This is a genomic window from Rivibacter subsaxonicus (genome assembly GCF_004217215.1).
Classification (GTDB): Bacteria; Pseudomonadota; Gammaproteobacteria; order Burkholderiales; family Burkholderiaceae_C; genus Rivibacter; species Rivibacter subsaxonicus.
This window is the reverse complement of the sequence record NZ_SHKP01000004.1, coordinates 670,799-726,610: the sequence shown is the minus strand read 5'-3', so window position 1 is coordinate 726,610 and position 55,812 is coordinate 670,799. Positions and strand designations below refer to the sequence as shown.

Genomic DNA, 55,812 nt, shown 5'->3' with positions numbered 1-55,812 from the left:
ATGCCGGTGCGGTACTGCAGCTTCTGCGGCGCCGGGCCGGGACTGGCGCACAGCGAGACCATGCGCCGCCCAAGCGTGCAGCCGAAGACCACTTCCTCGTCGGCGCTGCAAAGGAAGCGCGAAGGCGGCGCGGCTTGGGTCGCGGCGACCACGAACAGCAGGGCAATCGGCAACCGGCGCATCGGCAAGACTCCTTCGACAACGATTGGGGATGGCGCCCGAACGGTAGCGCATCGGCCCGGGTACAGAGCCGCTCGCTCTCAGCCGGGTGGCGCGGACGGCAACCTGCGCTCGCTCGCGCAGTCGAGCAGCCAGCGTGGCGGAAGGTCGGTCAGCAGCGCGATGCGATAGGCCGCCAGTCGTAGCGCCGGGTCGGAGGTCGGCATGTCGAGCGGCAACTCGCGTGGCGCGTAGTGGTCGACCGCAGCTGCGCCGAGGCCGGCGTAGAAGCGCGCGCGTGCCTCCAGTTCGTCGCTCGAGTCGGCTCCGGTGAGGTCGACGCAATCGCGCAACAGCGTGGGGCTGTCTGCAATGTCGGTCCAGTCCATTGCCGCGGCCGTCTCGACGGCGGAGCGGGCGCTGTCGCGCATGCGGTCCTGCCTGCTCTTGCGCTGCGCATTCACACGGGCCGCGACGCGCCATGTCAGCAGCACCGCCAGCGCGAACGCCACCAGTTGCGGCACCGCCGAGGGCTCGACCCAGTTCGCCGGAGCCGTCGGGTCGAGCCCCGGCCAACGCGCGCGCAGCAGTGCCACGCGCGCCAGCTCGAGCAGCGGCGCCAGCACGCCGAACAGCCACAGTGCGATCGATGCCTTGTAGATCAGCGCGATGCCGGTGCCATGCTCGATCTTCCAACGCATCAGCGGCAGCTCGATGCGCAGCCATGCGCGCGGCCGGTTGGCAAAGGCGCCGTCGGGCAGGCCGAGGCTGCGCTCGATGGCCGCGGCGCGGCCGACGAGCTCGATGTAGAGCTGGTCGTTGCGAGCGTTGTAGACGACCAGCCCGATCGTCACCGCCAACCCGAACAGCGAGACCGCGACGGCGATCAGCCCACCGGCCTGGTGGCTCGTCGCCACCGCCACCGCCGTGGCAACCGGCAGCAAGGCGAGCAGCTTGAATCGGATGTCGGTCAGCAGCCTGAAGTTGCTGCAGACCTCGCCATACTCCTTGAGCAGGGCCTCGCGCCGCAGCTTCTCGGCCTCGGCCGATGCCTCGGCCCGGAGGCGGCGACCGGCCCGGCCCAGCGCAAGGGCCGCGAGCAGCGCGGAAAGGGTGGCGGCGTAAGGACGCGGCATGCGGGCCTCCATCGCGCAGGGTGCGCCCGCCAACCATAGTGCCGAGGTCCCTGCCCGTCTCCCGGCAATTGCGGAACCCGGCGCCGCTGGCTTTCGCCCCAGACCCACTTGCTCGGCGTGGAGCGACCGGCCCCGCTTGCGTGCGCCTCAGATCCGGGCGTCGATGCTCGTGGCGTCGAAGACCGAGAGCTGCGGCTCGCCCACCGCGAGCGCGGCGATCGCCCTGGCAAAGGCGCGCGAGGCCGGCAGCGCGAAGTGCGCCTTCAGCGCGGGCGGGTCGGCCCATTGCTCGACGAACACCAGCCGCGAGGCGTCTTCGGCATCGATGTGCACCGCATGCGCCAGGCAGCCCGGCTCCAGACGCGAACGGCGCACATGCTCCAGGCTCAACGCCAGCGCCTGTTCGAAGCCGCCCTCGCGTGCAACCAAGCTGCCGGTCACCAGGATCATCATCCGTCTCCGTTGATGGAACGCAGCTTCGTCTCAGCCGCGCGGCCGGCCCGACTCCACGCAGCCGCCGTAGAACACGGCGAAGGGATGCAACTCGTAGCCGAACACCCGGTTCTGGATCGCCGGGTCCTGCTCGAGCATGGCGCGTGCCTCCTGCTCCGACGCCGCCGCCAGCACGACCAGGCCCTTGTCGGCGTAGCGCGCGCCGAGCAACAGGCTGCCCTGCTCGCGCAGGCGCCGCAGATTGGTCGAGTGCTCGCGGAAATGAGCCTGCTCGCCTGGCGGCTTCGCCGCATCCCAGGCCGGGCCGGTGCGGATCTCGACGGCGAACAGGCGGCGGTCGTCGGGCCTGCTGGCCGGCGCCGGCGCGGATGCCGGCTGCGCCGCGGCGTCGGCCCCCGCCAGCGCCGCCAGCAGCAGCGGCAGCGACGCGCTCAGCGCGGACCTTCGATCGGGCATGTCAGTCTCCCGCGTTCGTTGTTCGTGCGCGCCAGGCCGAAGCGGCCCACCCCGCCGCCAGCGCCGCCAGCGGCACGGCAACCAGGCTCGTCACCGCAAACCACAACGGATGCGGAATCGCCGTCAGCGTGGCGAGCGTGGCGGCCAGCATCAGCAGGCCGATGATCACCGCGAACAGCACCGGCCGCGTGCGCGCCAGCACCGCCGCGACCAGCGCACCAACGAAGCTGCCCGCGACCCAGGACGCGAGGACGAACAGCAGCGCGGCCACCGGCGCCTCCAGCGCGTAGGCGCGCAGTTGCTCCGGGTCCGAGGTGTCCAGGCCGGCCGGGAGCGGATGGACCCAGTGGCCAAGAGCCTGCACGGCCGACACCACCGCGACCGCGATCACCGCGCCGGCCACCAGCGCCACCGAGTACCGAAGCCAGGCTGGCATGCGCTTCTCCTTGGCTGCAATGATCATCCTTGTCGGCGGCGGCCGCGCGGTGCGGCCGGTCGGCCGCCACCGGTGCGCCGACTCAGGCGCCGCCGTCCAGCACCAGTTGCGTCTGCGTGACCACCGCGCAGAGCTTGCCGTCGGCGGTGCTGATCGATGTCTGCCAGACCATTGTCGTGCGGCCGCGGTGCAGCGCGACGCAGTCGCCGGTGAGCACCGTGCCGACGCGCGCCGCGCCGATGAACTTGGTGCTCGAGTCGGTGGTCGTGGTGCGCTTGCCGGCGCCGAGATTGAGCACGGTGCCGACCGCGCCGAGCGTGTCGGCAAAGGCCATCAGCGCGCCGCCATGGGCGATGCCGCCGGCGGTGCAGAGGTCGGCGCGGACCGGCAACTCAGCGACCACGTGCTCGGGCGCGAGGCTGAGGAGGCGGACGCCCATCAGGCCGGGGAAGATTGGGGCGAGAAGCTGCTGGAGAGTGGCAATGTCGTACATGGACGTTCCTCGCTTGGGCGGGTTGCTCCACAGCCTGGCGTCCGGCTGACTTCGCTACTAGCTGCCATCAGCACGACGAACGGCCTCTTCAAGCTGCCCGTCGAAGTGCTCAGTGTCATCTCGCGGCCTGCTTGCCAGACGATATTTCGCTTCTCCAAGCATCTCGTCAGTGGCGACACCTTGGCTCAAGAAAGTGGCGATCATCAGGTCAGAAAGCTGGGCGATTGGAACGTTCCAATGAACCTTGCAGCGTTCAAGCAACCCCGTACTCGCTTCACCGATCCACGGACCTGCGATATCGGCGACTGTCTTTGCGTTCGCTTGCATCCTGGCATCCAAGGACGGCCCGAACTCGACTCGACAACGCACGCCGCTCACCTCTCCACCCCCTTCATCAACCCCACGATCCTCTGGTCATAGTCCTTCGGGAACTCCCAGAACCTGCCGCCGCCCGGCAGCGTGACCGGCACCAGGCCGCGCGCGGCAGGGTCGCCGTGGTAGCGGAACAGCGTGAACATGTCGCTGCTGATCCAGGTGTCTGTCTGCCAGTAGGTGTGGGCCATGCGCCGCAGGCCGGGCAGCACGACGGGGTCGAGCTTGATGAGGTCGAAGCCCATGCGCTCGGAGGCGTCGATCAGGAATCGAGCCTGCTCCTCGTTCAGCTCGGTCGGGTCGGGCCGGCCGATGCGCGAGGAGCCCTGGTGGCGCTGCGCCAGGCGCAGCGTGGCGTCGCCCATGTTGGCGGTGACGGTCACGCGGTCGGCAAGATCGGCGTAGCGCTCGAGGTCGCTGACGAAGCCGCGCGTGTCGGCGTCGGGCGCGGCGTAATAGACCACGCCCAGGCGCAGCCGCTCTTTCAGCTGCTCGCGGCTCTCGCCGGGGCGCGGCGTGCCGAGCAGCGCCAGTCCGCCGGTGGCGACGGTGGCGCCGGCGCTGTAGGCCATCACGTCGATCTTCTTGGCGGTGGTGTTCTCGCCCAGCATCGTGATCAGCCGCGCGAACTGGGGCTGCGATTCGTGCGCGTGGCGCAGGTCCATGCCATAGGTTCGCAGTCGCTCGGCCGAGGGCCAGACGAAGCTGAGCACCACCACGTTGCGGCCGGCGAAGTGCCGGAACTGCGCCGCCTGGCCGGTGCCGCGGTGCATCGCGTTGTTGGCGCCGTGCACGTAGACCACGATCTCGTGCACCGGACTGTTGGCAAGCGCCCGGTTCACCAGCGCAAAGAAGGCCTGCATCTGGCGCGACTCGGCCGCGTTGTCGCTCGGCCCGAGCTCGGCCAGCTGGTCGAGCCGGCGCAGGCGCAGCGCGGGGCGATCGCCCTCCTTGGCGCTGGTGGAGAGCGCATGAAGCTGGTCCCAGGTGAAACCGGGCTCGCCGACGTCGAAATGAGCCATGCCGAAGCGCAGCGTCGGGCTCGGGAAGATGGTGTGCACCGGCAGCGGATACTGCACCAGCACCTCGCGGTTGGTGGCGTAGAACACCGGCAGGTCGGGCGTGCGCAGTTCGTCGCGGGTGTCGGCAAAGGGATCGACCTCGCCGCTGGCAAACACCAGCGGCGTCGGCATCAGCACCACCGGCCGCTGGCAGCCGGCGAGCAGGCCGAGCATCAGCGCCATCAGCAGTGCCGCGGCGGGGCGAAACATCGAGCGGCTGACTCTCATTCGGCTCCTTTTTGCGGTGGCGCGATGCGACGCACCAGGTCGATGACGCGGCGGTCGAAGTCGGGCGGAAAGGTCCAGTAGCGCAGGCCTTCGGAGCCGGCCTGCGCCTCCAGCCCGCGCTGCGCGGGCGAGGCGTTGAACAGGAAACGCGCGACCACGTCGCTGCTGACCCAGGGGTCGTCGTACCAGAAGGTGTGCGAGCGACGCGGCAGGCCGGGAATGTCGTTGGGGTCGACCTTGAGCAGGTCGAAGTCGAGCGTCTTGGTGGCATCGATCAGGAAACGCGTCTGCGACTCGCTCAGCTCGGTCGGGTTGGGCCGGCCGGCGCGCGAGGCACCGCCGGCGATGCGCGCGAACACCAGCACCGAGTCGTTGAGGTTGGCCGCGACGCTGACGCGGGCTGCCACGTCGGCATAGCCGCGCAGGTCTTCGACGAAGGCACGGGTGTCGACGTCGGGCGCCGCGAAGTAGACCTGCCCGAGGCGCAGCCGCTGCCTGAGCGCGACGCGGGATTCGCCGTCGCGCGCGACGCCGAGCAGCGCCAGCCCGGGACTCGCGACCTGGGCCCCGGCGCTGTAGGCCAGCACGTCGATCTGGCTGGCCTTGGTGTTCTCGGCCAGCAGTTCCATCAGCCGTGCGAAGGGTGCCGCCGAGGCGGCCGCGTTGCGCACGTCGGTGGCGTAGCTCAGGAAGCTGCCCGCCGAGGGCCAGATGAAGCTCAGCACCACCATCCGGCGGCCGGTGAAGTGGCGGAACTGCGAGGCCTGCGCGGCAGCGCGCGGCACCACGTTGTTGGCGCCGTGCACGTAGACCACGAGCTCGCTGTTCGGGCTCGCGGCGAGCGCCTTGTTGACGTACGCGAAGAAGGCCTGCGCCTCGGGCGTGGTCTTGACCTTGTCGTCGGGGCCGAGGGTGGCCATCGGCTCGAGCTTCTCGAGCTTGACGATCGGGCGTTCGCCAGCGTCGGCGCTGGTGGACAGCGCGTGCAGTTCCTCCCAGCTGAGCTTCTCGTCACCGATGCGCACATGGGCCACGCCCATGCGCAGCCGCTCGCTCGGAAAGATCGTGTAGATCGGCTGCGGCACGTCGATCAGCAGACCGCGGTTGGTGGCGTAGAGCACCGGCACCTCGTTACCCTGCGCCAGCGGGCCGCCACTTTGGAAGGGGTCGATCTCGCCGGTCGTGAACTTCACCGGCGTCGGCATCAGCCGCACGGGCGTCTGGCAGCCGGCCAGCAGCGCGGCGAGCAGGCACAGGACGAGGAGGGATGCCTTGTTCTTCATCATGGCTTCGCGGCCGGGTTGAGCAGGCGACGCACGCGCTCGTAGAAATCCTGCGGGAAGGTCCAGTAGCGGGCGCCGCCATCGGTGGCCCGTGGCTCCAGTCCGCGCCCGGGTGGTGCTGCGTTTTGCAGGAACTGCGCCAGCACGTCGCTGCTGACCCAGGGATCGGCGAACCAGAAGTCGTGCGAGCGCTTGGGCAGGTTCGGGATGTCGTTCGGATCGACCTTGATGAGGTCGAAGCCGAGCCGCTGCGAAGCATCGACGAGGAACTGCGACTGCTCGCTGCTCAGCTCGGTCGGGTTCGGCCGCCCGGCGCGCGAGGCGCGGTTGGCGACCTGCGCGAACACCAGCACCGAGTCGTTGAGGTTGGCGGCGATGCTGACGCGCTCGGTGATGTCGACATAGGCATTCAGATCATCTACGGCGCGCCGGGTGTCGATGTCGGGCGCCGCGAAGTAGATCTGGCCGATGCGCCGGCGCTCGCGCAACTGCGCCCGGCTCTCGCCCGGGCGGGCCTGCGCCAGCTTCACCAGCGCCGGGCTCAGCACCTGGGCGCCGGCGCTGTAGCTGAGGATGTCGATCTTGCTGGCCCGGGTGTGCTCGGCCAGCAGGCCGATGAAGCGGGCGAAGGGCTCGACCGTCGCGGCCGCGTTGCCGACATCGGTGAAGTAGCGCACCAGCGAGCCGGCCGAGGGCCAGATGTAGGTGAGCACTACCATCCGCCGCCCGGTGAAGTGACGGAACTGCGCCGCCTGCGCCGCCGCCCGCGGCACCGTGTTGTTGGAGCCGTGCACGTAGACCAGCAGCTCGGTGCTCGGACTGGCGGCGATGGTCTGGTCGATCAGCCTGAAGAAGTCGAGCACCTCGGGCATCCTGGCCGGGTCGTCGCCGGCGCCGAGCACCGCGAGCTGGTCCAGGCGCTGCAGTTCGACCACCGGGCGCTCGTCGGCATCGGCGGTGGTCGACAGGCGGTGCAGCGTCTCCCAGTCGAGCGTGCCGTCGCCGATGCGCACATGGGCCACGCCCATGCGCAGCGTGTCGGTGGCCACGATCGTGTGCACCGGCTCGGGCCGCTCGACCAGCACGCCGCGGTTGGTGGTGTAGAGCACCGGCACGTCGGTGCCCTGCAGCTGTGGCCCGACCTTCTCGAAGGGATCGACCTCCCCGTTCTTGAAGGCCACCGGGGTCGGCATCAGCCGCACCGGCGTCTCGCAGCCGGCCAGCAGGCCCGCCAGTGGCAACAGCATCGACAGCAACGCCGCCAGGACGACCGGGCTTCTGAGTTCGGCAGAGGTGCTGGCTGGCTTCATCTTCGAGGTGGGTGCTTCGCTTCGATCGCCGCAGTCGACAAGCATACGGTCAGATCGGTGGCCGACGCCCCCGCGCGCCGGCGGCCGCTGCGGCACTTTCTAGAATCGGCGCATGTCCGAAGCCGTGCTCAACGTCGCCGCCTACAAGTTCGTGGCCCTGCCCGATGCCGCCGCGCTGCGCGAGCGCTGGCTCGCGCAGGCGCTGGCGCAAGGCCTCAAGGGCACGATCCTGGTGGCCGAGGAAGGCATCAACCTGTTCCTGGCCGGCGCGCCGGCGGCGGTGCGCGGCTTCGTCGCCGACGAGCTGCGCAGCGATGCGCGGCTGGCCGATCTCGAGGCCAAGGAGAGCTGGAGCGAGGCACCTCCCTTTGCCCGGCTCAAGGTCAAGCTCAAGCGCGAGATCATCCGCATGAACCACCCGACCGTGCAGCCGCAGGCCGGGCGCGCACCGGCGATCGATGCGCCCACGCTGGCACGCTGGCTCGATGCCGGCCGTGACGACGCCGGTCGCGAGGTGCTGATGCTCGACACCCGCAACGCCTTCGAGCTCGAGGCCGGCCGTTTTGCCGGCGCGATCGACTGGGGTATCGCGAAGTTCAGCGAGTTCCCGGCCGCGCTCGCGGCGCATGCCGAAGAGCTGCAGGGCAAGACCGTGGTGAGTTACTGCACCGGCGGCATCCGCTGCGAGAAGGCGGCACTGCTGATGCGGGAGCAGGGGCTCGAGCACACGCTGCAACTGGACGGCGGGATCCTGAAGTACTTCGAGCTGGTCGGGCATCGGCACTTCGACGGCGACTGCTTCGTCTTCGACGAGCGCATCGCGCTCGATCCGGGGCTGGCGCCGCGCGAATAGGCAGCACGAAAAAAAGCCCCGCGTCCCTGAGGTCGCGGGGCTGACAACAGGAGCCTGCGCCGGCATCGCCGGTGCGGGCCCATCCCTCCAGGATCTCTTGTCGCTCAGCGGAAGCTGTACTGCACGCTGCCGTAGAAGAAGCGACCGCGAACGTCGGTGTAGCTCGGGTCGAAGCCGGCGAGGAAGAAGTAGACCTGGTTCGAGGCCGGCGGGTTCTTGTCGAAGATGTTCTTGATCCCGGCGCGGAACTTCAGTGCCTTGCTCGCCTGGTAGCTGCCGCTCAGGTCCCACAGCTGGTACGACGGCACCTTGCGGTCGGAGCCGTCGGGCATCGGGTTCTGGTCGGTGTAGCCCGCGTAGAAGGTCTGGATCGCCGCCGCGCTGAACGGGCCGGCATCGACCGTCAAGCCGAGCGTGTGGCGCCAGCGCTGCACGACCTGGTCGCCGGCAAATCGGCCGACGCCATTGACGTACTCCGCGCCCTCGAAGTCCTGCGTCTTGTAGTCGAGCACGTAGGTGCCGTTGAGGAAGGCGCCGAGCCTGGCGTACTCGGTGGCGATGCCGCGCAGCTCGAGGCCGAGGTCGATGCCCGAGGTCTTGAGCGCACCGGCGTTGCGCAGGCGGCCGTCGATCTCGACGATCGGGCCCGGCAGGCCCGGGACGATCTCGGGGCCGCGGGTGATGTACTGCGCGTACCTGACCGGGTCGCTGAAGTACAGGCCTTCGGGCGAGACGATGGTGTTGGTCTTGCTGATGTTCCAGTAGTCCAGCGAACCGGTGAACATCGAGTTGGGCTCGAACACGAAGCCGGCCGAGAACTGCTTGCTCTCCTCGGGCTTCAGGTCAGTGGAGCCACCGACCTGCTTGTCGGGCTGCAGGCCGCAGTAGTCGGGCTCGAGACCCGGGTCGATCGCCACCGCCTGTGCGCAGTAGAAGTCGTCGTAGATGCCGTTGGTCTGGCCCAGGCGCGCCGGGGTGTAGAGGTCGGCCAGCGTCGGCGCCCGGAAGCCGGTACCGAACGAGCCGCGCACGACCACTTCCTTGGCCGGCGCCCAGCGCAGGCCCACCTTCGGGTTGGTGGTGCCGCCGACATCGCTGTAGCGGTCGTGGCGCAGCGCGAGCTGGGCCTCGAGCGACTTGAGCACCGGCAGGTTCAGCTCGGCAAAGACGGCATTGACCGTGCGGCTGCCGTCGAAGGCCTGCGCCGCGCCGTCGCCGCGGATCTGGCCGGCGGCCAGCAGCTCCGACGGGCGGAACTCTAGATCCTCGCGGCGCGACTCGAAGCCCAGCGCCAGTGCCGCCGAGCCGCCGTCCATCTGGAACAGCTCGCGCGAGGCCCGCACGTCGAAGGAGGTCGTCGAGCCCTTGCTCTTGCGGGCATCGTCGCGGATCTTGGTGGAGTTCAGCAGTTCGAGGCCGGCCTGGGTCGACGGGCCGAAGGGATTGATCGTGCCGGTGGCGAAGGCGGCGTTGAAGGTGTCGGTCTGGACGTAGCCATCGATGTAGGCATCGGTGACGCGGCTCTCGCTGTAGTTGAGCGCGGTGTTGTAGTCCCAGTCGGCCAGCGTGCCCTTGGCGCCGACGACGAAGCGGCCGGTGCGCGCGTCGACCTCGTTGGTTCGGCCACCCGCCTCGCTCAGGCGCATGCCCACGCGCAGCGCGCCGGTGTAGCCCGGGATCACGCCGGTCGGATAGTGCTGGCCGGTCGCCGGGTAGTCGAGGTTGGTGATCGTCAGCGCGCTGATGCGGTAGGTCGACTCGGTGCTGCTCAGCAGCACCTCGCCGAACAGCGTGTGGTCGTCGCCCAGCTTGAACTCGCCACGGCTGAGCAGCGAGAGCTTCTCCTGCTTCGGGAAGATCTCGGTGTCCTGCATGTAGTCGAACAGGCAGGCGTTGGGGCCGACGAAGCTGCCCGGCTCGTAGATGTTGGCCGGCGGGTTGCAGCCCGGCGCGCTCGGGTTGAAGCGGCCGCCGGTGGCGGTTGTGCTGCCGTCCGCGTTGACCCTAACCCTGCGAACGTTCGCCGGGAAGGTGTTCGAGCTGCCGACATCGAGGTTGATGTCGGGCTGATACACCGAGCCGATCCAGTCGCGCTGCGAGGAACGCAGCGCACCGGTGCGCGAGGCCTCGAGCACCGCGAACAGGTTGTAGCCATCCTTGTTGATGTCGCCGACGCCGCCCGATGCCGTGACGATGGTCTTGTCGGCACCGCCGTGCTGGGTGTCGCCGTAGTAGGCGTAGAGGTCGACGCCCTGGTAGTCCTGCCGCGTGATGAAGTTGATGACGCCGCCGATGGCGTCGGTGCCGTAGATGGCCGAGGCGCCGTCACGCAGCACTTCGACGCGCTGGATCGCGGCGGCCGGGATCGAGTTCAGGTCGACGCCGCTGGCGCCGCCGGGTGAAGCGAAGTTGGCGACACGGCGACCGTTGAGCAGCACCAGCGTGCTCGAGACGCCGATGCCGCGCAGGTTGGCGCCGTTGAAGCCGCGCTGGCCCGAAATGTCGCTGAAGCTGGCGCCGTCGGTGAGGTTGGCGGCGCTGGCGCTGACCTTGGTCAGCAGCTCGGCGGCGGTCGTCACGCCGGCCTTGTCGATCAGGTCGCGGCCGATGACGGTCACCGGCAGCGCGGTCTCGCCTTCGATGCGCTTGATGCTCGACCCGGTGATCTCCACGCGTTCGAGCTGCTGCTGGGAGTCCTGCGCAAGCGCGGGCAGCCCCAGGCTGGCGGCCAGCACGGCGACCGCGCCGGCTGCGGCGGTGCGGCGGAAGGTCGCCGGATTCTTGTGACGCACGGTGTTCATGTCTTGGGGAGCCCTTGAGTTGTGATGCCGGTAACGCGGCGTGAGAAAGTTCACTCGGAAATGGACCTGACCGGTCCGCCGTGGCTGGGCCGCGGCGGACACCCGGAGCGCACGCAATCCAGGCATGGGAGGCAGTCTGCGTGGAAACATCCGGCCACCGCCAGATTGCAAATACGCGACCGTCGCAATGCCGACAGCTTCCGTCGCAAAACTGAAAGCACGCGTCACATCGCCGTCACGGCCTTGCAGCAATGCGACATGCGCTTATGAATTGCCGTGGTGACGCAGACGCCGCCCCGCGGCAATGCCAAGATGCAGGTTGTGAATCATCGAGACGACATCGACACCCTGCCGCGCCTGACCCGCCGCGGCGCCTTCCGGCTTGCCGCCGGCGCGCTCGGTGGCGCGCTGGGCACCGGCGCCCGCGCGCAAGGCAGTGCAACGGCGACCTCGCAGCCGGGCATCGTGGTGCCGATCGGCGGCGCGCTCAAGTTCGACAACGCCGAGGTCTGGGCGCGCCTGGTGCAGCTCAGCGGCGGCCCCGGCGCACGCTGGCTCGTGCTTCCCACCGCCGGCGACTCGCCGCAACGCGCCGGCGAGCGCATCGCGCAGACGCTCGAGCAGGCCGGCGCCAAGGCGACGGTGCTGCCGGTGTCGCCGCGCTGGCCCGGGACCGAAGTGGCGCGCGCGGTGCGCGACCCGGCGCTGGTGGCCGAGGTGGCGCAGGCCGCCGGCGTCTACTTCGCCGGCGGCGCGCAGGAGCGCATCGTCGACGCGTTGCAGCCGGGCGGCCAGAGCACGCCGCTGCTCGACGCGATCCGGGCGCTCAAGGCGCGCGGCGGCATCGTCGCCGGCAGCAGCGCGGGCGCGGCCGTGATGAGCCGCACGATGTTCCGCGACGCGCAGGACAGTCTCGCCGTGCTCAAGTTCGGCGCCCGCATGGGCAAGGAGATCGACCGCGGCCTTGGCTTCGTCGGCGACGAGCTGTTCGTCGACCAGCATTTCCTCAAGCGCGGCCGCATCGGCCGCCTGCTGCCGGTGATGTGGCAGGAGGGCTTCAAGCTCGGCCTCGGCGTCGAGGAGAACTCGGGCGCGATCGTGCGCGGCTCGCAGATCGAGGCGATCGGCGCCAAGGGCGCGCTGCTGGTCGACCTGCGCGGCGCCAGCCACGACGCATCGCTCGGCGCCTTCAACCTCAAGGGCGTGCGCCTGACCTACCTCGACCGTGGCGACCGCCACGACCTGGGCACCGGCACCACGACGCCGAGCGAGATCAAGCAGCGCGACGCGGCGATCGACCCCAACTCGGCCGCCTTCAAGCCCTACTTCCCGCGCGCGCCCTTCTATGGCGACATGCTCGGCGACAACACCATCGTCAACGCGATGGGCAACCTGATCGACAACCGCGAGAGCGAGGCCTTCGGCCTGGCCTTCGACGGCCGCGCGCTGCGCCCCGGCGCGCCGGCGCAGCCGCCCGAGGCACGCGCCACGCTGGGCTTCGAGTTCCGCCTCTACCGCGGCCCCGACAGCCGCGGCTGGTTCACCGGCGCCTTCGGCGGCGAGGACTACACCGCGGTCAACCTCTACCTCGACGTCACGCCGGTGGAGATGGCCAAGCCGCTGTTCCGCCCGCTGGCGGCGGCCGGCCGTTGAGCCGCAACCCCAGGCCCATCCCAACCCGCGCGAACCCGCCATGCAACGACGCCACCTGCTCCCCACTGCCCTGGCCGCCCTGCTGCTGGCCGTCGGCGGCCAGACCCTTCTTGCCGCCGACGCGCCGGCCAGGAAGCTGCGCATCGGCGTCGAGGGCGGCTACCCGCCGTTCTCCGAGGTCGGGCCAGATGGCAAGCTCAAGGGCTTCGACATCGACATCGCCAATGCCCTGTGCGCGCAGATGAAGGTCGAGTGCACGCTGGTTCAGGGCACCTTCGACGCGATGATCCCCTCGCTGCAGGCGCGCAAGTTCGACGCCGTGATCGCCTCGATGTCGATCACGCCCGAACGCCAGAAGGCGGTGGCCTTCAGCAACAAGTACTACCAGACACCGGCGCGGCTGGTGGTCAAGACCGGCACCAGGCTCGACGTCACGCCCGAGGGCCTCAAGGGCAAGCGCATCGGCGTGCAGCGCTCGACGATCCACGACCGCTACGCCACCGACACCTTCAAGAGCGCCGAGATCGCGCGCTACGGCAAGCAGGACGAGGTCTTCCTCGACCTGGCCGCGGGCCGCATCGACGCGGTGCTGGCCGACTCGGTGGCGATCGACGTCGGCTTCCTGAAGACGCCGCAAGGCAAGGCCTTCAGCTTCACCGGACCGGTCTACGACGACCCGAAGTACTTCGGCATCGGCGCCGGCATCGCGCTGCGCAAGTCCGACACCGCGCTGCTCGCGCAGTTCAACGACGCGCTGCGCGCGATCCGCGCCGACGGCAGCTACAAGAAGATCCAGGACAGGTACTTCGCCTTCGACGTCTACGGCGATCCGAAGCTGGGCATCCTGGACGGGAAGCCCTGAGCATGCTTCACGGCTACCTGGGCTCGATCCTGGAGGGAGCGGGCCTCAGCCTCGCGGTCGCGCTGCTGTCGCTGCTGCTGGCCTGCACGCTGGGCCTGGTCGGCGCGCTCGCCAAGCTGTCGCGCTCGCGCATCGCGCAGCGCATCGCCGGGCTCTACACCACGCTGATCCGCGGCATCCCCGACTTGGTGCTGATGCTGCTGGTGTTCTACGGCGGCCAGCTGCTGGTCAACCGGATCGGCGAGCAGCTCGGCGCCGACTACATCGACATCGACCCCTTTGTTGCCGGCGTGCTGACGATCGGCTTCATCTACGGCGCCTACCTGACCGAGACCTTCCGCGGCGCCTTCCTCGCGCTGCCGGGCGGACAGCGCGAGGCGGGCCTGGCCTACGGTATGAGCCGCGGCCAAGTGCTGCGCCGCATCGAGCTGCCGCAGATGCTGCGCCACGCGCTGCCGGCGCTGTCGAACAACTGGCTGGTGCTGGTCAAGAGCACCGCGATCGTCTCGGTGATCGGCCTCAACGACATGATGACCCGCGCCGGCCAGGCCGCCGCCAGCACGCGCGAGCCTTTCCTGTTCTTCGCCGCGGTCGGGCTGATGTACCTCGCCATCACCACCGTCTCCGAACTCGGCTTCGCGGCGCTGCGCCGCCGCAGTTCGGTCGGCGTGCGCCACGGCAACTTCTGAGCGCGGCCGCCGATGAACTTCGACGTGATCCTGGAGAGCCTGCCGCTGTACGCCACCGGCGTGCTGACCACGCTGCGGCTGCTGGCGCTGTCGCTGCTGATCGGCGGGCTGCTCGCGCTGCCGCTGGCGGTGCTGCGCGTGATGCCGCAGCGCTGGGTGCACGGCCCGGTCTGGCTGTTCACCTACGTGATCCGCGGCACGCCGATGCTGGTGCAGCTGTTCATCATCTACTACGGCTTGGCCCAGTTCGAGTGGGTGCGCGCGAGTGCGCTCTGGCCCTGGCTGCAGTCGGCAAGCTTCTGCGCGATCGCCGCCTTCGCGATCAACACCTGCGCCTACACCACCGAGATCATCGCCGGCGCACTCAAGGCCACGCCGCATGGCGAGATCGAGGCCGCGCGCGCGATGGGCATGTCGCGCGGGCTGATGCTGCGCCGGGTGTTGCTGCCGGCGGCGCTGCGCCGCGCGCTGCCGGCCTACGGCAACGAGGCGGTGATGATGCTGCAGGCCACCTCGCTCGCCAGCGTCGTCACGCTGCTGGACATCACCGGCGTCGCGCGCGACGTCAACGCCCGCCACTACCTGCCCTTCGAGGCATTCATCACCGCCGGCCTGCTCTACCTCGTCATCACGCTGACGATGGTCAGCCTGCTCCACGCCGCCGAGAAGCGACTGCTCGTGCATCTGCGCCCGCGCGCTTGAAGGACCGCCACGCTCACTTCGTTCGCTGCCCCCCCGAGGGGGCCATGCCAGCCTTGGGACGGCCCGGCGCCCGGCGCTGACCCCACGACTCACCGCACCTCGCACTCGCTCCGCCAGCAATCCATGCAAATCCACCGCCATCCCCTGCTGTCCCAGTCCCTCGGCACGCACCGCGAGCTGGTCAGCTTTCACTACGGCACGCCGGACACCGGGCCGAAGGTCTACATCCAGGCCTCGCTGCATGCCGACGAGCTGCCCGGCATGCTGGTCGCGCACCACCTGCGCGAGCGCCTGGCCGCGCTCGAAGCCAAGGGCGCGCTGCGCGGCGAGGTCGTCGTCGTGCCGGTGGCCAATCCGCTCGGGCTGTCGCAGCGCGTGCTCGGCGGTGCCGCCGGCCGCTTCGACCTGCAGACCGGCGAGAACTTCAACCGCCACTACCCGAGCCTGGGCGATGCGGTTTGGGCCGAGGCCGGCGCGCTGCTCGGCAGCGATGCCGAGGTCAACGTGCAGCGCATCCGCGCGGCGCTGCGCGCCTGCGTCGTGCGCTTGCCGGCCGCGACCGAGCTGCAGTCGATGCGCCGCACCCTGCTGGCGCTGGCCTGTGATGCCGAGATCGTGCTCGACCTGCATTGCGACCACGAGGCGGTGCTGCATCTCTACACCGGCACCGCGCTCTGGCCACAGGCCGAGGCACTGGCACGCTGCCTTGGCGCCGAGGTCAGCTTGCTCGCCGCCGACTCCGGCGACCAGCCCTTCGACGAGGCCTGCTCGCAACTCTGGTGGGAGATCGCCGCGCGTGCCGGCACGCTCACCGCGGCCGACGGCCGGGCCCGCCCGGTGCCGCCAGCCTGCCTTGCCGCCACCGTCGAACTGCGCGGCGAGGCCGACGTGAGCCACGCCCAGGCGGCCTCCGACGCTCAGGCACTGCTCGACTTCCTGACCCACCGCCGCGTGATCGACGGCCTGCGCACCCCGCTGCCACCGCTCAGGCGCGAGCCCACGCCGCTGGCCGGCTCGGAGCCAGTCACCAGCCCGGTCAGCGGTGTGATCGCCTGGCACAAGGCACCCGGCGACTGGGTCGCGCGCGGCGAGACGGTGGCCGAGGTGATCGACCCGATCAGCGCCACCGTGACCCCGCTGACCAGCGCCACCGACGGCGTGCTCTACGCGCGCGAGAATCGCCGCTTCGCGGTGGCCGGCATGCGCCTGGCCAAGGTCGCCGGCACGCTGGCCACCCGTACCGGCAAGCTGCTGAGCGCCTGATCATGCTGGCCCCTGTCGCCCACCCTTCTTCGAGCGTCGCGATGACGGTCCACACGAGCCCGCCCCAACTCGCCGCTACCGACCTGCACAAGCGCTACGGCAAGCACGAGGTACTGCGCGGCGTCTCGCTCAGCGCGCAGCGCGGTGACGTGATCACGCTGGTCGGTTCCTCCGGCTCCGGCAAGAGCACCTTGCTGCGCTGCCTCAACCTGCTCGAACAGCCCAATGCGGGCACGCTGGCCATGGGCGACGAGACGCTGGCGCTGGTGCCCGACCGCGACGGCAGCCTCAAGGCTGCCGATGCGAAGCAGCTACAGCGCTGGCGCGCGCGGCTGGCGATGGTCTTCCAGGGCTTCAACCTCTGGGGCCACATGAACGTTCTCGAGAACGTGATCGAGGCGCCGGTGCATGTGCTCGGCAAGAGCAAGGCCGAGGCCGTGGAGCGCGCCGAAGCCCTGTTGGCGCGGGTCGGTGTTTCCCATCGCAAGTCGATGTACCCGGCCCACCTGTCCGGCGGCGAGCAGCAGCGGGTCGCGATCGCACGCGCGCTGGCGATGGATCCCGAGGTGATGCTGTTCGACGAACCGACCTCGGCGCTCGACCCGGAGCTGGTCGGCGAAGTGCTCAAGGTGATGCGTGACCTGGCCGCCGAGGGCCGCACGATGGTGGTCGTGACGCACGAGATGGGCTTCGCGCGCGAGGTCAGCAACCACACGATCTTCCTGCACCAGGGCCGCATCGAGGAACAGGGCGACCCGCGCGAGGTGTTGTCGCGTCCGCGCAGCGAGCGGCTGCAGCAGTTCCTCTCGGGCGGCTTGAAGTGACCCGCCCCGGAAGCGGCCTGCGGCCCTCTGCCACGCGCAGGATTCGCGGCGCTGACGGACTGGCGAAGCCGGATCCGCGCTGGCTGCCGACCGGCCCGTTTCGTTCCACAGTCGGGCGCTGAGGCGCTCAATCGCGCTGCTGCGGCCGCCGCGCATCATGAGGCAGCAACTCGTTGGCGTCCTGATGCTGCCGCGCGCGTCGATGCTCGCCGCCGGCGCGGTGCTCGACGTGCTCAACCACGCCAACGACGAGCTCGACATGCCGCTCTACCGCACGCGGCTCTTCGCGATCGAGGGCGAGTTCGTGGTCGGCGTCGGCGGCGCGGCGATGGTGAGCGAAGGCACCGTCGCGCAACTGCTGCGCGGCCAGCAGCTCGACCTGTTGCTGGTGCTGGCCGACACGCCACTGCCCGAGAACGGTTTCGAGGCGGTGCTCGACGCGCTGAACCAACAGGCCGCCGGCGGCGCCGTCATCGGTGGCGTCGGCACCGCTGCCTGGCTGCTGGCGCGAGCCGGGCTGCTCGACGGCCAGCGCGCCACGGTCCACTGGCCCTACACCGCGATCTTCGGCCAGCGCTTCGCGCGCATCGTGGTCAGCGACCACCTGTTCGAGCTCGGCGAGCGGCGCATCACCTGCGGCGGAGGCACTGCGGTGATCGACGCGTTGCTCGCCTGGCTGCAGGAGCGCCATGGCGAAGCCCTGGCTCAGTCACTCGCCAGCCAACTCGGCCTGGAACGCCTGCGCGGCGCCGGCGAACGCCAGCGCGTGCCGCTGGCCGCGCGCATCGGCGGCGGCCAGCCCAAGCTCGCCGAAGCCGTCTCGCTGATGGAGGCCAACCTCGGCGAGCCGCTGCCGACCGAGGAGATCGCGCAACTCGTGGGCGTCTCGCGGCGCCAGCTCGAGCGGCTGTTCAAGCAGCACCTCGACGCGCTGCCCTCGCGCTACTACCTCGAGCTGCGGCTGAACCATGCGCGCCGTCTGCTGCAGCAGACCAGCCAGTCGATCCTGCAGATCGGCCTCTCCTGCGGCTTCTCGAGCGGGCCGCATTTCTCGAGCGCCTACCGCAACAACTTCGGCATCACGCCACGCGAGCAGCGCAGCGGGCGTGCCGCGGCCCAGGTGCTGAGCACCACGAATCAAGAGGAGGACGCTCCCGATGAGCGCACGACTGCATCCTGAAGCAAGCGAAGCCGCGCGCTACGTGCTGCGCCCCGCCGGCCCCGGCGACCTGGCCGCGCTCGAGCGCATTGCCGCCGCGCGCGCGATCGGCATCAACTCGCTGCCCAGCGACAGCGCGCAGCTGCTCGACAAGCTCGAGCGCAGCGCCTTCTCGTTCGCCAGCGAGGACGAGGCCAGCGGCGAGGAGACCTACCTCTTCGTGCTGGTCGACACGCGCGACGGCGGCGTGGTTGGCTCGAGCGGCATTGCCGCCAGCGCCGGCTTCCACGACCGCTTCTACAGCTATCGCAACGAGTTCCTGGTCCAAGCCAGCCCCGAACTCGGCATCGTCAACAAGACCCACACGCTGCACCTGTGCCACGACCTCACCGGCGTGACGCTGCTGACCTCGTTCTGGATCGACCCCGCGCTCGAGGCCACGGCCTGGCCGCAGCTGCTGTCGCGCGCGCGCCTGCTCTACATCGCGGCGCACCGCGAGCGCTTTGCCGACCGCATCGCCGCCGAGAGCCCGGGCCTGTCCGACGAGCAGGGCCGCTGTGCCTTCTGGGACGCGGTCGGGCGGCGCTTCTTCGACATGGACTACCCGGCCGCCGAGCGCCTCACCGGCGGCCGCAGCAAGGCCTTCATCGCCGAGCTGATGCCGCAGGCACCGATCTACGTACCGCTGCTGCCCGAGGCCGCGCAGCTGGCGATCGGCCAGTTGCACCCGGTCAGCGAGCTGCCGTTCTCGATCCTGATCGACGAGGGCTTCGACGCCGACAGCTACATTGACATCTTCGACGGCGGCCCCACGGCGGAGGCGCGTTTCGAGATGCTGCGCACGGTGCGCCACCTCGGCGCGGCGCGCATCGCGGGCCTGATCGAGGTGCCGCTGCAGAGTGCCGGCAGGCCCGGCGCGGGCTGGGCCTTGCTGGCCAACGGCGGCGGCGAGGACTTTCGCGCAACGCTGGCGCCGATCGCGCGCAGCGCGCCTGGCGCGATCGACCTGGCGCCGGCAGCCGCCGCCACGCTGGTCCGCGTCAAGGGCGCGACGCTGCAATGGGCGCCCCTGTCGCCGCCTCGAATCGACCTCGGAGGGTCCTCATCATGATGCTTGCCCGCCCGGCCCTGGCCAGCGACGGCGCCGCCCTGCAGGATCTGCTCGCCCGCGGCCCGCTCTCCGAACGAACCGACCGCGCCCCGGCCCACCAGGGCAGCGTGGCCGACGTGGTCTGGCTGGTCGAAGACCAGCCCGGCGGCCGCGTGCTGGCCACCGCGCGCCTGGCTGCCGCACTCGGCCTCGACGCGCCGCGCTTCTTCTATCACGTCGGTTGCGTCGTGCACGCGGCGCGCGAGCTGCGGCTGTTCCATCGCCAGCGCACGCTGTTCCTGAGCAACGACTACACCGGCGCCAGCGAGTTGTGCGACGTGGCGCTGGAGACGCAGGACATCGCGCTACCCGAGCAGGCGCGCGCGCTCAACCTGCTGCTGCAGACCTTGCTGCTGTGGATCGCCGAGCATCGCGCGAGCTACGCCCACTCGCTGGTGCTCGCACTTCCCGGCGTGCGCGACGCCGGCGGCGGCTCGCCGTTCTGGCAGGGCCTCGGGCACCACTTCTACGGCGGCGACCCGAGCCAGGCGCTGAGCACCGAGGGTCGTGCTTGGAAGGGTCGCGTCGCGCCGCTGATGCCACGGCACCCGCTCTATGCCTCGTTCCTGCCGGCCGCGGCGCAGGCCGCGATCGCCCAGCCGCACTCGAGCGCACGGCCGCTGGTGGACGTGCTCGAGCACGAGGGCTTCCGCTACGGCCACCATGTCGACGTGGTCGACGCCGGGCCGGTGCTGGAAGCGGTGCCGGACGACCTGCGCAGCATCGGCACCAGCCTCAATGTGGAGTTGGTCGTGGCTGACGCGGTGGCGGCGGCCGAGGCGGTGTCGCACACGGTGCTGGCGACTGGCGCTCAACCGCGGGCGCTGCGGCTGCGCGCGGTGCTGGCGGCCGGTCGCCTGTTGGTCGGCAAGGAGGATGCCGGGCATCTGGGCCTCGCCAGCGGCGCCCGGGTGCGGGTGACGGGACGCTCGCAGCCCCCGGGTTAGCCCCGCCACCGCTTCGGCGCGAAGCAGGCATGTTTGCGCTGTCACAAGGTGATCGATCCTGACCCCCATCAGAATCGGCCCACGACGCAAGGAGAACAAGCCTGAACTCCGGCCTGCGCCCCGAAGCACCTTCAGAGTCGACGGCAGCACCCGCCGCGACGGCCACCTCCGGCCTGGCACGCTGGTTGCCGGTTGCCGGCTGGCTGCCGGCCATGCCGGCCGGCTCGGTGCGCGCGGACCTGGTGGCCGGCATCACGCTGGCCGCCTACCTGCTGCCGGCCGGCCTGGGCGACGCCTCGCTGGCCAACCTGCCACCCGAAGCCGGCCTCTATGCCTGCCTGTTCTCGGGCCTGCTGTTCTGGCTGTTCTGCGGCTCGCGCCACACCGCGATCACCGTCACGTCGGCGATCTCGATCCTGGTCGGCACCTCCCTCGGCACCCTGGCCGAGGGCGACGCCTCGCGCTTTGGCGCGCTGGCCGCCGCCACCGCGCTGATCGTCGCGCTGCTCGCCTTCCTGGCCTGGTGGGTGCGCGCCGGTGCGCTGGTGAACTTCATCTCCGAGACGGTGATGATCGGCTTCAAGACCGGCGTCGCGCTCTTCATCGCCAGCACCCAGTTGCCGAAGCTGTTCGGCTTCGGCGGCGGGCATGGCAGCTTCTGGGAGCGCATCGGCAGCTTCTTCTCGCACCTGGGACAGACCAATCCCACCGCGCTGGCGATGGGGGTGGCGGCCCTGGCCCTGCTGCTGGCCGGCAAGCGCTGGCTGCCCAACCGGCCGGTGGCGCTGGTGGTGGTGGTGGCCGGCGTGGTCGCGGCCGGCCTGATCGACGCCGGCGCGCACGGCGTCAAGCTGCTCGGCGCGATCCCGCAGGGCCTGCCGCCGATCGGGCTGCCGGCGGTGCACTGGAGCGACCTCAACGAGCTGCTGCCGCTGGCCGTCGCCTGCTTCATGCTCGCGGCGGTCGAGACCGTCGCCATCGGCCGCACCTTCGCGCTCAAGCATGGCTACCGGCTCGACGCCAACCAGGAGTTCCTCGGCCTGGCCGCGGCCAACCTCGGCGCCGGGCTCGGCCAGGGCTTTGCGGTCGCGGGCGGCATGTCGCAGTCGCTGGTCAACGAGAGCGGCGGCGCGCGCACGCCGCTGTCGGGCCTGGTCGCGGCGCTGATCGTGCTGGTCGTGGTGCTGTTCTTCTCGGACCTGCTGCGCAACCTGCCGCAGCCGGTGCTGGCGGCGATCGTGCTGGTCGCGGTGGCCGGGCTGTTCAAGCTCGAGGACATGCTGCGGCTGTGGCGCGTCGATCGCGGCGAGTTCCTGATCGCCGTCGCCGCGCTCGCCGGCGTGCTCGGCTCCGGCCTGCTGCGCGGCGTGATGATCGGCGCGCTGATCTCGCTGGTGATCCTGCTGCGCCGGGCCTCGACGCCGCATGTGGCGGTGCTGGGGCGCGTGCCCGGCACCGACCTGTTCGGCGACGTCGAGGCCAATCCGGAGAACGAGCGCATCGCCGGCGTCTTCGTGTTCCGCCCCGACGCCTCCCTGCTCTACTTCAACTGCGAGTTCCAGCGCGAGCGCTTCCTCGAACTGCTGGCGCAGGAGCCGGCACCGGTGAAGCTGGCGATCTGGAGCCTGTCCACCGGTGGCGTGGTGGACCTGGCCGGCGCCGAGACCCTGCTGCACCTGCGCGGCGAACTGGCGCGGCGCAACATCGAGTTCATGCTGGCCGACATCCATGGCCCGGTCCGCGCCAATCTGCGCGCGGCCGGGCTCGAAGCCCATTTCGGTTCGTTCGAGGCCAATGCCTCGGTCGCGACGATCCTGCGTGCGCGCGGACTCTGAAGCCGCCCGCTTCCCGATGCCCGCGACGGCGGGCCCCTCCACCCCGAAGGAGCAAGCACCATGTCCGACGAAGGCCACGATCACATCGAGAAGCGCTGGTCCAAGCACTTCGAGGAGATCGATCTGCAGATCGTCCAGCTGGCGACGATGTGCGACGTGAAGCTGCTCGATCCCGGCGTGGTCGAGCGCGTGCTGCACAACGACAGCACGGTCTGCGGCAGGAACAAGCCCGAGACCTTCGCCAAGCTGCGCGCGCTGCTGATGATGCATTACTCGTCGCAGGCCAAGGCCGTCGTGGCGCTGGGCGAGGAGGACGCGCTGCGCGTGGTCAGCGACACGCTGGACCGGCTGCGCGAGCGCATCGGCGGCCGCCTGGGCGGATCAGCCAGAACCTGAGCCCTCGCGGCTCGACAACACGAAGGAACACAGCCATGAAGACCGACAAGCGCAAGAAGGGCGAGCGCGTCGAAGCCGACGCGGTGGCCGCAACTGCGGGCACCGCGCGTGAGCCACTGTCACGCAGGGACTACGACAAGGCACTCAAGGAGTTGCACGTCGAACTCGTCAAGCTGCAGGAGTGGGTCCTGTACAAGGGCCTCAAGGTCTGCATCGTGTTCGAGGGTCGCGATGGCGCCGGCAAGGGCGGCACCATCAAGGCGCTGACCGATCGGGTCAGCCCGCGCGTGTTCCGCGTCGTGGCCCTGCCCGCCCCCAGCGAGCGCGAGAAGAGCCAGATGTACATCCAGCGCTACCTCGGGCACCTGCCGGCGGCCGGCGAGGTCGTGATCTTCGATCGCAGCTGGTACAACCGCGCCGGCGTCGAGCGGGTCATGGGCTTCTGCACCGACGAGCAGCTCCGCGGCTTCCTCGACACCGTCTCCCCGGTGGAGCGGGCGATCGTCAAGTCGGGCGTCATCCTGCTCAAGTTCTGGCTCGAGGTCGGCCCCGAGGAGCAGACCCGCCGGCTCAAGGACCGCATCGAGGACGGCCGCAAGCTCTGGAAGCTGTCGCCGATGGACCTGAAGTCCTACGGTCGCTGGGACGACTACACGCGCGCCCGCGACGACATGTTCAAGGCCAGCGACAGCGAATGGGCGCCGTGGCTCGCGGTGCACTCCGACGACAAGCGGCGGGCGCGACTGAACATCATCCACCACATCCTCGGCAGCATCGACTACAGGATGCCGCCGCGCGAGAAGATCGTGCTGCCCAGGCGCAAGGCGCCGCGCAGCAACCCCGAGGGCGAGCGTGCGATGCGCTTCATTGCCGAGCCGTTCTGAGCGCCGAGCCTGCGCCCGCCCGCGCACACGAGAAGTGGCCGTTGCTCGCCACGGGCGGGCGCAGCTCTGCACAACGTCGATCTGCCTCTCTGAGCCGACCTCGCGCCGGTAGCAAGCTGTAGAGCTCGATAGCTTGCCGCTGCGGTCCGTCGCCCGGTTTGTCTGCGGGAGGGACCTTGTCGGCTGACCTGGAATGCGGGGCGACGTACACGTCGATTGGCACGTCCGCAGCTGCAAGGCCACTTGACCGCCGATCCACGGCTGCATGAAGACCGCGGTCGACAAGGTCAAGAAGTGCAAGGGCCGCAGCCGCACGGGCAAGACGCATCTGGCAACCGCCATCGGCGTGGCCGGCATCACGCGGCACGGCCGGCGGGTGCGGAGCTGTTCGAGGGTGAATCTGATCAATGCGCCGGAGCAGGAGAAGGCGCAGGGAACACATCGGATCGACCCACCTGGGAGGTCCAGCATCCAGCCGTCAACCTACATAGTCGACTGGCTCTCGGGAAGATCTAGCTGCTGCATCACCGCCTACGAAATCGGCCGTTCCACGCCAGGCTCGCCGCTTGAGCGACCACCGTCTTCCCAGTCCACCCAATCCACTGCATGGGTCAGCAGATAGCTGCTGACGGCGGCACCGATTGTTGGAAAGAAGGCGTTTTCGCCAAGCTGCGCAAAGAGCCCGAATCGCTTCAGTTTGTCCTTGACGGGATCCTTCATCTCGGCGAAGCGCAACTCGATGCCGGACGCGTCCAAGGTTTCGACCAGCTCGGCGAGCATGTCGGCGGAGGTCACGTCCACACTGGTGACCGGTTCCGCCGCAACGGCCAGCCAGCGCACTGGCGTGGGCGATGCGGCCACTGCGTCCAGCGCACGGTCGTTGAACAACTCGGCGTTGGCGAAAAACAAGGGCGCATCCCAGCGAAACAGCACCAGGCCGGGGATGAGTCGGGCGTCGGGATAGCGCTTGATATCGTGGTAGCCCCTGACCCCCTCGGCGCGCCCCAGGACCGCGGAGTACGGGCGCCAGCCGTCCCACAGGAACTCGATGACGGCAATCACGATGGCCAGGACGATGCCCTCGATCGCGCCCAGCACGGCCACGCCGACCGTGCAGGCAATCGAGAGCCAGAACTCCCAGCGCTGGATGCGATAGATGCGTCGCAGGTCGGTGATCTCGATCAGGCCGATGGCCGATGCGATGACGACCGCCGCCAGCGCGCTGGTGGGGAGGTTGCGCAGCAGGTCCGGCGCCACCACCAGCAGCAGGGCCACGGCAAGCGCGCCGATGACTCCGGTCAACTGGGTTCTGGCGCCTGCCGCCTCGGCCACCGGCGTGCGAGACGAACTGCTGCTGATCGGAAAGCCCTGGAAGAATCCGGCGGCCAGGTTGGCGGCGCCAAGGCCCACCATCTCCTGGTTCGGGTCGACATAAGTTCGCGTGCGCGCCGCATAGACACGAGACAGCACGCTGGTGTCGGCGAAGGAGACGATGGCGACGGCGCAGCCACCGATCAGCACGGGAACGATGTCGGCGGTGGTGATCCACGGGATGGCGAAGCCTGGCAGGCCTTGCGGCAGCGAGCCGAGGACCGACACCCCGGCGCCTGCTGCAAGATCCAGCGTACCGACGACGATGGTCGCTCCGACCACCGCGATCAGGATGCCCGGCACGCGCTTGTGACTCTTGAGCAGCAGGATGACCGCCAGGGTGCCCGCGCCGACCATGAACGCGGCCGCGTTGGTCTTGCCATCCATCACCGCCGTGGCGATAGCCCACAAGTTTCTCAGCGGTCCGTCGCTTTCGATTGAAAAGCCGAACAGCTTTGGCAGTTGGCTGATCAAGACCGTCAGCGCGATGCCATTCATGTACCCATAGCGGATCGGCTTGGAGAGAAGTTCGGTGACGAAGCCCAGGCGCGCCACGCCGGCCAGGATGCACACCAGCCCGGAAACGACCGCCATCGCGCCCGCAAGGGCGACTGCGCGCAGCGGGTCGCCGCCGGACAGCGGCAGGACCACGGCGAGGATGACGGCGGCCAGCGAGGAGTCCGGCCCCAGCACCAGAATCCGACTGGGGCCGAACAAGGCATAGGCGAGCAACGGGACGATGGTGGCGTAAAGGCCGTAGATGCCGGGAAGGCCCGACGCCACCGCATAGGCGATGCCGACGGGCACCAGCATCGTGGTCAACACAAGTCCGGCCACGATGTCGTGCCGCAACCAAGCCCATTGGTACCCGCGCAGCGTGCGCAGCCCCGGCAGCCAGCGGCTCCAGCCGGTCCGATCTGCGGCCTGCGCCCGACGCGCAATTCGGCCCGGTTCCGGCGGGGGGGATGAAAGATCCGAATTGCTCACGGCACCGTGGCCGGATTCAACGAACGCGCTGCCGGGGATGACCACGCAACTCGACAAGCCCTTCGTCGACCAACCGGAGAAGCTGCTCCGCCATGCGTTGATCTTGCTGGTCCAGGAGGTCGAGCAGGTGTCTCAGCGGAGTTTCGCCGTTGACCAGTAGCAAGAGGCTGCGCGCTATCGGAGCCAAAGCCCGCTGATTGAAGACAACTTCTCGCTGGCCCGCAGTGGTCCGCGTGTACACGGCGTCGTCCCCCAGGTACTCATCAACCTGCTGTGTGTCGGGGCCGTTTGGATCGGCCTCGAGCGCCAGATCGACTGGCGCGGACATGCCTGCCTCGAAATACCTTGACCTGAACGTGGCTGCATGCACGATGGACCTCGTCAGTATGGAAGCTCGTCCCGAGTCGAACTATGCGCGCAGTTGGGGTGGAGCGATGCGGCGACAGCCTGGATTCGCTTGCGAGGCCCGACCAAGATCGGCGTTGTCAGTCCGAGCCGAGCCATCACGTCATTCCAAGGCCTTCAGCCGCCCAGCGCAATGATGACCGCCATGATGAGCGCCCCCATCAAGACCATCACCAGGCCGGTGCGCCACGGCTTCAGGCCGGCGTAGTGGCCCCAGCGGTTGCCGCAGAGGAAGAGCAGGGCGATCGCGATCGCCCCGGAGAGCCGATGGGCGGTCTGCAGGTCGGCGATGAACATGTACGGCAGCACCACCGGGAAGGTCGATGCGAAGACCAGCGCGAAGATGCCCGCGGCGCCCAGCAGATCGCGTCCGGTCAGCCGCACGCGATCGGCATCCCGCGGTAGTGGTTGGGCGACGATCCACAGCCGTACGCGCTCGAGTTCACCGGCGCCAAAGGCGGCCGAGGTCGGGCCGAGCGCGTGAGCGATCAGTCGATGGGCGTCCTCCGTGCGGTCGGCCTCGCGCACCTTGCGCGCGAGCAACGCCTGGCGGCCACGCTCCACCAGCTTTCGCAGCACATGCATCACACCGTCGACAAACCCCCAGGCCGCGTTGCAGGCGATCGCGGCGATCAGCATCGTGCGCACATCGGCACGGCCCGCCGAAGTCACGCTCAGCGTGCCGGTGAACGACAGCACCATGAAGAGCCCGAACAGGATCTCCGAATTGCGCTCGATCGGGTCGAGGATGCGGCTCTCGTCGAGCAGATCGAGGGGTTGTTGTGGCATGGCGTGCGTCGTTCCCTGTTGTCGGTCAGCGTGGTGCCGGGGCGTCGACAGCGTGGCCGGCGGGGGCGGGTCGCAAATCGAGATCGACGTGCACCACGCCGTCCTCGCGCGAGCTGCGCATCGGCAGGCCGCTGCGCTCGAACACCCTGAGCATCGCGCGGTTCCCGGCCAGCACCTCGGCGTCGAGGCGGGCAATGCCGTGCGTGCGGGCGATGCCTGCCAGCGCATCGAGCAACAGCCGGGCGAGGCCCTGGCCCTGGTAGTCCTCTTCGGTCATGAAGGCCACCTCCGCGCTGGCCAGGCCGTCGGGCCCCGGGTGTACGGCGTAGCTCGCGCCGGCGATGACGGTGTCCTCGTCGGCGGCCAGCGTCACCACGATCGCCGCGCCGCGCCGGCCGTCGCCGCCATGCAGGCGCTCGAGGTCGGCCGCGGCGAGCTGCTCCTTGAACGAGAAGAATCGCGTGTAGACGGACTCGCGTTCGAGCTTGCCGAAAGCGGCAATCACACGCCGGTCATCGTCGGCGCGCGCGGCGCGCACATGAACCGGCGTGCCGTCGCGCAGCACCGCCTGGCGGTCGTAGACAACGGCGTTTTCGTCCGGCATCGGCGGCTCCTCGTCCTTGCTGCAGTCTATCGCCGCCGCTGTTCGTGGCAGCCCCGCAGACGGCTGGCAACGCCGGTGTGTCTTGCCGCTCAGCTTGCCTCGTCCAGCAGCAGCCGATAGCCCACGCCCAGCTCGGTCAGCAGGTGGCGCGGTTGCGCCGCATCGACCTCGAGCTTGCGCCGCAGGTGGGCGACGACGATGCGCACGTAGTGGCCCTGGTCCTCGTAGGCCTTGCCCCAGACCTCGCGCAGCAGCTGGCGCTGGGTCACGACGCGGCCGGCGTTGGCGATCAGCACGCCGAGCAGGCGGTACTCGGTGGGTGTGAGATGCACCTCCTCGCCGCCATCGCCGCGCGTGATGCGGCGCGCGGCGAGATCGACCTGCACCTCGCCGAAGCGCACCAGCGCCGAGGCTTCGTCGCTCGCTCCTGAGCGCCGCCGCCGTAGTTGCGCGCGACTGCGCGCCAGCAACTCGGCAACGCCAAAGGGCTTGGAGAGGTAGTCGTCGGCACCGGCGTCGAGCGCGGCGACCTTGTCCTCCTCGCGCTCGCGCGCCGAGAGCACGAGCACCGGCACGCTGCTCCAGCCGCGCAGTTCGGTGATCAGGCCGAGGCCGTCGCCATCGGGCAGGCCGAGATCGAGCACCACCAGGTCGGGCCGCCGGGTACCAGCCTCGATCAGACCGCGCGCGCGCGTGGCGGCCTCGGCCACCTGCCAGCCCTCGGCTTCGAGCGCCAGGCGCACGAAGCGGCGGATCTGCTCGTCGTCCTCGACGATCAGCGCGGTGGGCTTGGCCTCGCTCATGAGATCGAGTGTGCCTCGGGCCATGCGGCGGGCGCGACACCCAGCGGCAGCCACAGGCTGAACAGCGCGCCGCCTTGCTCGCAACTGCGGCCCTCGAGCCGGCCGTCATGGGCCTCGACGATGGTCCGCGCGATCGACAGCCCGAGGCCGACGCCGGGCGCCGCGGCTTCGCTGGCACCGCGCGTGAAAGCCTCGAAGATCGCGCGCTCCTTGCCGGGTGGCAGTCCGGGGCCGTGGTCGCGCACGTCCAGACGCAGCCGCGCGCCGCCTTGCTCCAGCGCGGCCTCGATCTCGATCGGGCTGCCGTCCGGCGTGTACTTGACGGCGTTCTCGAGCAGGTTGGCGATCACCCGCTCGATCAGCAACGCGTCGATCTCGACCAGCGGCAAGGCCTCGGCCAGCCGCACCTCGACGCGACGACCATCGAGCACCGGCGCCAGCGAGCGGATCGCGCTGCCGATCACTTCCTCGATCGGCATCCAGGCCCGCTTGAGCCGCACGGCGCCGCCCTGGAGGCGTGCCATGTCGAGCAGGTTGTGGACCAGCGCGTGCATCTGGCGCGCGCCGGCGGCCAGGCCCTGCGCCATCTCGCGCTGGGCGCCGGCCAGCGGCGGGCTCGAGCCCTGCAGCGTCTCGGCAAGGCCGACGATGGACGTGAGCGGCGTGCGCAGGTCGTGCGAGAGCGCGGCCAGCAGCGAGTTGCGCAGGCGCTCGCCTTCCATCTGCAGCGAGGTGCGCGAGGCCACCTCCACATAGTGCAGGCGCTCGATGCTGATCGCCAGCAGCGAGGCGCAGGTCTCGAGCAGCTGGCGCTGCTCGGGGATCAGCAACCGGTCGGCGCGCCGCCGCGGCTGCAGCGCCAGCACGCCGCGCACCCGCATCGGCGCCTGCAGCGGCAGGTACAGCACCGCGCTGGCCGGCAGCGTGCCGGTTCCGGGGCCGGCCGGCTCGCCGCGGTCGAGGCACCAGCGGGCGATCTCCAGGTCCAGCGCCACCTCGGGGCCGGCGCCAAAGCGCAGTGGCGCATCGAGGCGGTCGGCCTCGTTCATCAGCAGCAGCGCGCCGGCGGCCTCGAACTCCGCCTCGAGAAAGCGGCCGGCGACCGCCGCCACCTGCTCCGGCATCAGCGCGGCCGTGAGCTCGCGCGACATCTCGTAGAGCGCCTGCGCGCGCGCCTCGCGCCGGCTCGCGACCCGGGCCTGGTAGGTCAGGCCGGCGGTGGTCTGGCCGATCACCAGCGCCACCAGCAGCATCACCGCAAAGGTCAGCAAGTACTGCACGTCGCTGACGGCGAACGAGAAGCGCGGCGGCACGAAGAAGAAGTCGAACACCGCCACACTGAGAAAGGCCGCCAGCACCGCCGGCCCGCGGCCGTAGCGCAGCGCGACGATGACCACCGCGAGCAGGAAGAACATCACCAGGTTGACCAGCTCGAACAGCGACAGCAGCGGCGTCGCGGCCAGTGCCGCCACGCCGCAGATGGCGGCGCTCTTGAGGTAGTCGATCGCAGGCGCCTGAAAGCCGCCTCCCCGCGGCGGCGCCTCGACCGCATCGGCAGCGGCACTGCCGGGCGCCAGCGCCACCTGCACCACGTCGACCTCGGGAGCGAGTTCACCGACGCGCTCGGCCAGTGTCGGCTGCCAGGGCCAGCGCCGGCGCGCGCTGCGACCGATCACCACGCGCGCCAGGTTGTGCTGGCGCGCGTAGCGCACCAGCGGCGCCGCCACATCGGCACCCGAGAGCGTGGCGGTCCTGGCGCCCAGTTCCTCGGCCAGCCGCAACACGCGCAGGATCGCGTCGCGCCGGGGCTGCGGCAGGCGCTGCAGCGCGGGCGTCTCGACGAACACCACATGCCACTCGATGTCGAGCTGTCCGGCCAGCCTGGCGCTGGCGCGCACGATCTTCTCGCCCTGCTCGCGCACCGGGCCGATGCAGGCCAGCAGCGCCTCGCGCGTCGGCCAGACCGCGCTGACGGAACGCTCGCTGCGGTAGCTGCGCATCTCGTCGTCGACGCGGTCGGCGGTGCGGCGCAGCGCCAGCTCGCGCAGCGCCAGCAGGTTGCCCTTGCGAAAGAAGTTGGCAACCGCGCTTTCGGCCTGCTGCGGCAGGTAGACCTTGCCCTCCTTGAGGCGCTGCAGCAGTTCGTCGGGCGGCAGGTCGACGACGACCACCTCGTCGGCCTCGTCGAAGACATGGTCCGGCACGGTCTCGTTGACCCGGATGCCGGTGATGCCGCTGACGATGTCGTTGAGGCTCTCGAGGTGCTGGACGTTCATCGTTGTCCAGACATCGATGCCGGCCGCGAGCAGCTCCTGCACGTCCTGCCAGCGCTTGGGGTGGCGCGAGCCGGCGACGTTGCTGTGCGCCAGCTCGTCGACCAGGATGAGCGCCGGCTTGCGGGCCAGCGCAGCGTCGAGGTCGAACTCCTCGAGCGTGCGCTCGCGGTAAGGCAGTGCACGGCGCGGCAAGACTTCGAGCCCGGCCACAAGCGCCTCGGTCTCGCGCCGCTTGTGGGTCTCGACCAGGCCGACCAGCACCTGCTCGCCCTGCGGCTGCAGCGCACGCGCCGCCGACAGCATCGCGTAGGTCTTGCCGACGCCGGCCGATGCGCCGAAAAAGATCTTGAGCCGTCCGCGCCTGGCATCGGCCTCCTGCGCCTGCACGCGTGCGAGCAGTGCGTCTGGGTCGGGGCGCTCGTCGGTCACAGCCATCCCGCGCGCCGAAACCGCCGCCACAACAACCCGCAGGTCAGCGCGATCAGCCCGAGCGCGAAGGGATAGCCCCAGCGCCACTTCAGTTCCGGCATCACGTCGAAGTTCATGCCCCAGATGCCGGCGAAGGCGGTCGCGACGGCGAAGATGCCGGCCCACGAGGCCAGGCGCTTGATGGTCTCGCCGTCCTCGATGGTCACCATGGACAGGTTGACCTGGATCGCGGTGCCGATCGTGTCGCGGATGCCGTCGAGCGCAGCGTTGATGCGCATCAGGTGGTCGGCCACGTCGCGAAAGTAATGCGTGGTGTTGCTGCACACCGCCGGTACCCGGCCGCCATGCAGCTTGCCGACGGCCTCGAGCAACGGCGCCACGGCATGGCGCAGCACGATCGCGCGGCGCTTGAGCGCGTAGAGCCGCTCGATGTTGGGCCGCGCGGTGCCGCGCGCGAAGATCTGGGCCTCGATCGACTCGAGTTCGGTCTCGAGCAGGTCGAGCTGCGGGAAGTAGCGGTCGACCACCGCATCCATCAGCGCATAGAACACGAAGCTCGAGCCGTGCGCCAGCAGCTCGGGCTCGCGCTCGGCGCGCGCCCGCACGCCGAGGAATCCGGCCGGGCTGTGGTTGCGCACCGAGAGCACGAAGTTGGGGCCGACGAAGACGTTGACCTCGCCCAACGGTGCATCGGCGACCGACACGTCGACCAGGTGCATCACCGCGAAGAGCTGGTCGCCGTACTCCTCGATCTTGGGCCGCTGGTGGCCGTGGCGGGCGTCTTCCACCGCCAGCGGGTGCAGGCCGAACTCGTGCTGCATCTCGTCGAGTTCGGCATCGGTGGCGTCGGCCAGCGCGACCCAGACGAATCGCCTGGGCTGATGCACATGCTCGCTGATCGCCTCGACCGGGATGTCGGCGAGCTTGCGGCCTTCTTCATAGACGACGCAATTGATCAGCATGGCTTGTCCCCTTCCGTGGCGGGACAGATGCTAGCGGGCCGGCAGTGCATCGAGCGCGAGATTGAGTTGCAGCACGTTGACGATCGGCTCGCCGAGGAACAGCCAGGGGCGCTCGGTGTGCTGCTCGACCAGCGCCTGGACCTGGGACAGCGGCAGCTTGCGCATGCGCGCCACGCGCGGCGCCTGCCAGTCGGCCGCGGCGCGGCTGATGTGCGGGTCGAGGCCGCTGGCCGAGGCGGTGACGAGGTCGATCGGCACGGCGGCGCTGTTGTCCGGATCGGCGGCGCGCAGCGCCTCGATGCGTGCCTTGACGTCATCGACCAGCGCCGGGTTCAGCGGACCCTTGTTGGAGCCGCTGGAGGCGCCGGCGTTGTTGGCCATCGGTCCGGTCGCCGAGGGGCGCGACCAGAAGTGCTTCGGGTCGCTGAACGACTGGCCGATCAGCGTGGAGCCGACCAGCTTGCCGTCGCGCTCGATCAGGCTGCCGTTGGCCTGGCTCGGAAACGCGAGCTGCGCAAGGCCGGTGACGGCCAGCGGGTAGAGCACGCCGGTGACGACGGTGAGCGTGGCAAACAGCACCAGCGCGGGACGAATCAGTGTCTTCATCTGGGTTTCCTCGATATCAGAACAGGCCGGCCGCACCGAGCAGCAGGTCGATCGCCTTGATGCCGATGAAGGGCACGATCACGCCGCCGGCACCAAACACCAGCAGGTTGCGGCGCAGCAGCGCGCTGGCGCCAATGGCGCGGTACCTGATGCCCCTGAGCGCGAGCGGGATCAGGAACACGATCACCAGTGCGTTGAAAATCACCGCCGACAGGATCGCGCTGCTCGGGCTGTTGAGACCCATCAGGTTGAGCGCGCCAAGCTGCGGATAGATCGTCACGAAGGCGGCCGGGATGATCGCGAAGTACTTGGCGATGTCGTTGGCCACCGAAAAGGTGGTCAGAGCGCCGCGCGTCATCAGCATCTGCTTGCCGGTCTCGACGATCTCGATCAGCTTGGTCGGATTGCTGTCGAGGTCGACCATGTTGCCGGCCTCCTTGGCGGCCTGGGTGCCCGAGTTCATCGCCACCGCGACGTCGGCCTGCGCGAGTGCCGGTGCGTCGTTGGTGCCGTCGCCGGTCATCGCGACCAGCCGGCCTTCGCTCTGGTGCGAGCGGATGAGCGATAACTTCTGCTCCGGCGTGGCCTCGGCCAGGTAGTCGTCGACGCCGGCCTCGGCGGCGATCGCCGCGGCGGTGAGCCGGTTGTCACCGGTGACCATCACGGTCTTGATGCCCATGCGGCGCAGCTCGGCAAAGCGCTCCTTGATGCCGCCCTTGACGATGTCCTTGAGCTCGATCACGCCGAGGACGCGGGCGCCCTTGGCATCGGCGTCGGCCACCACCAGCGGCGTGCTGCCGCGGCGGGCCACGTCGTCTATCTGCGTCTGCAGCGCGGCCGGCCAGGCGCCACCGAGCGCTTCCACATGCTTGCGGATCGCGTCACCGGCGCCCTTGTGCACCGTGCGGCCCGCGAGCGTGACGCCGCTCATGCGAGTCTGCGCGGTGAAGGCGATGAAGTGCGCACCCAGGCTTTGCAGGTCGCGCTCGCGCAGATTGAACTTCTGCTTGGCGAGCACCACGACGCTGCGGCCCTCGGGCGTCTCGTCGGCCAGCGAGGCCAGCTGCGCGGCGTCTGCCAGTTCGGCCTCGCTCACGCCGGGCGCCGGGATGAAGGCGCTGGCCTGGCGGTTGCCGAGGGTGATGGTGCCAGTCTTGTCGAGCAGCAGCACGTCGACGTCGCCGGCCGCCTCGACCGCGCGGCCCGAGGTGGCGATCACGTTGGCCGCCATCATCCGGCTCATGCCGGCCACGCCAATGGCCGACAGCAGGCCGGCGATGGTGGTCGGGATCAGGCACACCAGCAGCGCGACCAGCACGGTCAGCGAGACCGGTGAGCCGGCGCCCGCCACCTGAACGCTGAACAGCGAGAACGGCAGCAGCGTGACGGTGACGACCAGGAAGACCAGCGTCAGCGCCACCAGCAGGATCGTCAGCGCGATCTCGTTGGGAGTCTTCTTGCGCTTGGCGTTCTCGACCATCGCGATCATGCGGTCGACGAAGGTCTCGCCCGGGTTCACGTCGACGCGAACGACGATCCAGTCGCTCATCACGCGGGTGCCGCCGGTCACGGCCGAGAAGTCGCCGCCGCTCTCGCGGATCACCGGCGCCGACTCGCCGGTGATGGCGCTCTCGTCGACCGTGGCCACGCCCTCTATGACGGTGCCATCGGTGGGAATCAGCTCACCCGCCGCGACCAGCACGACGTCGCCCTTGCGCAGGTTGACGGCCTCGAGCATGTGCCACTCCGAGCCGAACTTCGGCTCCTTGAGCTTCTTGGCCCAGCTCTGCTTCTTCAGGCCGCGCAGCGAGGCCGCCTGCGCCTTGCTGCGACCCTCGGCCAGCGCCTCGGCGAAGTTGGCGAACAGCACCGTGAACCACAGCCACAGCGTCACCGCCAGCACGAAGCCGAAGGGCGCGTCGCCCTGGCCCCCGGCCGCCTGCACCGCCAGCGCGGTGGTGAACAGGCTGCCGACGTAGACCACGAACATCACCGGGTTGCGCCATTGCACGCGCGGGTCGAGCTTCCTGAAGGCATCGACCAGGGCCGGCTTCACCAGCGCCGGGTCGAACAGATTGAATGTCTTGCGAGTCATGATGTTTGACCTGGTATGGCTTAGAGCTTCGGCCAGAGGACGAGGTGCTCGATGACCGGGCCGAGTGCCAGCGCAGGCACGTAGTTGAGCAAGCCGACCAGCAGCACGGTGCCGATCAGCAGCACGACGAAAAGCGGGCCATGCGTCGGCATCGATCCCTCGGTGGCGGCGATGCGCTTCTTGGCCGCCAGCGAACCGGCGATCGCCAGCACCGGCACGATCACGCCGAAGCGGCCGAACCACATCGCAAGGCCGAGCAACCAGTTGTAGAACGGTGTGTTGGCGGACAGGCCGGCAAAGGCGCTGCCGTTGTTGTTGGCGGCACTGGACAGGGCGTAGAGGATCTCGCTGAAGCCATGGGCACCCGGGTTGGCGATGCCGGCGCGGCCGGCCTCGCTCATCACCGCGATCGCGGTGCCGGCCAGCACCAGCACCGGCGTGACGAGGATCGCGATCGAGACCATCTTCATCTCGGCCGCCTCGATCTTCTTGCCCAGGTACTCCGGCGTGCGGCCGATCATCAGCCCGGCCAGGAACACCGCCATGATCGCGAAGATCAGCATGCCGTAGAGGCCCGAGCCGACGCCGCCGAAGACCACCTCGCCCAGTTGCATCAGCACCAGCGGCACCGCGCCGCCGAGCGGGGTGAAGCTGTCGTGCATCGCGTTGACGGCGCCGCACGAGGCGGCGGTGGTGATGGTGGCAAACAGGCTGCTGGCGGCGATGCCGAAGCGGGCCTCCTTGCCTTCCATGTTGCCGCCGGGCTGCGTGAGCGAGGCCTGCTGGTCGGCGCCGGCTGCGGCGAGCAGCGGGTTGCCCTGCTGCTCGAAGTGCGTCGCACCGATGGCGAAGGCGGTGAACATGATCGCCATCGCCGCGAACACCGCCACGCCCTGGCGCCGGTCGCCGACCATCTGGCCGAAGGCAAAGCACAGCGCGCCCGGGATCGCGAAGATCGCCAGCATCTGGAAGAAGTTCGACAGCGCGTTCGGGTTCTCGTAGGGATGCGCCGAGTTGGCATTGAAGAAGCCGCCGCCGTTGGTGCCGAGCATCTTGATCGCCAGCTGCGAGGCGACCGGGCCCATCGCGAGCGTCTGCTCCTGGGTCTTCACTTCCTCGGTGACGGCGGCGCCGGCGGCGTCCTTCAGCGGCTGGCCCTCGGCGTCGAGCTTGGGCACCGAGTAGCTGAGCGTCTCGAGCGTGGTGACCGTCTCGTAGGGCTTGAAGTTCTGGATCACGCCCTGGCTGACGAAGAACAGCGCGAGCACGAAGCTGATCGGCAGCAGGATCCACAGCGTGGCTCGCGTCAGGTCGGCCCAGACGTTGCCGAGCGAGCCCGAGGACTTCGCTGCGAAGCCACGGATCAGCGCGATCACGACGACGATACCGGTGGCGGCCGAGAAGAAGTTCTGGCCTACCAGCGCCACCATCTGCGTCAGGTAGCTCATCGTGCTTTCGCCGCCGTAGCCCTGCCAGTTGGTGTTGGTGACGAAGCTGACCGCGGTGTTGAACGAGGAATCGGGCGACACCGCGCCGAAGCCCTGCGGGTTGAGCGGCAGCAAGCCTTGCAGCCGCTGCGCGCCGTAGACCAGCGCCAGGCCGAGCGCGTTGAACAGCAGCACGCCCAGCGCGTAGGGCTTCCAGCCCATGCCGGCCTCGGGGTCGATGCCAGCGAGCCTGAACAGCGCGCGCTCGACGGGCCTGACGAACTCGAGCCGGCCCTCCATGACGCACACGAGGTAGCGGCCGAGCGGCCACGAGACCGCGAGCACCGCGGCTGCAAATGCGACCAGCAGCATCCAGGCGGAAGCGTTCATCTCAGAACTCCTCCGCGCACAGCAGCGCGAACACGAGGTAGGCGCCGAGGCCGATGGCGACGATCGCCCCGATCACGTAGAGGGCGTCCATCACGCGCGCCCTCCCTTGCTCTTGATCAGCCGCTCGCAGCCGGCGATGGCCGCGCCCATAGCCGCCACCAGGGCGATCAGCGCGGCAATGAAGATGAAGTCCATGTGGTGAACCCTTCCGGGTCGGTGTTCCGATACGGAAGAGTCTGGCCACAAGGCCGTCAAGGCGGGGTAAAGGCGAAGCCGGCGGCCGTAAAGACGGCGTAACGGCGCGCGCTACTGCAACTCGCGCAGCACCGTCAGCGCGTCGGAGTGGAACTCGCGCAGGTAGAGGATCAGGATCACCGCGGCGGTGGCCACCACGAACACCAGCGGCGCGAAGAACCAGCCGATGGCCGCAAAGCTCAGGTAGTAGGCCCGCAGCCCGTCGTTGAAGGTCTCGGCGGCGAGGCCGATCATGCGGGCGGCCCGGTCGGCAAAGGCCTCGCGCACCGCTGCACCCGCCTCGCCAAGCGCCTCGATCTGGCGCGCCTCCGGCACCGAGGCCACGAGCTGCGCGCCGAAGGTGTACTGGCGCATGCTCCAGGTGAAGCGGAAGAAGGCGTAGGTGAAGATCGCCAGCATCAGCACCAGCTTGAGATCGAAGATCAGCGAGGTGGTGCGCGCGACGAACGGGATCTCGCGCACCAGTTCGGTCGCCTTGTCGGTGGTGCCGAGCACGGCCAGCAGGCCGCCGATGATCAGGATCGTGGTCGACGCAAAGAAGCTCGGGCTCGTCGACAGGTTCTGCAGCACCGAGCCATCGAGCATGCGCACGTCGCGGTAGGTGGCCTGCAGCATCCAGTCGCGACGCACCCGCTGCATGGTGCCCAGCAGCGATGGCTGCGTGGCGGCAGCCCGGTGGGCGAAACGCGCATAGCCGATCCAGGCGATGAAGAACCAGGCCAGCGCGGCCCAGTCGGCCCAGGGAAAGACGCGAACGATCGGGGTGACGTACTCCATGCCGCCACTTTAGCGGCGGCGCCGGCTGCGTTGTACGAGCTCAGGCCTTGCGCAGGGCGTTGCTCAGCCTGAGCAGCGCGGCAGCAACACCGTCCACGGACTGCTGTGCCTTGGCGTCGAGCAGCGCGCCATCGGGCCCGAAGGCCTCGCCGGCGCGGACCAGCGCGAACTGCTGCGGCACGATCAGCATGCCGATCGTCAGGCCCAGGAACTGACGCATCAGGTTGAGGCTGCGCAGGCCGCCGAGCGGCCCGGGCGAGCTCGACAGCAGCGCGCATGGCTTGCCGGCGCTCGCGCCGAGACCGGCCGGCGCGCTGCCCTCGGGCTTGAGGCGCGAGAGCCAGTCGAAGGCATTGATCACCAGCGGCGTCGGGAAGCCGTTGTACTCGGGCGTGACCAGCAGCATCGCGTCGTGCGCGAGCAGCGCGTCGCGCAGCGTGCGGGCGCCGTCGGGCACGCCGTGCGCGGCCTCGAGGTCGCCGTCGTAGATCGGCAGGCCGAGCGCGCGCAGGTCGAGTTGGGTGGTCTCGGCACCGGCCGCCGCGAGCGCGGCGGCGGCGACCTTGGCCAGCTTGACGCTGAACGCGCCTTCACGGGCGCTGCCCGCGATCACGAGCACCTTGCTGGCTGCAGCCATCGTCGCCTCCCGTTGCCTGAACGACCTGATGCTAGCCGGCGAAGTGCGCTGCCGTCTCGAGCAGCCGGCCGCCGAAGGCCTTGGCGGTGGCGATGTCGCCCGCGACCATCTCCTCGGGCGAGGCGTCCGACGGAGACACCGTCATCAGCCCGGCGAAGGAGCCGACGTAGTTGATGTCGTCGCGCGTGGCGGCCTTGCTGTTGTTCGGCATCAGCCCGGTGCCCACCCACAGCCCGCTGTGCTGCATGGCCAGCGTCATGAAGTAGTGCAGCGTCGAGTGCTTGTCGCCGTTCATCGTCGCCGAGTTGGTGAAGCCGGCGAAGAGCTTGTTCTTCCAGGCCTGGCGGAACCAGGGCTTGCTGCTGGCGTCGGCGAACTTCTTGAACTGCCAGCTCACCGTGCCCATGTAGGTCGGCGAGCCGAACACGATCATGTCGGCGGCAGCCAGTTGCTCCCAGCCAGCTTCGGGCAGGTTGCCCTCGGCATCGATCTTCAGCAGGCTGGCGCGGGCCGACTCGGCCACCGCCTCGGCAACCTTCTGCGTGTGGCCGTAGCCGGAGTGGTAGACAACGACGATCTTGGAACTGCTGGTCATGAAAGCTTTCTGCGTGAGAGGTTGAACGGGATTCAGGATGTGGCGGGATGGATCGGCGCGAGCTCGCCCATCTCGCCGCGCTGGAAGCGGCGGATCATGTCGTTGACCTCGGTCGGGCCGTTGCCGATGAAGGGGCCGCGCGCGGCCAGCGGCTCGCCGATCGGCGCGCCGGCCAGCAGCACCAGCTGCACGCCCTCAGGCCCGGCCGCCAGCCGCACGACATCGCCGGCGGCGTCGAAGCGCAGCGCATGCGGGCCATCGACCCGATGCCCGGCCAACGCACCGCGCGCGACGATGGCAAAGGCGCTGAAGGCACGCGGCAGCGGCACCTCGAGCGTCGCGTTGGCGCTGAGCGTGATGTCGAGCAGCGTCACCGGCGTGTGGGCGCCGAAGCGCACGCTGTGGCCGGCGAACTCGCCGAGCACCACGCGCACCCGCGCACCTTCGCGCTCGACCACGGCGATCTCGGCTGCGTCGCGGCTGAACGAGGCCGGCTCGGCGTTCTTGTTGGCGGCGGCCGAGTTGACGAAAACCTGCAGCCCGTGCGCGGCCCGGCCCGGGGTGCGCGGCGCCTCGTCGTGCATCGCGCCGCGGCCGGCCTGGAACCATTGCAGGCTGCCGGGTGCGATGAAGTTCTTCTCGCCGAGCGAGGTGCGGTTGAGCAGCCCGTCCGCGCTGTCCTCGAACAGGTAGCTCACCGCCGAGAAGCCGGCGTGCGGGTGCGGCGCGAAGACCGGCTGGCCGAGCTGGAAGTGATCGACCAGCACGAAGGGATCGAGCGCGCGCAGGTCGGCCGGGTGCAGCATCCAGGCGCCGCCGCCCGGGCCGAATTCATGCCAGGGCGTGGCGATCGGCTCGCTGATGCCACGCGCGGTGGCGGTCTGCGGCCGGGTCGGAAGTTCGAGTTGGTTCACTCTGGTCTCCTTGGGTTCAGCGAGCGAGATCGAAGACCAGCACCTCGGCCTGGTCGCCGTTCTCGATCATCAGTTGCGTTTCGCCATCGAGCATGGCCGCGTCACCGGCCTGCAGGCGCTGGCCGTTGATGTCGACCGCACCGCGCACCACGTGCACATAGGCCAGGCGCTTCGGATCGAGGTCGAGCCCGGCGCGCTCCTGGGCGCCGTCGAACAGCCCGGCGTAGAGGTTGGCGTCGGCATGGATCAGCACCGCGTCCTCGCGCGGCACGCGCGCCGCCACCAGCTTGAGCTGGCCGCGCTTGGACGCCGCATCGAAATGCTTCTGCTCGTAGCTCGGCTTGATGCCGCGGGTATGCGGCAGCAGCCAGATCTGCAGGAAATGCGTGGTCCTGTCGGGCGCGTGGTTGAACTCGCTGTGCATCACGCCGGTGCCGGCGCTCATGCGCTGCACGTCGCCGGGAACGATGCTTTCACCGTTGCCCATGTTGTCCTGGTGCGCGAGCGCGCCGTCGAGCACGTAGCTGACGATCTCCATGTCGCGATGGCCATGGGTGCCGAAGCCCCGGCCGGCGGCCACGCGGTCCTCGTTGATGACGCGCAGGTTGCCGAAGCCCATGTGGGCCGGGTCGTAGTAGTCGGCAAAGGAAAAGCTGTGATAGCTCTTGAGCCAGCCGTGGTCGGCATAGCCGCGTTCGGCGGAACGGCGCAGGGTGATCATGGTTCGATGCTCCTTGATGCTGCTGCTGGAGGCACGCGATCTCGCGCCTCGATGGATCCAATGTAGGCAGTGCTCGCCCGATGCAGGCAGAGGCGGCTTGAAGACCTCGTTCAAAGGCCTTGAAGGTCGCCCGATGCGATCTCTCCACCTCGGGGACAATTGCCGCCATGAGTTCCCTGCCGCTCGACCGCCGCAACGCGCTCACGCCCGAGGCGCTGGCGATGATGGACACGATCGCCCGCGCCGGCAGCTTTGCCGCGGCGGCGCGCGAGCTCGGCAAGGTGCCGTCGGCGCTGACCTACAGCGTGCGCCAGCTCGAGGACGCGCTCGACGTGCTGCTTTTCGACCGCAGTTCGCGCCAGGCCCGCCTCACCGCCGCCGGCGACGAGCTGCTGCGCGAGGGCCGGCGCCTGCTGGCCGAGGTCGACGCGGTCGCCAACCGGGTGCGGCGCGTGGCCACCGGCTGGGAGACCCAGCTGACGATCGCGCTCGACACCATCCTCGCTCCGCGCGCGGTCTTCGAGCTGATCGAGGCCTTCTACGCGCTGCGCGTCACCACCAGCGCCAGCGAGCAACCCGAGCCACCACCGACCCGGCTGCGGCTGCGCCACGAGGTGCTCAGCGGCACCTGGGAGGCGCTACTGACCGGCGAGGCCGATCTCGCGATCGGCGGCGCCGGCTTCGGCGATGCCTCGCCCGGCATCGAATGCCTGCCGCTCGGTGACATCGACCTGCAGTTCGCGGTCGCGCCGCACCACCCGCTGGCCAAGCTGCCCGAACCGCTGACGCCGGAGCTGATCGCGCGCCACCGCATCGTCGCGATCGCCGACAGCGCGCACCGGCTGGCGCCGCTGACCGTCGGCGTGCAGCCCGGCCAGGACGTGCTGACCGTGCCCTCGCTGGCGGCCAAGCTCGAGGCGCAGCTGCGCGGTCTCGGCTGCGGCTCGATGCCCGAGCCGCTGCTGCGCCGCCATGTCGCGGCCGGCCGCCTGGTGCTCAAGACCACCACGCTGCCGCCGCGCGCGATCACGCTGCACTACGCCTGGCGCGAGGGCAACGGCGCCATGCCCGGCCTGGCGCTGGCCTGGTGGCTCGATCAGCTCAAGAGCCCGACGACCCGCCGCGCGCTGCTCGAACAGCACGAGGGACTGGTGTTGTGAGGTAGTTCACGGCCCGAGCGACGCGCACGCCGAACGCTGCGCCAGACTTGCGGCACCAAGCACCGTCCCGCCTTTCGCCTCCTTCGCCGCTTCATGAAATCCCGTCAATTGATCGCCGCCACCGCCCTCGCTCTTGCCGGTTCGCTGCCGGCCCATGCCGCCGCCCCGGCCGCCACCGACGATCCGCACCTGTGGCTCGAGGAAGTGCAGGACGCGCGCGCGCTGCAATGGGTGCGCGAGCGCAATGCCGTCACCGAGAAGCGCATCGGCGCCGAGCCCGGTTTCGCCAAGCTGCAGCAGGACCTGCTCGAGGTGCTCGACTCGCGCTCGCGCATTCCGGCCATCCAGCGCATTGGCGACGAGGTCTACAACCTCTGGCAGGACGACAAGAACCGGCGCGGCCTGTGGCGCCGCACCACGCTGGCCGAGTTTTCCAAGTCGGAGCCGATCTGGGAGACCGTGCTCGACCTCGACGCGCTCGGCGCCAAGGAAGGCGTCAACTGGACCTGGGGCGGCGTGAGCTGCCTGGCACCCGAGTACAAGCGCTGCCTGGTGCGCCTGTCGCGCGGCGGCGCCGACGCGGTCGAGGTGCGCGAGTTCGCGCTGCGCGACAAGCGCTTCGTCGAAGGCGGCTTCAGGCTGCCCGAGGCCAAGAGCTTCGCGAGCTGGATCGACGCCGACCACATCTTCGTCGGCACCGACTTCGGCGCCGGCTCGATGACCTCCTCCGGCTACCCGCGCGTCATCAAGCGCTGGCAGCGCGGCACGCCGCTGGCCGCGGCCAAGCCGGTCTTCGAGGGCAAGGCCACCGACACCTGGACCGGCGTCGATGTCGACATCCGCCCCGGCCGCACCACCGTGGCCTTCCAGCGCGCGCCCGGCTTCTTCAGCAGCGAGTGGTTCGTCGAGCGCAGCGGCAAGCTGGTGCGGCTCGACAAGCAGGAAGACGCCAACGTCCAGATCGACGGCGATCGCTTCTTCCTCAAGCTGCGCAGCGACTGGCAACTCGGCAAGCGGCAGTACAAGGCCGGTTCGCTGCTGGTGGCCAACATCGACGACTGGCTCGCGGGCAAGCGCCAACCGCTCGTGCTGTTCGAACCGACACCGGCCCGCTCGCTGGTCGGCTTCGTCGCCACCGGCTCGAGCGTGCTGCTGAACCTGCTCGACGACGTGAAGACCCGCGTCGAGCGCGTGCGCGTGCACGACGGCAAGCTGCTGCGCGAGGCGGTGGCCCTGCCGGGCGCGGCCGGCAGCGCCGGCCTGGTGGCGCTGCACGACCCGGCGCTCGGCGCCAGCGAGCCGCTGGCCGAGCGCTACCTGCTGAGCTACACCGACTTCACGACGCCGACCTCGCTCTGGCTCGGCGACACCGCCGGCAACGCCGAGCCCTTCAAGCTCAAGCAGGTCGAGAGCTTCTTCGACGCCGCCGGCGTGACGGTCGAGCAGGCCTTCGTCGGCTCGAAGGACGGCACCCGCATCCCCTACTTCATCGTGCGCCCCAAGGGCGGCAACAGCGGCCCGCAACCGACCCTGCTCTACGGCTACGGCGGCTTCGAGATCCCGATGCTGCCGGCCTACTCGGGCGCGATCGGCCGCGCCTGGCTGCAGCGCGGCGGCACCTACGTGCTGGCCAACCTGCGCGGCGGCGGCGAGTACGGCCCGCGCTGGCACCAGTCGGCGATCCTCGGCGCCAAGCAGCGCAGCTATGACGACTTCGCGGCCATCGCCGAAGACCTCGTCAAGCGCGGCGTGACGACGCCGAAGCAGCTCGGCATCCGCGGCGGCAGCAACGGCGGGCTGCTGACCGGCGCCACCTTCGTGCAGCGGCCCGAGCTCTTCGGCGCGGTGATCTCGGCGGTGCCGCTGCTCGACATGCGCCGCTATCACAAGCTGCTCGCCGGCGCCTCGTGGATGGCCGAATACGGCAACCCCGACCAGCCGGCCGAGTGGAGCTTCATCTCGCAGTACAGCCCGTACCAGAACGTCAAGCCGGGCCAGAAGTACCCGGCGGTGCTGTTCACCACCTCGACCCGCGACGACCGCGTCCACCCCGGCCATGCCCGCAAGATGATGGCGCGCATGCTGGAGCAGGGCTACGCCGAGGGCGAGCAGGTCTTCTACTACGAGAACATCGAAGGCGGCCACGGCGGCGCGGCCGACAACGCGCAGCGCGCGCACCTGCTGGCGCTGGAGTACGGCTTCCTGTGGCAGCAGCTCGCCGGCGGCAACAAGGCAGCGCACGCGCAGCGCTGAACGGTTCTCGGGAATGGCCTACGTCGGCCGCTTCGCGCCCTCGCCGACCGGCCCGCTGCACGCCGGCTCGCTGGTGGCGGCGCTGGCGAGCTGGCTCGACGCCCGCGCGCACCGCGGAACCTGGCTGGTGCGCATCGAGGATGTCGATGCGCCGCGCTGCGTGCCCGGCGCCGATGACGAGATCCTGCGTCAGCTGGGCCGGCTCGGGCTCGTCCCCGATGCGCCGCCGCAGTGGCAGAGCCGGCGCGGCGCGCTCTACGAGACCGCACTGGCCCGCCTCGTGGCCGACGGCAGCGCCTACGGCTGCGCCTGCACCCGGCTCGACATCGCCGCGTTCTGGCTGGCGCAGGGCCAGGACCGGGCGCGCCATGCCGAACTGGTCTACCCCGGCACCTGCCGACCCGAGCGCGGCGGCCTCGGCGCGCGCACGGCGCGCGCCTGGCGGCTGCGGCTGCCCGACGCGTCGGTGGTCGACTGGCACGACCGCCGCCTCGGACCGCAACACCAGGACGTGAACGCCGAGGTCGGCGACTTCGTGCTGCGGCGCGCCGACGGCCTCTGGGCCTACCAGCTCGCGGTGGTGGTCGACGATGCCGAGCAGGGCATCAGCCACGTCGTTCGCGGCGAAGACCTCGCCGACAACACCGCGCGCCAGATCCTGCTGCAGCGCGCGCTCGACCTGCCCACGCCGAGCTACCTGCACTCACCGCTGGTGCTGGCCGTCGATGGCCAGAAGCTGAGCAAGCAGAACGGCGCGCAGGCACTCGATCTGGACGATCCGCAGGCTGCGCTGCAGACCGCGGGCGCGGTGCTCGGGCTGCAGTTCGAGCGTCGCGCCGGCACGCAGATCGGCGACTGGCTCGCGGCCGCCACCCACGCATGGGCGGCCCGCGTGAACGAGGAAGCCAGGTCATGAGAAAGCACGGACGCATCGTGCGCTGGGAGAGCGAACGCGGCTTCGGCTTCATCCGCTCCGACGATGCCGCCGATGCGCAGGAGGCCTTTGTCCACGTGCGCGAACTGCGCCACGGCATGCGGCCGGAGGTCGGCCAGCGCGTGGTCTACGACGAGATCCATCTGGGCGGCCGCGGTCCACGCGCAGTGGCGGTCGTTGCAGCCGACATCGCTTCAGCCGGGCAGAGCCCGAAGCGGCCGCCCGCACTCCACGCCACGGCGTCGGTCGCTGTGGCGCGGCCACCGCAGCGCGGCACGCCGCGTCGACCCGCAGCCGGCCCGCGCGAGCCTGGTGCCACGGTTCTGATCGGCTTGCCACTGATCGTGGTCTATGCCGGCGTGCTGCTATGGGCAGCTGCCAGCGGCCGGCTGCCCCTGATGGTGCCGCTCCTCGTACTGCTGCTGAGTGGCGTCACCTTCTTTGTCTACTGGCAGGACAAGTACGCGGCGAGCCAGAGACGCTGGCGCACGCGCGAGGACACCTTGCACGCCTTCGCGCTGTTCGGCGGCTGGCCCGGGGCCTGGCTGGCGCAGCTGCTGCTGCGCCACAAGTCGCGCAAGGCCTCGTTCCTAACGGCCTTCTGGATCACGGTCTTCGTCCACTGCGCAGCGCTTGGAGCGCTGCTGTGGCTGGCTCCGGACGGGAGCCGGTGGTGGCACTGAGCACGGCTTCCCGCGAGCCTCCAACCGCCCGCGAGTGAAGTCGGGCGGGCCACCTGCGGCCGTCCAACGGCAGAACCATGCCTTCAAAGTAGGTGCCTGGTAGCTCAGACGGCCGCCAGCGGCCAGCCGAGCCAGCAGAATGGGGCGCAGGTCATCGCCCTGCGTGCCACCGGCGGCGCAGTCGGAGCATGGCCACCACCCCAGCAGGAAGGCGCGGCTCATGACACGACAGGGCTTCCCCCGGCGCGCGGGCTGACGCCGATGGCCAGCCACCCCGGTGCCACCGAGACGCTCAACGGCCTGCAATACCTGCGCGGCATCGCCGCGCTGATGGTGGCGGCGCACCATGCGCGCACCCTGCTGCCGCCACTCGAGCACTGGGACAGCGTGGGCGCTGCCGGCGTCGACATCTTCTTCGTCATCAGCGGCTACGTGATGGCCTACAGCTCGCAGCGCGTCGGCCGCGACCTGGGCGAGCGCGGCTGGCTGGCGCGCGACTTCCTGCTCAAGCGCTTCATCCGCGTCGTGCCGCTGTACTGGCTGGCGCTGCTGTGGACGATCCGGCCCGAGGCCGCCACGCTGCTGGCCCAGCCCGGCACCTGGCTCGATTTCCTTTTCGTGCCGCGCCCGAGCCCGACCCATCCGGGCCAGGTCTGGCCGCGCTTCGTGCCCGGCTGGACCATCAACTACGAGGTCTTCTTCTACCTGCTCCTCGGCGTCGGCATCCTGTTCGGCTCGGCGCGCAACGCGCTGGTCTGCGCCGCACTGGCCGGGCTGGTGATGGCCGGGCAGTTGCTGGCACCGAGTTCGGCGCCGGGGCGCTTCTACACCAATGGCGTGGTGCTCGAGTTCGGCTTCGGCATCCTGCTGTTCGAGATCGACCGGCGCTGGAACGGTCTGGCCGTGCCGCGCCCGCTGCTGACCCTGCTGCTCGCGGCGGGCGCCTTCGCGCTGTGGTGGCACGCGAACCTGCCGAGCGCCATCTCGCTGGGCCTGCCGGCGGCGCTGATCGTCTGGAGCACGCTGCGCCTGGCACAGGGCACCGAGATCAAGTGGCTGCTGCGGCTGGGGGCCGCCTCCTACTCGATCTACCTGTTCCACCTGGCCTCGTACAAGGGCCTGCGCAAGGCCCTGAACCTGCTGCCGGAGCCGCTCACCAGCGTGCCGCTGGTCATCGTGATCGCCTGCCTGACGGCGACGCTGGCCGGGCTGCTGATCCACCACTGGGTCGAGACACCGGTGCTGGAGTTGCTGCGCCGGCGCCTGCTGCCGGAGCGCCGGGCGGCGAGGGGCCGGCCACTGGCGACGGTCGACCCGTAGTCGAATACCCCCGCATGCGCCGCGCGCCCAGCGCGAAAAATACGGCATTTGCTGAATCAGGCATCTCGTCGGACCCCGTTCCGGCACCTACGCGCCTGATTGATCGCCCGCTCGGAACCGCGGCCTGCCCGCGCAGCCTTCCAGCAGTACCCGGATCGACGCCTATCGCTCACGAAGGCATCGCTCAGCAGTACCGGCCGATGCTTCCATCTCGAGTACCGCCGCGGCGCGCACCAGCGCCGCAGAAGTGTGTACCGGCCACGCCCCACGAAGGCTGGCCGTGGAATCCTGTCCAACAACGAGGAGACAAGAGATGAGCATGCTGATTGCACTGACCATTTCCATCGGCCTGCTGGCGGTGGTGGCGACCTGGGTGTTCCTGGGGCCGCTGGCGGCACTGAACTTCCAGATCTGGCAGGCCTTCATTGCCTGGGCCTGCTATTTCCATTGCGGCGGCAAGCCCGAGAGCGCGACCAAGACGGTGGTCTGCATGAGCTTCGGCGCGCTGGTCGGCGCGCTGTCGGTGATGCTCGCGGGCCAGCTCGGCGCGCTCGGCGGACTCGCCGCGCCGGTCGCGGTAGGCATCGGCGCCGCGGTGATCGTGCTGGCGGCACACCTGCCGATCCTCTCGACGATCCCGGCCTGCGTCTACGGCTTCGCGTCGGTGGCCGGGCTGATCCTGCTCAAGGGCACCGCCCCGCTCGACGCGCTGCTGCCGACCATCGGCTCGATCATCCTTGGCGCCGGCTTCGGCTGGGCCTCGGAGACCCTCGCCGGCAAGCTCGCCAAGAAGAGCTGAGCACGGGCTCCAGCGACTCGGGCGGCGCCGGCTCCGGCGCCGCCTCGATCGCGCGGCCGCAGCCGGCCACAGCGACAACTACAACGCGAGCAGGTGCTCGCGGTAGTAGATCAACTCGTCGATCGATTCGTGGATGTCGGCCAGCGCGGTATGCGCCTGGCGCTTCTTGAAGCCATCCATCACCTGCGGCTTCCAGCGCTTGCCGAGTTCCTTGAGCGTCGAGACATCGAGGTTGCGGTAGTGGAAGAAGGCTTCCAGCAGCGGCATGTCCTTGGCCAGGAAGCGGCGGTCCTGGCAGATCGTGTTGCCGCACATCGGCGAGATGCGCTTGCCCACGTACTGGGCCAGAAACTCGATCGTCGCCGCCTCGGCCTGCGCCTCGGAGACGGTCGAGGCCTTGACCCGCTCGATCAGCCCGCTGCGGCCGTGGGTGCCCTTGTTCCAGGCGTCCATGCCGTCGAGCACCGCGTCGCTCTGGTGGATCGCGAACACCGGGCCTTCGATGCGCAGCGTGAGCTGCGGATCGGTCACGACCACCGCGATCTCGATGATGCGGTCATTCACAGGGTCGAGGCCGGTCATCTCGAGGTCGATCCAGACCAGGTTCTGGTCGCTCTTCTTGAGCACGGGCGGGATGGCTTCGGCAACGGTCATGGTGATCCTTCCTGAAGCCTGCGATTGTCGGCGAACCGTACACTGAGCCCCCATGCAAAACCTCTCCCTGGCCGCGCAGGCGCTGAGCCTGCTGTTCGCGGCCTGTCTCGTGGCCTCGCTGGCCATCAAGTTCTGGCTCGCGAGCCGCCAGATCCGCCACGTGGCGCGCCATCGCGACGCGGTACCGGCCGCCTTTGCCGGCTTCGTCAGCCTCGCCGCCCACCAGCGCGCGGCCGACTACACGATCGCCAAGCTGCGCTTCGGGCTGGTCAGCACCGCCATCGGCACCGCCGTGCTGCTGGGCTGGACGATGCTCGGCGGGCTCGAAGCGCTCAACGTCTGGCTGCGCAACACCACGCTGCCGGCGCTCGGCCCGCTCGGCTATCAGCTGGCACTGCTCGGCGCCTTCGCGCTGATCTCGGCGTTGATCGACCTGCCGCTCGAGGCCTGGAGCACTTTCAGGCTCGAACAGGCGCATGGTTTCAACCGCACGAGCCCGGGCCTGTGGCTGGCCGACCAGGCCAAGGGGCTGCTGGTCGGCGTGCTGCTCGGGCTTCCGATCGCCGCGCTGATCCTGTGGCTGATGGGCAGCACCGGCCCGCTCTGGTGGCTCTGGGCCTGGCTGGCGTGGATCGCCTTCAACCTGCTGGTGCTGGTGCTCTACCCCACCGTCATCGCGCCGCTGTTCAACAAGTTCAAGCCGCTCGAGGACGAATCGCTCAAGGCCAGCGTCGAGGCGCTGATGGCGCGCTGCGGCTTTGCCGCCAAGGGCTTTTTCGTAATGGACGGCAGCCGCCGCTCGGCCCATGCCAACGCCTACTTCACCGGCCTGGGCCCGGCCAAGCGGGTGGTGTTCTTCGACACGCTGCTGAGCAAGCTGACGGTGCCCGAGGTCGAGGCGGTGCTGGCGCACGAACTGGGCCACTTCAAGCATCGCCATGTGCTCAAGCGCATCGTCGCGATGTTCGCGCTCTCGGGCCTTGGCTTCTGGCTGATCGGCTGGCTGGCGCAGCAGTTCTGGTTCTACCTCGGCCTCGGCGCGGTGCCGGCGCTCGACGCGCCGAACGATGCGCTGGCGCTGCTGCTGTTCATGCTGGCCGGGCCGGTATTCATGTTCTTTGTCTCGCCGCTGTTTGCCGCACTCTCCCGCAAACAGGAATACGAGGCCGATGCCTACGCCAGCGCGCAGACCAGCGCGCAGGAGCTGTCGGCGGCGCTGCTGAAGCTGTACGAGGACAACGCGTCGACGCTGACGCCGGATCGGCTGTATGTGCGTTTTTATTACTCGCATCCGCCGGCGATTGAGCGGTTGAAGGCGATGAATGCGTTGCCGGATGCGGCCTAGCGACACGCTAGAAGGCAGAACGCTTGCTGCTGTGAGTCAAAGCCCCCCAGTTCCTCTGCCATTCTCCTTGGAGTCGGCGATGCAGGTACTCGCGTGGGGGGCTGCCCCTGATGCGTCCCCGTACTCTCACAAGCAGATCGCCGAGTGGTGTGACGCGTACTGGTGCGAATATATAGACGTGGATGCTTCGCCAGAAGTAGAGCGCTTGCTGCCAATCCTGACGGACGTTGAGACGCAGTGGGACCTCTTCCTTGCGAATACGTACTCCCTTGAACAGCTTCGCACTCTTTCGTTCGAAGATGTTCGAGTTCCAAGCGAGTGGTTCGCAGACTGGCTTGAGCAGGCCAGGAGGATCGAACTTGACGCATAACCACTTCAGTCGACAGCCTTTGGCCGCGACTAGGCTCTAACGATGAACCTCCGAGACCAACACTGCCGCCCGCTCGAAGGCCACGCGCCGATGAGTCAGGACGAGATCGATGCCCACCTTGCGAAAGTCGTCGGCTGGGCGCTCAACGACGGCGCCATCGAGAAGACCTACCGCTTCGCGAACTACCTGCAAACCATCGCCTTCGTGAACGCGCTGGCCTGGATCGCCAATCGCGAGGACCATCACCCCGACCTCTCGGTGCACTACGACCGCTGCGTGGTGCGCTTCAACACGCACTCGGTCGGCGGCATCTCGCTGAATGACTTCATCTGCGCGGCGCAGCTCGATGCGCTCGGTGCGTGACCACGCATAGCGCTGCGACCGACATCGGGTTGGTCGTCGCCAACCACGGCCGCCACTGCATCGTCGAGACACCCGAGGGCAAGCGCCTGCCCTGCACCGCGCGCGGCAAGAAGAGCGAGGCGGTGGTCGGCGACCGGGTCCACTGGCGGCCGACGCACGAGGGTGCGCGCGGCGCCGAGGCCGGCGATGTGGACGAGGGCGTGATCGAGAAGATCGAGCCGCGCCGCAACCTGCTCTACCGCCAGGACGAGTTCAAGACCAAGAGCTTTGCCGCCAACCTGGACCTGCTGCTGATCTGGATCGCGGTCGAGCCAGTGTTCAGCGAGAGCCAGCTGGCGCGCGCGCTGATCGCGGCCGAGTCGGTCAACCTCGACATCTGCATCGCGCTCAACAAGACCGACCTGCCCGGCGCGCAAGCGCAGCGCGAGCGGCTCGCGCCCTACGTGGCAATGGGCTACACGGTGCTCGAGGGCACGCTGAAGAAGGATGCCGCCAGTTGGCGCGCGCAGCTCGATTCGCGCATGGCCGGCCGCGCGACGCTGGTGCTCGGTCCCTCGGGCGCCGGCAAGAGCACGCTGGTCAACGCGCTGGCGCCGGGCGCGCGGGCGCAGGTGGGCGAGATTTCGCAGGCGCTCAACTCGGGCCGCCACACGACGACCAGCACGCTCTGGTACTGGCTCGGTGAGCGTGATGCAGAAGCGGGAAACCCCGGCTTCGACCAGCGCACCGCGCTGATCGATTCACCAGGGTTTCAGGAATTTGGCTTACGCCAGCTGGAGCCGGCGCAACTGCCCGCGTTGATGCCCGACATCGGCGAGCACGCGGGCGACTGCAAGTTCTACAACTGCAGCCACCTGCACGAACCGGGCTGCGGCGTCATCGCCGCCGCCAAGCGCGGGCAGATCAGCGCGAGCCGCTACCGAATTTACGCGGAGCTCCACCAGGAGCTCGGTCAAAGCCGGTATTAGGACCGCGGCGGTTGTCGCCGCCGAAGCCGTGTTCGCGGCGCGGCGCGAAGCCACCTTCGTCACGACGCGGCGCAAAGCCACCGTCGTTGCGACCGTGGGCCGCAAAGCCGCCGTCGTTGCGTGCCGGACGGGCCGGCGCGAAGCCTTCGTCGCGACGCGGGGCGTGGAAGCCCTCGTCACGGCGCGGCGCGAAGCCCTGCTCGCGATCACCGCCACCGAAGCCGCCACGCGGCTTGTTGGCGCCAAAGCTGTTGCGGCCCGGATGACGGCTGCCCGGCATCGGCTTGCTCGGACGCACCGGTTGCGCCTTGGGCTCGAGACCTTCGATCTCGCTGGCCTGCAGCGGCTGGCGCGTGTACTGCTCGATCGCGCGGATCTTGTGACGCTCGCGATGCTCGGCGATCGTGATCGCCTGGCCGCTGCGGCCGGCACGACCGGTGCGGCCGATGCGGTGCACGTAGTCCTCGGCCTTCATCGGCAGGCCGAAGTTGATGACGTGGCTGATGCTCGGCACGTCGATGCCGCGCGCGGCAACGTCGGTCGCGACCAGGATGCGGATGCGGCCGTCGCGCAGGTTCTGCAGGCGACGGTTGCGCGTGGCTTGCGGCATCGCACCGTGCAGCGCGACGGCAGCGTGGCCGTTCTGCTGCAGCGTCTCGGCGATCGTCTCGGTGTCGACCTGGGTGCTGGCAAAGACCACGGCCTGGACCAGCGAGGCGTCGCGCAGCCAATGCTCGAGCAGCTTGCCCTTGTGGGCGATGTTGTCGGCCCAGTGCAGCGTCTGCGTGATGTCGGCGTGCTTGTCGCCGGCGTTGGCCAGCGCCAGGCGCTGCGGCTCGCGCATGACGCGGGCGGCCAGCGCCATGATGCGCGGCGCGAAGGTGGCCGAGAACATCTGGGTGCTTTCGCGCGCCGAGGTGTGGTCGTGGATCGCCGCCAGGTCGTCGGCAAAGCCGAGGTCGAGCATGCGGTCGGCTTCGTCGACCACCAGGCATTGCACGGCATCCAGACGGATCTGGCCGCGGTCCTGCAGGTCGAGCAGGCGGCCCGGGGTCGCGATCACGAGCTGCGCGCCGCGCAGGTCGAAGATCTGCTTGCCGTAGGGCACGCCGCCAACCACGCTGGCGATGCGCAGGCCGCGGGCGGCCATCTTGTAGGGGTCGTTCTTGCCGGCGTTCTTGAGCGAGATCACCACGCCGCGCATCAGGTTGATGGCGTCTTCGGCCACCTGCTGAGCGAGTTCGCGGGTCGGGCACAGCACGATCGCACGCGGGGTGCTGATGCGGGCTTCTTCAACCACCGGCGCGTCGAGCAGGCGCTGCAGCACCGGCAGCAGGAAGGCGGCAGTCTTGCCGCTGCCGGTCTGGGCGCTGACCATCCAGTCGCCACCGGCCAGCGCGGCCGGCACGGCCTCGGCCTGGACCGGGGTCGGGCTGGTGAAGCCAAGCGATGCGACCGAGGCCAGCAGCGGCTCGATCAGTCCGAGCACGGCAAAGCCGTTGGCGGGTGCGGGTTCGGTGGTAGCAGCAGCAGCAGGTGCTGCGACTTCGGTGTCGGTAACAACCGTGGGCGCCACATCGGCACGCACGGCGGCGCTGAGCGCGGCGAGATTGGCACTCGCGTCGGCAGCAGAAATGGTTTCGGAAACAGGCAGGCCCAGGGCCTCGTCGAAGCTCGTCGTCATGGCAAAGCAGACCGCCCTTTCAGATTCGGGCGGTTCCGTCTTGACCGTGGTGTGTCTCCACGGCGGGGATCCAAACATCGGATGACCCCTGGACGGCATCGGATCGAATTTCGATCCGGCTGCGGGCCCGGTCACCTGAGCCACCGGTAGGTGGTCGGGGTGTGTGTCGGGCCGCTCATCGAGACCGCCAGCGCGGGCTCAGGTAGGGCTATACGATGCACTCGTTGCCTGCGCGGCAATCCGCTTCAGGCAGGCGTTGTTCTTAACGCAGACCGCAATTATTGCATGACCGCCGTTTGCGTCCTGGAGTGCCCTCCCGAATAACCCTTAGGGATCGGGCGCTCAACGCAGCGCCCGGTCGCGCAGCCGGTGCACTTCGAGCGGCGTGACCGGCGGGGCCGAGTTGCCCCAGGCGTTGCGGGTGTAGCTCAGCAGATCGGCGACCTCGTCGTCGGCCAGGACCGCGGCAAAGGGCGGCATGCCATAGGGCCGCGGATTGCCGGCGGTCGCCGGCGCGAAACCGCCGCCGAGCACGATGCGCACCGGGTTGGCCGGCGGATCGAGCAGCAGCGCCCGATTGCCGGCCAGCGCCGGGTAGGCGCCCGGCACGCCCTCGCCGGCCTCGCCATGGCAGTCGGCGCAATGCTTGGCGTAGAGCCGTTCGCCGCGCACGTTGACCGGCGGGGCCTTCGAACTCGCGGCGGCCACGGGCACCGGCTGCTGCGGCAGCCGCTGCAGGTACAGCGCCATCGCGCCCAGGTCGGCATCACTCAGGTGCTGGGTGCTGCCGCGGACGACCTCGGCCATCGGGCCGCTGGCCGAGGCCAGTTCGGTGCGCCCGGTCCTGAGCAGCTCGACGACCTGCGCGCGCGGCCATCCGGCGACACCGGCCTCGTGCGCCGCGTCCAGCGCGGGCGCGTACCAGTCGCGCATCGGCATCAGCCCGCCGCCAAGCTGCTCGCCGCTGGCTCCGAGCGCGTTGCGCGGCGCGTGGCAGGCGCTGCAATGACCGAGGCCCTCGACCAGGTAGACGCCACGGTTCCACTCGGCATCCTGGCGCGGATCCTCGGCGTGCACCGCGGGACGAAAGTAGAGCGCGCGCCAGACGGCCAGCGCGGCCTGCGAGTCGTAGGGAAAGCGCAGCTCGTGCGGGCGCCGCGGCTGGTCCACCGGCGCCAGGCCCTGCAGGTAGGCGAACAGCGCATCCGCGTCCGCGCGCGTGACGCGGCTGAAGTTGGGATAGGGAAAGGCCGGCGTCAGCAGGCGGCCATCGCGGCCTCGCCCGTTGTGCAGCGCGCGCCAGAAGTCCTCGCTGCTCCAGTCGCCGAGCCCGGTGGTGGCATGCGGCGTCAGGTTGGGCGCGAAGACGGTGCCAAACGGCGTCTCGATGCCGCGCCCGCCGGCGTAGGGCACGCCGCCGGCGACGGTGTGGCAGCCCGCGCAGTTGCCGGCCCGCGCCAGGTAGGCACCGCGTTCGCGCTGGGTCGCCAGGTCGGCCACCGGCACAGCCGGCGGCGGTGCCTCGTCGAGCCGGTTCAACTGCCAGACCACCAACGCCAGCAGCGCGACGAGCAACAGGGTGCCGAGTCCGCCGGCGACAGCCCACCGTTGCCGGCTCATCGCGCGGCTCCCTGCGTGTCGACGCTGCCGCAGGGCTCGGGCAGCGGGCCGGGCAGCGCCGGCGCCGGCCGCGCGTGCGCCGGCACCGGCTGCGAGGCCAGCCACTGCGACAGCGCGCCGATGTCCGCCGGCGCCAGCGCGGTGGCGATGCGCGCCATGCAGTCGGGCGCGCGGGCGTTGCGCCGGCCGAGGCGCCAGGCGCCGAGCTGGGCGTTCAGGTAGTCGCGCGGCAGGCCGAGCAGGCCGGGGACGTCGGGCGCGGTGCCGGTCAGCGCCTGGCCGTGGCAGCCGGCACAGGCCGGCAGCCCGAGCGCCGGATCGCCCTGCAGCGCCAGCCGCCGACCACGCGCCAGCACCTCGGCGCTGACGCTGGCCGGCTGCGGCGGCGCATGCGGCAGGTCGAGGCCGGCGAAGTGCCCGGCAATCTCGCGGAGGTACTGGTCCGACAGCGGAGCCAGCAGCGCAGCCATCGGCGCGTTATGGCGGCGGCCGTCGCGAAAGTCCAGCAGTTGCCGATAGAGGTAGCCGGCCGGCTTGCCGGCGATGCGCGGGTAGTAGCCGTCGGGTGTCGCGCGCCCCTGCTCGCCATGGCAGCCGGTGCAGGCCTGCAGGCGCTGGGCCATGCTGTCCTCGAAGCGCGGCGGCGCAGCTTGCGCGGCCGCCGCGCCCAGCAGCAGCATGAGCGGCAGCGCGAGAGTGCGGAGAGCGGAGATCGGGAGCGAGCGGGACATCGTCGGGTCGGCGGCGGCCCGGGCGACCCGCCGCCGCGTTGGCTGCAGCGGCGCAGTATCGGACGCGCCGCGCGGTGCCGCCCACAATCCGGCATTGCCCCTTCGTCCGCCGCCATGACGCCCGACTTCATCGCCCCGCTCTCGCACGGCATCTTTGCCATCGACACCGGCTTCGTGCGACCGCATTTCGATGTCGCCTACCTGATGGTCGACGCCGGCCGCGCCGCCTTCATCGACACCGGGCTCAACAGCTCGGTGCCGAACCTGCTGGCCGCACTCGACTGGCTCGGCCTTGCGCGCGATGCGGTCGACTGGGTGATCCCGACCCACGTGCATCTCGACCACGCCGGCGGCGCCGGCCTGCTGATGCAGCAGCTGCCGCATGCCACGCTGCTGGCTCATCCGCGCGGCGCGCCGCACCTGATCGACCCGGGCGCGCTGGTCGCCGGCGCCAGCGCGGTCTACGGCGCCGACGAGGTA

Annotated in this window: 54 protein-coding genes and 1 pseudogene (2 of these 55 only partly in view); 24 read left to right on the top strand and 31 right to left on the bottom strand. The window is 69.7% G+C overall.

All coding sequences use genetic code 11. The features are described 5' to 3' along the window. From EV670_RS03335 to EV670_RS03290, 10 genes are all read right to left on the bottom strand, one after another. On the bottom strand, nt 1–182 hold the 5' end (the start) of the coding sequence (locus tag EV670_RS03335) for a hypothetical protein (protein ID WP_130430379.1). 310 nt of this gene lie to the left of the window's left edge; the window shows 182 of its 492 coding nt (coding positions 1–182); its start codon is at nt 180–182; the stop codon falls past the left edge of the window. Between the two features lie 78 nt (nt 183–260). Continuing rightward, the gene (locus tag EV670_RS03330; RefSeq protein WP_130430378.1) at nt 261–1,295 is read right to left on the bottom strand and encodes a hypothetical protein; all 1,035 of its coding nucleotides are present in this window, start codon (nt 1,293–1,295) and stop codon (nt 261–263) included. A 147-nt stretch (nt 1,296–1,442) separates the two neighbouring features. After that, on the bottom strand, nt 1,443–1,745 hold the full coding sequence (locus tag EV670_RS03325; protein WP_130430377.1) for a putative quinol monooxygenase: 303 nt from the start codon (nt 1,743–1,745) through the stop codon (nt 1,443–1,445). 33 nt (nt 1,746–1,778) lie between these two features. Beyond that, on the bottom strand, nt 1,779–2,204 hold the full coding sequence (locus EV670_RS03320) for a YciI family protein (RefSeq protein ID WP_130430376.1): 426 nt from the start codon (nt 2,202–2,204) through the stop codon (nt 1,779–1,781). 1 nt (nt 2,205) lies between these two features. Continuing rightward, on the bottom strand, nt 2,206–2,640 hold the full coding sequence (locus EV670_RS03315) for a hypothetical protein (protein WP_130430375.1): 435 nt from the start codon (nt 2,638–2,640) through the stop codon (nt 2,206–2,208). 82 nt (nt 2,641–2,722) lie between these two features. Next, nucleotides 2,723–3,133: a PaaI family thioesterase gene (locus EV670_RS03310; RefSeq protein ID WP_130430374.1), complete on the bottom strand. Its 411-nt coding sequence runs from the start codon at nt 3,131–3,133 to the stop codon at nt 2,723–2,725. 57 nt (nt 3,134–3,190) lie between these two features. Continuing rightward, nucleotides 3,191–3,460, bottom strand: a complete 270-nt coding sequence (locus EV670_RS03305) for a hypothetical protein (RefSeq protein WP_130430373.1) — start codon at nt 3,458–3,460, stop codon at nt 3,191–3,193. Nucleotides 3,461–3,507: 47 nt separating this feature from the next. After that, nucleotides 3,508–4,794 carry an alpha/beta hydrolase gene (locus EV670_RS03300; RefSeq protein WP_130430372.1) on the bottom strand — a complete coding sequence of 429 codons (1,287 nt, stop codon included), beginning with the start codon at nt 4,792–4,794 and terminating at the stop codon, nt 3,508–3,510. Beyond that, nucleotides 4,791–6,080 (bottom strand): alpha/beta hydrolase, encoded by a 1,290-nt coding sequence (locus EV670_RS03295; protein ID WP_130430371.1) that lies wholly within the window; start codon nt 6,078–6,080, stop codon nt 4,791–4,793. Before EV670_RS03295 ends, EV670_RS03300 begins: the two co-directional genes overlap by 4 nt. Next, nucleotides 6,077–7,387, bottom strand: a complete 1,311-nt coding sequence (locus EV670_RS03290; protein WP_165393220.1) for an alpha/beta hydrolase — start codon at nt 7,385–7,387, stop codon at nt 6,077–6,079. The genes EV670_RS03295 and EV670_RS03290 overlap by 4 nt, the downstream gene beginning before the upstream one ends. Before the next feature lie 112 nt (nt 7,388–7,499). Between EV670_RS03290 and EV670_RS03285 the strand changes: the two genes are divergently transcribed. After that, complete coding sequence (locus EV670_RS03285; protein ID WP_130430369.1) at nt 7,500–8,240, top strand: sulfurtransferase; 741 nt, start codon at nt 7,500–7,502, stop codon at nt 8,238–8,240. 104 nt (nt 8,241–8,344) lie between these two features. On the opposite strand, the gene EV670_RS03280 is transcribed toward EV670_RS03285, so the two are convergent. Next, nucleotides 8,345–11,041, bottom strand: coding sequence for a TonB-dependent receptor (locus tag EV670_RS03280; protein ID WP_165393219.1), 2,697 nt, complete (start codon nt 11,039–11,041; stop codon nt 8,345–8,347). A 312-nt stretch (nt 11,042–11,353) separates the two neighbouring features. Between EV670_RS03280 and EV670_RS03275 the strand changes: the two genes are divergently transcribed. The 13 genes and pseudogenes from EV670_RS03275 to EV670_RS03215 all read left to right on the top strand — a co-directional run. Then, the gene (locus EV670_RS03275) at nt 11,354–12,694 is read left to right on the top strand and encodes a cyanophycinase (protein ID WP_130430367.1); all 1,341 of its coding nucleotides are present in this window, start codon (nt 11,354–11,356) and stop codon (nt 12,692–12,694) included. A 40-nt stretch (nt 12,695–12,734) separates the two neighbouring features. Continuing rightward, nucleotides 12,735–13,556: an ABC transporter substrate-binding protein gene (locus tag EV670_RS03270; RefSeq protein ID WP_130430366.1), complete on the top strand. Its 822-nt coding sequence runs from the start codon at nt 12,735–12,737 to the stop codon at nt 13,554–13,556. 2 nt (nt 13,557–13,558) lie between these two features. Next, complete coding sequence (locus EV670_RS03265) at nt 13,559–14,245, top strand: ABC transporter permease (RefSeq protein ID WP_130430365.1); 687 nt, start codon at nt 13,559–13,561, stop codon at nt 14,243–14,245. A 12-nt stretch (nt 14,246–14,257) separates the two neighbouring features. After that, the gene (locus tag EV670_RS03260) at nt 14,258–14,947 is read left to right on the top strand and encodes an ABC transporter permease (protein WP_130430364.1); all 690 of its coding nucleotides are present in this window, start codon (nt 14,258–14,260) and stop codon (nt 14,945–14,947) included. A 123-nt stretch (nt 14,948–15,070) separates the two neighbouring features. Next, nucleotides 15,071–16,210, top strand: coding sequence for a succinylglutamate desuccinylase/aspartoacylase family protein (locus EV670_RS03255; protein WP_130430363.1), 1,140 nt, complete (start codon nt 15,071–15,073; stop codon nt 16,208–16,210). A 41-nt stretch (nt 16,211–16,251) separates the two neighbouring features. Next, on the top strand, nt 16,252–17,034 hold the full coding sequence (locus EV670_RS03250; RefSeq protein WP_130430910.1) for an ABC transporter ATP-binding protein: 783 nt from the start codon (nt 16,252–16,254) through the stop codon (nt 17,032–17,034). Nucleotides 17,035–17,191: 157 nt separating this feature from the next. Further along, nucleotides 17,192–18,214 (top strand): GlxA family transcriptional regulator, encoded by a 1,023-nt coding sequence (locus EV670_RS03245; RefSeq protein WP_207224989.1) that lies wholly within the window; start codon nt 17,192–17,194, stop codon nt 18,212–18,214. Continuing rightward, nucleotides 18,192–19,304, top strand: coding sequence for an arginine N-succinyltransferase (locus EV670_RS03240; protein WP_130430362.1), 1,113 nt, complete (start codon nt 18,192–18,194; stop codon nt 19,302–19,304). Before EV670_RS03245 ends, EV670_RS03240 begins: the two co-directional genes overlap by 23 nt. Then, a complete protein-coding gene (locus tag EV670_RS03235) occupies nt 19,301–20,290 on the top strand; it encodes an arginine N-succinyltransferase (protein ID WP_165393217.1) in 990 nt (329 codons plus the stop codon). Before EV670_RS03240 ends, EV670_RS03235 begins: the two co-directional genes overlap by 4 nt. Before the next feature lie 212 nt (nt 20,291–20,502). Further along, nucleotides 20,503–22,125, top strand: a complete 1,623-nt coding sequence (locus EV670_RS03230; RefSeq protein ID WP_130430360.1) for a SulP family inorganic anion transporter — start codon at nt 20,503–20,505, stop codon at nt 22,123–22,125. Between the two features lie 60 nt (nt 22,126–22,185). Then, entirely contained in the window at nt 22,186–22,521 is a 336-nt protein-coding gene (locus EV670_RS03225; protein ID WP_130430359.1) for a hypothetical protein, read from the top strand. Nucleotides 22,522–22,556: 35 nt separating this feature from the next. Beyond that, nucleotides 22,557–23,405, top strand: coding sequence for a polyphosphate kinase 2 (ppk2, locus tag EV670_RS03220; RefSeq protein ID WP_130430358.1), 849 nt, complete (start codon nt 22,557–22,559; stop codon nt 23,403–23,405). 301 nt (nt 23,406–23,706) lie between these two features. Next, nucleotides 23,707–23,841 (top strand): annotated as a pseudogene (locus EV670_RS03215) (ATP-binding protein); the annotation flags it as partial. 95 nt (nt 23,842–23,936) lie between these two features. On the opposite strand, the gene EV670_RS03210 reads toward EV670_RS03215, so the two are convergent. From EV670_RS03210 to EV670_RS03135, 16 genes are all read right to left on the bottom strand, one after another. Beyond that, on the bottom strand, nt 23,937–25,718 hold the full coding sequence (locus EV670_RS03210) for a SulP family inorganic anion transporter (RefSeq protein ID WP_242616856.1): 1,782 nt from the start codon (nt 25,716–25,718) through the stop codon (nt 23,937–23,939). A gap of 61 nt (nt 25,719–25,779) precedes the next feature. Then, the gene (locus tag EV670_RS03205; protein WP_130430356.1) at nt 25,780–26,091 is read right to left on the bottom strand and encodes a hypothetical protein; all 312 of its coding nucleotides are present in this window, start codon (nt 26,089–26,091) and stop codon (nt 25,780–25,782) included. Nucleotides 26,092–26,285: 194 nt separating this feature from the next. Continuing rightward, entirely contained in the window at nt 26,286–26,957 is a 672-nt protein-coding gene (locus EV670_RS03200) for a VIT1/CCC1 transporter family protein (RefSeq protein ID WP_130430355.1), read from the bottom strand. Between the two features lie 25 nt (nt 26,958–26,982). After that, nucleotides 26,983–27,561, bottom strand: a complete 579-nt coding sequence (locus EV670_RS03195; protein ID WP_130430354.1) for a GNAT family N-acetyltransferase — start codon at nt 27,559–27,561, stop codon at nt 26,983–26,985. A gap of 89 nt (nt 27,562–27,650) precedes the next feature. After that, nucleotides 27,651–28,364 carry a two-component system response regulator KdpE gene (gene kdpE / locus EV670_RS03190; RefSeq protein WP_130430353.1) on the bottom strand — a complete coding sequence of 238 codons (714 nt, stop codon included), beginning with the start codon at nt 28,362–28,364 and terminating at the stop codon, nt 27,651–27,653. Beyond that, entirely contained in the window at nt 28,361–31,075 is a 2,715-nt protein-coding gene (gene kdpD, locus EV670_RS03185) for a two-component system sensor histidine kinase KdpD (RefSeq protein WP_207224988.1), read from the bottom strand. Before kdpD ends, kdpE begins: the two co-directional genes overlap by 4 nt. Next, nucleotides 31,066–32,031: a magnesium and cobalt transport protein CorA gene (locus EV670_RS03180; RefSeq protein ID WP_130430352.1), complete on the bottom strand. Its 966-nt coding sequence runs from the start codon at nt 32,029–32,031 to the stop codon at nt 31,066–31,068. Before EV670_RS03180 ends, kdpD begins: the two co-directional genes overlap by 10 nt. Before the next feature lie 30 nt (nt 32,032–32,061). Further along, entirely contained in the window at nt 32,062–32,637 is a 576-nt protein-coding gene (gene kdpC, locus EV670_RS03175) for a potassium-transporting ATPase subunit KdpC (RefSeq protein WP_130430351.1), read from the bottom strand. Nucleotides 32,638–32,653: 16 nt separating this feature from the next. Next, nucleotides 32,654–34,732, bottom strand: coding sequence for a potassium-transporting ATPase subunit KdpB (gene kdpB, locus EV670_RS03170; protein WP_130430350.1), 2,079 nt, complete (start codon nt 34,730–34,732; stop codon nt 32,654–32,656). Between the two features lie 20 nt (nt 34,733–34,752). Beyond that, the gene (gene kdpA / locus EV670_RS03165; RefSeq protein WP_130430349.1) at nt 34,753–36,549 is read right to left on the bottom strand and encodes a potassium-transporting ATPase subunit KdpA; all 1,797 of its coding nucleotides are present in this window, start codon (nt 36,547–36,549) and stop codon (nt 34,753–34,755) included. A 1-nt stretch (nt 36,550) separates the two neighbouring features. Then, nucleotides 36,551–36,640, bottom strand: a complete 90-nt coding sequence (gene kdpF / locus EV670_RS03160) for a K(+)-transporting ATPase subunit F (protein ID WP_130430907.1) — start codon at nt 36,638–36,640, stop codon at nt 36,551–36,553. 215 nt (nt 36,641–36,855) lie between these two features. Next, complete coding sequence (locus EV670_RS03155; RefSeq protein ID WP_130430348.1) at nt 36,856–37,581, bottom strand: DUF599 domain-containing protein; 726 nt, start codon at nt 37,579–37,581, stop codon at nt 36,856–36,858. 40 nt (nt 37,582–37,621) lie between these two features. Beyond that, nucleotides 37,622–38,218, bottom strand: coding sequence for an NADPH-dependent FMN reductase (locus tag EV670_RS03150; RefSeq protein ID WP_130430347.1), 597 nt, complete (start codon nt 38,216–38,218; stop codon nt 37,622–37,624). 31 nt (nt 38,219–38,249) lie between these two features. After that, a complete protein-coding gene (locus EV670_RS03145; RefSeq protein ID WP_130430346.1) occupies nt 38,250–38,813 on the bottom strand; it encodes a flavodoxin family protein in 564 nt (187 codons plus the stop codon). A 32-nt stretch (nt 38,814–38,845) separates the two neighbouring features. After that, nucleotides 38,846–39,727 carry a pirin family protein gene (locus tag EV670_RS03140; protein ID WP_130430345.1) on the bottom strand — a complete coding sequence of 294 codons (882 nt, stop codon included), beginning with the start codon at nt 39,725–39,727 and terminating at the stop codon, nt 38,846–38,848. Nucleotides 39,728–39,743: 16 nt separating this feature from the next. Continuing rightward, nucleotides 39,744–40,448 (bottom strand): pirin family protein, encoded by a 705-nt coding sequence (locus EV670_RS03135; RefSeq protein ID WP_130430344.1) that lies wholly within the window; start codon nt 40,446–40,448, stop codon nt 39,744–39,746. A gap of 167 nt (nt 40,449–40,615) precedes the next feature. Between EV670_RS03135 and EV670_RS03130 the strand changes: the two genes are divergently transcribed. The 6 genes from EV670_RS03130 (at nt 40,616) to EV670_RS03105 (ending at nt 47,597) form a co-directional block, all read left to right on the top strand. Beyond that, nucleotides 40,616–41,608, top strand: coding sequence for a LysR family transcriptional regulator (locus EV670_RS03130; RefSeq protein WP_130430343.1), 993 nt, complete (start codon nt 40,616–40,618; stop codon nt 41,606–41,608). Between the two features lie 93 nt (nt 41,609–41,701). Further along, nucleotides 41,702–43,861 carry a prolyl oligopeptidase family serine peptidase gene (locus EV670_RS03125; RefSeq protein ID WP_130430342.1) on the top strand — a complete coding sequence of 720 codons (2,160 nt, stop codon included), beginning with the start codon at nt 41,702–41,704 and terminating at the stop codon, nt 43,859–43,861. Between the two features lie 13 nt (nt 43,862–43,874). Continuing rightward, nucleotides 43,875–44,777, top strand: coding sequence for a tRNA glutamyl-Q(34) synthetase GluQRS (gene gluQRS, locus EV670_RS03120; protein WP_130430341.1), 903 nt, complete (start codon nt 43,875–43,877; stop codon nt 44,775–44,777). Then, the gene (locus EV670_RS03115) at nt 44,774–45,478 is read left to right on the top strand and encodes a DUF1294 domain-containing protein (RefSeq protein ID WP_130430340.1); all 705 of its coding nucleotides are present in this window, start codon (nt 44,774–44,776) and stop codon (nt 45,476–45,478) included. The genes gluQRS and EV670_RS03115 overlap by 4 nt, the downstream gene beginning before the upstream one ends. Before the next feature lie 261 nt (nt 45,479–45,739). Continuing rightward, complete coding sequence (locus EV670_RS03110; protein ID WP_130430339.1) at nt 45,740–46,798, top strand: acyltransferase family protein; 1,059 nt, start codon at nt 45,740–45,742, stop codon at nt 46,796–46,798. A 313-nt stretch (nt 46,799–47,111) separates the two neighbouring features. Further along, nucleotides 47,112–47,597, top strand: a complete 486-nt coding sequence (locus EV670_RS03105) for a DUF1097 domain-containing protein (protein WP_130430338.1) — start codon at nt 47,112–47,114, stop codon at nt 47,595–47,597. Between the two features lie 78 nt (nt 47,598–47,675). Here EV670_RS03105 and orn read toward each other — a convergent pair whose 3' ends face one another. Then, complete coding sequence (gene orn / locus EV670_RS03100) at nt 47,676–48,251, bottom strand: oligoribonuclease (RefSeq protein WP_130430337.1); 576 nt, start codon at nt 48,249–48,251, stop codon at nt 47,676–47,678. Nucleotides 48,252–48,303: 52 nt separating this feature from the next. Between orn and EV670_RS03095 the strand changes: the two genes are divergently transcribed. The 3 genes from EV670_RS03095 to rsgA all read left to right on the top strand — a co-directional run bounded on the left by EV670_RS03095 (nt 48,304) and on the right by rsgA (nt 51,297). Then, nucleotides 48,304–49,596 (top strand): M48 family metallopeptidase, encoded by a 1,293-nt coding sequence (locus EV670_RS03095; RefSeq protein ID WP_207224987.1) that lies wholly within the window; start codon nt 48,304–48,306, stop codon nt 49,594–49,596. A 412-nt stretch (nt 49,597–50,008) separates the two neighbouring features. Next, a complete protein-coding gene (locus tag EV670_RS03085; protein ID WP_130430336.1) occupies nt 50,009–50,329 on the top strand; it encodes a 4a-hydroxytetrahydrobiopterin dehydratase in 321 nt (106 codons plus the stop codon). Next, entirely contained in the window at nt 50,326–51,297 is a 972-nt protein-coding gene (rsgA, locus tag EV670_RS03080) for a ribosome small subunit-dependent GTPase A (RefSeq protein ID WP_242616813.1), read from the top strand. Before EV670_RS03085 ends, rsgA begins: the two co-directional genes overlap by 4 nt. Here rsgA and EV670_RS03075 read toward each other — a convergent pair. From EV670_RS03075 to EV670_RS03065, 3 genes are all read right to left on the bottom strand, one after another. Beyond that, the gene (locus tag EV670_RS03075; RefSeq protein WP_130430334.1) at nt 51,233–52,981 is read right to left on the bottom strand and encodes a DEAD/DEAH box helicase; all 1,749 of its coding nucleotides are present in this window, start codon (nt 52,979–52,981) and stop codon (nt 51,233–51,235) included. The two genes, rsgA and EV670_RS03075, sit on opposite strands and share 65 nt — an antisense overlap. Nucleotides 52,982–53,323: 342 nt before the next feature. Further along, on the bottom strand, nt 53,324–54,601 hold the full coding sequence (locus EV670_RS03070) for a cytochrome c (RefSeq protein WP_130430333.1): 1,278 nt from the start codon (nt 54,599–54,601) through the stop codon (nt 53,324–53,326). Beyond that, nucleotides 54,598–55,332 (bottom strand): c-type cytochrome, encoded by a 735-nt coding sequence (locus EV670_RS03065; protein WP_242616812.1) that lies wholly within the window; start codon nt 55,330–55,332, stop codon nt 54,598–54,600. The genes EV670_RS03070 and EV670_RS03065 overlap by 4 nt, the downstream gene beginning before the upstream one ends. Nucleotides 55,333–55,446: 114 nt before the next feature. Between EV670_RS03065 and EV670_RS03060 the strand changes: the two genes are divergently transcribed. Continuing rightward, nucleotides 55,447–55,812, top strand: partial view of an MBL fold metallo-hydrolase gene (locus tag EV670_RS03060; RefSeq protein WP_130430332.1) — the start only. Its footprint extends 600 nt past the window's final position; only the first 366 of its 966 coding nucleotides appear in the window; it begins with the start codon at nt 55,447–55,449; its stop codon lies beyond the right edge, outside the window.

Bases quoted from the DNA above. Each gene is read 5' to 3' on its own strand.
- kdpB (WP_130430350.1), bottom strand. From the start codon at position 34,732: ATGACTCGCAAGACATTCAATCTGTTCGACCCGGCGCTGGTGAAGCCG.
- EV670_RS03260 (WP_130430364.1), top strand. From the start codon at position 14,258: ATGAACTTCGACGTGATCCTGGAGAGCCTGCCGCTGTACGCCACCGGC.
- EV670_RS03255 (WP_130430363.1), top strand. From the start codon at position 15,071: ATGCAAATCCACCGCCATCCCCTGCTGTCCCAGTCCCTCGGCACGCAC.
- EV670_RS03290 (WP_165393220.1), bottom strand. From the start codon at position 7,387: ATGAAGCCAGCCAGCACCTCTGCCGAACTCAGAAGCCCGGTCGTCCTG.
- EV670_RS03250 (WP_130430910.1), top strand. From the start codon at position 16,252: ATGACGGTCCACACGAGCCCGCCCCAACTCGCCGCTACCGACCTGCAC.
- EV670_RS03095 (WP_207224987.1), top strand. From the start codon at position 48,304: ATGCAAAACCTCTCCCTGGCCGCGCAGGCGCTGAGCCTGCTGTTCGCG.
- EV670_RS03305 (WP_130430373.1), bottom strand. From the start codon at position 3,460: ATGCAAGCGAACGCAAAGACAGTCGCCGATATCGCAGGTCCGTGGATC.
- EV670_RS03105 (WP_130430338.1), top strand. From the start codon at position 47,112: ATGAGCATGCTGATTGCACTGACCATTTCCATCGGCCTGCTGGCGGTG.
- EV670_RS03200 (WP_130430355.1), bottom strand. From the start codon at position 26,957: ATGCCACAACAACCCCTCGATCTGCTCGACGAGAGCCGCATCCTCGAC.
- kdpD (WP_207224988.1), bottom strand. From the start codon at position 31,075: ATGGCTGTGACCGACGAGCGCCCCGACCCAGACGCACTGCTCGCACGC.
- EV670_RS03280 (WP_165393219.1), bottom strand. From the start codon at position 11,041: ATGAACACCGTGCGTCACAAGAATCCGGCGACCTTCCGCCGCACCGCC.
- EV670_RS03310 (WP_130430374.1), bottom strand. From the start codon at position 3,133: ATGTACGACATTGCCACTCTCCAGCAGCTTCTCGCCCCAATCTTCCCC.
- EV670_RS03270 (WP_130430366.1), top strand. From the start codon at position 12,735: ATGCAACGACGCCACCTGCTCCCCACTGCCCTGGCCGCCCTGCTGCTG.
- EV670_RS03085 (WP_130430336.1), top strand. From the start codon at position 50,009: ATGAACCTCCGAGACCAACACTGCCGCCCGCTCGAAGGCCACGCGCCG.
- EV670_RS03235 (WP_165393217.1), top strand. From the start codon at position 19,301: ATGATGCTTGCCCGCCCGGCCCTGGCCAGCGACGGCGCCGCCCTGCAG.
- EV670_RS03195 (WP_130430354.1), bottom strand. From the start codon at position 27,561: ATGCCGGACGAAAACGCCGTTGTCTACGACCGCCAGGCGGTGCTGCGC.
- EV670_RS03205 (WP_130430356.1), bottom strand. From the start codon at position 26,091: ATGTCCGCGCCAGTCGATCTGGCGCTCGAGGCCGATCCAAACGGCCCC.
- EV670_RS03230 (WP_130430360.1), top strand. From the start codon at position 20,503: ATGCCGGCCGGCTCGGTGCGCGCGGACCTGGTGGCCGGCATCACGCTG.
- EV670_RS03110 (WP_130430339.1), top strand. From the start codon at position 45,740: ATGGCCAGCCACCCCGGTGCCACCGAGACGCTCAACGGCCTGCAATAC.
- EV670_RS03225 (WP_130430359.1), top strand. From the start codon at position 22,186: ATGTCCGACGAAGGCCACGATCACATCGAGAAGCGCTGGTCCAAGCAC.
- EV670_RS03315 (WP_130430375.1), bottom strand. From the start codon at position 2,640: ATGCCAGCCTGGCTTCGGTACTCGGTGGCGCTGGTGGCCGGCGCGGTG.
- orn (WP_130430337.1), bottom strand. From the start codon at position 48,251: ATGACCGTTGCCGAAGCCATCCCGCCCGTGCTCAAGAAGAGCGACCAG.
- EV670_RS03150 (WP_130430347.1), bottom strand. From the start codon at position 38,218: ATGGCTGCAGCCAGCAAGGTGCTCGTGATCGCGGGCAGCGCCCGTGAA.
- EV670_RS03240 (WP_130430362.1), top strand. From the start codon at position 18,192: ATGAGCGCACGACTGCATCCTGAAGCAAGCGAAGCCGCGCGCTACGTG.
- EV670_RS03065 (WP_242616812.1), bottom strand. From the start codon at position 55,332: ATGTCCCGCTCGCTCCCGATCTCCGCTCTCCGCACTCTCGCGCTGCCG.
- EV670_RS03330 (WP_130430378.1), bottom strand. From the start codon at position 1,295: ATGCCGCGTCCTTACGCCGCCACCCTTTCCGCGCTGCTCGCGGCCCTT.
- EV670_RS03295 (WP_130430371.1), bottom strand. From the start codon at position 6,080: ATGATGAAGAACAAGGCATCCCTCCTCGTCCTGTGCCTGCTCGCCGCG.
- EV670_RS03135 (WP_130430344.1), bottom strand. From the start codon at position 40,448: ATGATCACCCTGCGCCGTTCCGCCGAACGCGGCTATGCCGACCACGGC.
- EV670_RS03325 (WP_130430377.1), bottom strand. From the start codon at position 1,745: ATGATCCTGGTGACCGGCAGCTTGGTTGCACGCGAGGGCGGCTTCGAA.
- EV670_RS03070 (WP_130430333.1), bottom strand. From the start codon at position 54,601: ATGAGCCGGCAACGGTGGGCTGTCGCCGGCGGACTCGGCACCCTGTTG.
- gluQRS (WP_130430341.1), top strand. From the start codon at position 43,875: ATGGCCTACGTCGGCCGCTTCGCGCCCTCGCCGACCGGCCCGCTGCAC.
- ppk2 (WP_130430358.1), top strand. From the start codon at position 22,557: ATGAAGACCGACAAGCGCAAGAAGGGCGAGCGCGTCGAAGCCGACGCG.
- EV670_RS03275 (WP_130430367.1), top strand. From the start codon at position 11,354: ATGCAGGTTGTGAATCATCGAGACGACATCGACACCCTGCCGCGCCTG.
- kdpE (WP_130430353.1), bottom strand. From the start codon at position 28,364: ATGAGCGAGGCCAAGCCCACCGCGCTGATCGTCGAGGACGACGAGCAG.
- EV670_RS03145 (WP_130430346.1), bottom strand. From the start codon at position 38,813: ATGACCAGCAGTTCCAAGATCGTCGTTGTCTACCACTCCGGCTACGGC.
- EV670_RS03265 (WP_130430365.1), top strand. From the start codon at position 13,559: ATGCTTCACGGCTACCTGGGCTCGATCCTGGAGGGAGCGGGCCTCAGC.
- EV670_RS03155 (WP_130430348.1), bottom strand. From the start codon at position 37,581: ATGGAGTACGTCACCCCGATCGTTCGCGTCTTTCCCTGGGCCGACTGG.
- EV670_RS03075 (WP_130430334.1), bottom strand. From the start codon at position 52,981: ATGACGACGAGCTTCGACGAGGCCCTGGGCCTGCCTGTTTCCGAAACC.
- EV670_RS03115 (WP_130430340.1), top strand. From the start codon at position 44,774: ATGAGAAAGCACGGACGCATCGTGCGCTGGGAGAGCGAACGCGGCTTC.
- EV670_RS03125 (WP_130430342.1), top strand. From the start codon at position 41,702: ATGAAATCCCGTCAATTGATCGCCGCCACCGCCCTCGCTCTTGCCGGT.
- EV670_RS03320 (WP_130430376.1), bottom strand. From the start codon at position 2,204: ATGCCCGATCGAAGGTCCGCGCTGAGCGCGTCGCTGCCGCTGCTGCTG.
- EV670_RS03285 (WP_130430369.1), top strand. From the start codon at position 7,500: ATGTCCGAAGCCGTGCTCAACGTCGCCGCCTACAAGTTCGTGGCCCTG.
- EV670_RS03300 (WP_130430372.1), bottom strand. From the start codon at position 4,794: ATGAGAGTCAGCCGCTCGATGTTTCGCCCCGCCGCGGCACTGCTGATG.
- EV670_RS03245 (WP_207224989.1), top strand. From the start codon at position 17,192: ATGAGGCAGCAACTCGTTGGCGTCCTGATGCTGCCGCGCGCGTCGATG.
- kdpF (WP_130430907.1), bottom strand. From the start codon at position 36,640: ATGGACGCCCTCTACGTGATCGGGGCGATCGTCGCCATCGGCCTCGGC.
- EV670_RS03130 (WP_130430343.1), top strand. From the start codon at position 40,616: ATGAGTTCCCTGCCGCTCGACCGCCGCAACGCGCTCACGCCCGAGGCG.
- kdpA (WP_130430349.1), bottom strand. From the start codon at position 36,549: ATGAACGCTTCCGCCTGGATGCTGCTGGTCGCATTTGCAGCCGCGGTG.
- EV670_RS03180 (WP_130430352.1), bottom strand. From the start codon at position 32,031: ATGCTGATCAATTGCGTCGTCTATGAAGAAGGCCGCAAGCTCGCCGAC.
- kdpC (WP_130430351.1), bottom strand. From the start codon at position 32,637: ATGAAGACACTGATTCGTCCCGCGCTGGTGCTGTTTGCCACGCTCACC.